Origin of the sequence: Rahnella rivi, from assembly GCF_019049655.1 — a bacterium.
Classification (GTDB): Bacteria; Pseudomonadota; Gammaproteobacteria; order Enterobacterales; family Enterobacteriaceae; genus Rahnella; species Rahnella rivi.
In genome coordinates this window covers 115,343-166,269 of record NZ_JAFMOX010000055.1, presented here as the reverse complement: position 1 = coordinate 166,269, position 50,927 = coordinate 115,343, and the positions used below count along the sequence as shown (strand labels likewise).

Below are 50,927 nucleotides of genomic sequence, written 5' to 3'. Positions count from 1 at the left end.
GTTCAGGGGCGGCGGGGGGGTTAACTGCGGATAAACGCCAGCAGATCCTGATTGATTTCCTCTTTGTGCGTGCTGCACAGGCCATGCGATGCGCCCGCATAGACTTTACTTTTGCCGTCCGGCAGAAGTTTCAGCGCGGCTTCGCTGGAGGACACCGGCGGCACGATTTGATCGTCGTCGCCGTAAATGACCAGCGTCGGGATGGTCATCTTTTTCAGATCTTCGCGCTGGTCGGTTTCCGAAAACGCTTTCACACAGTCATACAGGGATTTGATTGACCCCTGCATTCCCTGAAGCCAGAAACTTTCGCGCAGCCCTTCGGACACCTCGGCACCAGGACGGTTGAAACCATAAAATGCGTCGGGCAGATCGCGGAAGAACTGTGAGCGGTCTTTCTGCACACCGTCGCGAATGCCGTCAAAAACGGAAAGGGGTAAACCGTCAGGGTTAAAATCCGTTTTGATCATGATCGGCGGCACCGCTGCAATCAGCACCGCTTTTGCCACGCGCGAGGTGCCGTGACGGCCAATGTAGCGGGCGACTTCACCGCCGCCGGTAGAGTGCCCGACGTGCACCGCGTCTTTCAGATCCAGGTGCGCGGTTAACTCGGCCATATCATCGCCGTATTGATCCATGGTGTTGCCGTCCCACGACTGCGAGGAACGGCCATGCCCGCGGCGGTCGGCGGCAATCACGCGATATCCGTTGTTAGCCAGAAACAGCATCTGATCTTCGAAGGCGTCTGAGGTCAGTGGCCACCCGTGGCTGAACACCACCGGCTGCCCGCTTCCCCAGTCTTTGTAAAACAACTGCGTACCATCTTTAAGTGTCAGAAAGTTTGAATTATTCACACATCGTCCCCTCAGGCTGGATGAAAAGTTGCTCAACATGAACCGATCGAAGTGTAGGAGATTTTTTCGCCCGTGGCCGGAAAAGTGATCTGCAGCAAATTTTAGCGGGGTGATAAACGCCACAGGCGTCTGCCCCGCGATCTGCGCAATAAATGAGGGAATATCACTGCGCGACTTCTTTGCAGTGGTTTATTCTGATAAATGGCTTGTATACAAGAATAAATGCCCGTTATGAAAGCCGGGCTGATGGCCTTAAAACTCAGTGACAGCAATGCTGTCATTGCTTTCATAAAACCATAAGTTTCTCTCTGCGCAGCATAAATGTTGCGTGATATCGTTATTTATTTCCGCCTATTGATAAATTTGCTGGTATGAACGATAAATAATTGTGAAACAACTCACGGTTATGAACGCCTGTGTTGGCGATTTTTAACAGTCAGGTTAATTTCCTGTCATCAGAATATTATGCTTTGTTTGGGCGTTGAGTGGAGTCGATATGCGTGTAGTGATTTTAGGCAGTGGTGTGGTCGGTGTCGCCAGTGCATGGTATCTGGCAAAAGCGGGTCATCAGGTGACGGTTATCGATCGTCAGTCCGGCCCGGCAGAAGAAACCAGCGCGGGCAATGCGGGGCAGATCTCACCGGGCTACGCGGCACCCTGGGCGGCTCCCGGCGTTCCGGTTAAGGCGGTGAAATGGATGTTTCAGAAACACGCGCCGCTGGCGATCCGCCTCGACGGCACGCAGTTCCAGCTCAAATGGATGTGGCAGATGCTGCGCAACTGCGACATGAACCATTATCAGACCAATAAAGGCCGCATGGTCCGGCTGGCAGAGTACAGCCGCGATTGCATGAAAGCGCTGCGTGAAGATACCGGCATTCAGTATGAAGGGCGTCAGGGCGGCACATTACAACTGTTTCGTACCGCGCAGCAGTTTGAAAGCGCCGCGAAAGATATCGCCGTGCTGGAAGACGCGGGCGTGCCGTATCAGTTGCTGGAGTCCGCGCAGCTGGCGAGCGCTGAACCCGCGCTGGCACAGGTAGCGCACAAGCTGACCGGCGGGTTACGTTTGCCAAACGATGAAACCGGCGACTGCCAGATGTTTACCCGCAGGCTGGCAGAGATGGCGCGTCAGGCCGGCGTGGTGTTTGAATTTAACCGCACGGTGGATAAGCTGCATGTGGAAAACGGCGAAATTACCGGCGTGCAATGCGGCAATGACATTGTTAAAGCAGATGCTTATGTTGTGGCGTTCGGTTCCTATTCCACCGCGCTGCTGGCCGATCTGGTGTCGATTCCGGTGTATCCGCTGAAAGGCTATTCGCTGACGATCCCGATTACCGATCCCGCTTCTGCGCCAGTTTCCACCGTGCTGGATGAAACCTACAAAATTGCTATCACCCGTTTTGACGACCGTATCCGCGTGGGCGGCATGGCGGAGATCGTCGGCTTCAACCTGAAGCTGGCGCAGGCGCGCCGCGAAACACTGGAAATGGTGGTGAAAGATTTATACCCGAACGGGGGCAATGTCGAACAGGCCACTTTCTGGACCGGTCTGAGGCCGATGACGCCGGACGGCACGCCGATTGTCGGACGCACCCGCATCAAAAATCTGTTCCTCAATACCGGTCACGGTACGCTGGGCTGGACCATGGCCTGCGGCTCCGGCCAGTTGCTGTCAGACATTATGTCCGGCGTGACGCCGGCTATCCCCTCTGATGATTTGTCCGTTGAGCGTTACAGCCCGGACTTCATTGCCCGCCCGGCGGGACCGCATAAAATGCATCCGGTGGGCTGATCCCGCTGCGCATTTCCGCCGGTGCAGCCGCTGTGCTGCACCGGCGTTACTTTGATCACTACCGGAGCTGGTATGCCTCGCCCGATTTCTGCCACTATCTCTCTCTCTGCGCTCACACATAACGTCAATGTCATCCGGGGTTTCGCGCCGGACAGTAAAATCTGGGCCGTGGTGAAAGCCAACGGCTACGGTCACGGCATCGAACGTATCTGGAAAAGTTTATCCGGCGCGGACGGCTTCGCCTTACTCGATTTTAAAGAAGCGATTTTACTGCGTGAATCAGGCTGGGAAGGCCCGATCCTGTTGCTCGAAGGGTTTTTCAGCGCGACAGATATCGCCACCCTCGACCAGTATCGCCTGACCACGTCGGTTCACAGTGAATGGCAGATTGCCGCGCTGGCGCAGGCGCAAGTCAGTCATCCGGTGAACGTCTATCTGAAAGTGAACAGCGGCATGAACCGGCTGGGTTTTGCCCCTGAGCGTATTCCTGCGATGTGGAAAAAACTGCGGGAACTCGGCCAGGTGGGGGACATCACGCTGATGAGCCACTTCGCCACCGCCGACAGCGCCGAAGGCGTGGACGCGCAAATGCAGGTCATCGCCCGGGCTGGCGCAGGGATCGGCGGGCCGCGTTGTCTGGCGAACTCTGCCGCGACGCTGTGGCATCCGCATACCCATTACGACTGGGTGAGACCGGGCATTGTGCTGTATGGCGCATCGCCGAGCGGGCAGTGGCAGGACATCGCCGGTACCGGTCTGCGCCCTGTGATGACGCTGCGCAGCGAGCTTATCGGCATTCAGACGCTGAACAGTGGCGACCGCGTGGGCTATGGCGCACGGTATACGGCGGCGCAGGCTCAGCGTATCGGCGTGGTCGCCTGCGGTTATGCCGACGGCTACCCGCGCCATGCGCCTTCCGGTACGCCGGTCTGGGTGGACGGCGTGCGCACGAGCACGGTCGGGACGGTCTCAATGGATATGCTGGCGGTGGATTTAACGCCATGCCCGCAGGCGCAGATTGGCGCACCGGTCGAGCTGTGGGGGAATCATCTTCCTGTGGATGAGGTGGCAACGGCGGCCGGTACGCTGGGTTATGAGCTGCTGACCGCGCTGGCTCCCCGCGTACCGGTGACGACTGTCGAATAAACAGCCGTATTAACGTTCCAGACGGGTCAGATTGCCCGTTGATTTTTTGCTGGCGCGACGCGCCAGCATCGCCAGACATCCTCCCGCCAGCATGACCAGCGCCACGCTCAGCTTCGGCTGCAACGGCAGTGCCATCGCAATAAACCCAAGTATCGCGCCACCGGCCATCTGTACCGAACCTACCAGCGCTGAAGCGACACCCGCCTCGCTGGAGTAAGGTTCGAGCGCGTAGCTGGTCGCCGGGCCCATCAGGAATGCCAGTCCGGCACAGGCGCTGGCAACCGGCAACATGTATAACCAGGTGGCAGTTTGCTCTGCCGGCGGAACCAGCGTGATCCCCGCAATCAGCCCTAAACAACCGGCGAACATCAGTATGCCCCCCGTTTTCAGACACACCGGACGTCCCACCTTGCGGATTATGCGGTTAGCCACAAAGCTCACCGCCATAATCCAGAAGCCGTTTGCGCCAAAGACGATGGAGAACTCCAGCGGAGACAGCCCGGCAACGTTCATCAGTACCGTCGGTGCCAGCGAAACGTAGGTCAGTGCCATGCCCATGGCTCCGGCATTGACCAGCGCAAAAGTGATGAAACGCGGATCCGATAAAATGCGTGCGTACTGGCGGAACGGCAGACCGCGGTTGGTGAGCGTATCCGCAGGGCGGGTTTCCGGCAGTTTGAAAATGACCAGCAGCAGGATGGCGATCGTATAGCCACTGAGCGCCCAGAAGGGCGCACGCCAGCCGTAAAACTGGGCGATCAGGCCACCTATCAGCGGGGCGAGTGCCGGGATAATATTCAGCGTGCCGTTGAGAAAACCGTAAGCGCGGGCGGCATCGTTGCCGCTCATGCGGTCACGCACGCCGCTGAAAATCACCACCGAGGTGCAGCAGACCGCCAGCCCCTGAACCACACGTGAGAGCAGGAACATCCACGGCGCCACGGACGTGGCGGCGATAATTGCCCCTGCCAGATACACCAGCACGCCGATAATCGCGATCGGGCGACGACCGAATTTATCCACCAGCGGCCCGGCCACCAGTTGCCCCAGCCCCATGACCAGAATGAATAAGGAAATGGAGGACTGAATCACTGCCTCTGAGCTGTCTAAACCCACGGCAATTGCCGGGATGGCGGGCAGGTATAAATCAATACCGAGCGGGCCAAGCAATACCATGCTCAGCAACAGGAAAAGGAATTTTTGCATTGAAAACATCACTGTCAGTCATCCGAAAGGACGATAAGGGTAATGATTTAGTTAATGAATGAAAAGCAACTTGTGACAATCAGGGCGGTGCGGGAGAAGAGCGGGGCGGGAAAAAGCACGGACACGCAGAGCCTGTCCGTGCTGACGCGAGATTTGCCGCGTGATTATTTCTTCCAGAAATCGTCGAACACGGTGACCGGCGGCTGGCGTTTGTGCTCAGTGCGCAGATACCAGCCTTCGATGATTTTCGCCGAAGAGTCGTCGATCTTTTTCCCTTCCAGATAATCGTCGATCAGTTCGTAAGTCACGCCGAGCGCCACTTCATCCGGCAAGGCAGGGCGGTCTTCTTCTAAATCCGCCGTTGGTGCTTTGGTATAAAGGTGCGCCGGGCAGCCCATTTCCCGAAGCAACGCTTTCCCCTGACGCTTGTTCAGACGGAAAATCGGGTTGATGTCGGTGCCGCCATCGCCGTATTTGGTGAAGAAACCGGTCACGGCTTCTGCCGCGTGATCGGTGCCGACCACCACGCCTTTCTTCATGCCCGCAATGCTGTACTGCGCTTTCATGCGTTCGCGGGCTTTTTCGTTACCCTTGATGAAATCGCTGAGTTCGATACCGATTTCGCGCAACGTCGCTTCACTGGCTAACACGGCGTTCTTGATATTGACGGTCAGGACCTGATCCGGCTGGATAAAGGTGATGGCATCCTGACAGTCGGATTCATCGGCCTGCACGCCATAAGGCAAGCGCACGGCAATGAACTGAAAACTGTCATCGGCAGTTTCCGCACGTAATTCGCTAATTGCCGTTTGGCAAAGTTTGCCGGTGAGAGTAGAATCCTGCCCGCCGCTGATGCCCAGTACCAGTGATTTAATAAACGGATGGGCCAGCAGATAATTTTTGAGAAAATCGACGCTGACACGCACTTCCTGCGCGGCATCGATTTGCGGTTTAACGTGCAGAGCCTGAATAATCTCTTGTTGTAAAGCCATTGACCACTCCTCCTGAAGGCTGCCTTCGAGGAACCCGAGGCAAAAAATAAGACGTTATCAGGATAAACCTACCCCGCATCGCTCAAAAGGACAAGATTCAGCAGATCGTTCGGCGCAAATCTGTACGCTGCCGGACGCCGCTTCTGCGCATCAGGATGCAGTCATGACGTTCACGCCCTGAAACGAAAAATCAAGGCGGGAAAGTGTAATGATTGCGTTTTTTTATGGCAGGAAGTTATGCAAAAAATATAAGTGGTTAGGAACTGTCTAAAAAGGTCGCTTTATTAAGATCTCGCGGGCTGAGTACGTTATATTTGTTGCGGTAAAAATAGTTGTATGTATGTGCCATCGAAACGGAGTTGCCAGGCTTGATTAACGGATCCTAATTAATGGCATAAATCGTGTAGTTCAATATCGTTATTTGCCTTAAGTCTTATTGGGGAAGCAAAATGTTTTTTCGGGTTGTACGTCGTTTACCAGCGTGTGCCGTAGTCTGCGGTGCAGCGCTGTTCAGTATCTCAAGCCTTGCAGACACTACTATTTTCACTGCGTTAGATGATCCCGCTCAGGCGAAGAAGCCGTTCGTAGGGAATGTTCAGGCGGGTTACAGTGCACAAACCGGTAACACCAGCAACTCCACGCTGAATGCCGATACCACCATGACCTGGTTTGATACCAACACCGCTTACAGCTTGTGGGGTTCTGCACGTAACACCTCCTCTTCCGGTGTCCGTTCATCCGAGAAATATCAGGCCGGTGCGCGTACCCGTTACAATATGGACAACGCTAACTACCTGTTTGGTCAGGCAAGCTGGCTGAGTGACCGCTACAACGGTTATCGCGCGCGCGATGTAGCCACCGTCGGTTACGGTCGTCAGATCTGGAGCGGTCCGGTCCACACGCTGAATCTGGAAGCAGGTCCGGGTGTGCGTCATGATGAATTCCAGGCAGGCGGCAATTCCACCCGTGCGCTGGCTTACGGCTCAGGCACTTACGGTTATCAGATCAGCGATACCGCGAAGTTCACTCAGGGCGTTTCAGTATTAGCGAACGATGAAACCACGCTGAACTCCGAAACCGCGCTGACCGTTGCCATCAACAGCCACTTCTCTTTGAAAGTGGCTTACGACGTGACGTACAACACCAAACCACCTGCCAGTGCGCCGGATAAAACCGACACCGTCACTTCTGTGAACCTGGTGTACGGCATGTAATTTTCCCGCCGGGAAGAAGAATTTAAAAAGCCAGAGGAGCAATCTTCTGGTTTTTTTTTGCTTGTGACGGGCGATAAACCTCTGTTCATTCCTTTCTACACTGCTCGACGTTTTCCGCCTTTAATAATAAATTACGTAAAAGTTCGGTAAAAAAACAAACTCTCCTCAAAATCTGCCGATAACTACCTCATCATATTGTCTTGCAGATTAACGGGAGCACAGCCTGAAAAATTCAAATTTGGCATTTGAGGAAGCATGCAGAATGGTAGGCGAGTGCTGCCTGATGTTTGCATCGAATGGGGAGGAAATCAGCCGGGCACGGGTGGCGTTATGGCTTGCCCGCGCCAGAGAAGAAGCCCCGCAGATGAACGGTGAGCAGGAGGATCCGCTGCTACTGGCGATTAACTTCCTGAAAGGGGGATGAGCGAAATGACACTGTCATGAACAACAAAAAAGCCGGCATCTGTGCCGGCTTTTGACATTTCTGGGTTCGGTTATCCGTTTTCAGTTTGTTTATGGAAAAGCTCCCTGAAGACCGGATAAATATCTTCCTGTTCACGGATATGCTGCATCGCGAAATTACCGAATTTCTGCTGCAACACTTCGTATTCACGCCACAGCGTCTGATGGGCGCGGCGGGTGATTTCGATATAACTGTAATAACGCACCATGGGCAGGATCTTCTGCGCCAGAAGCTGGTGGCACAGAGGGGAGTCGTCAGCCCAGTTGTCGCCATCGGAGGCCTGCGCGGCGTAAATGTTCCACTGCGCCGGATCGTAACGTTCCTGAATGACTTCATCCATCAGTTTCAGTGCGCTCGACACGATGGTGCCGCCGGTTTCCTGCGAGTAGAAGAACTCCTGTTCATCCACTTCTTTTGCCTGTGTATGGTGACGGATATAGACCACATCGACGTTTTTATACGTCCGGCTCAGGAACAGATAGAGCAGAATGTAAAAACGTTTGGCCATGTCTTTGGTCGCCTGATCCATAGAACCCGAGACATCCATCAGACAGAACATCACCGCCTGGCTTGAAGGTTCGGCGCGACGCTCATAGTTGCGATAACGTAAATCAAAGGTATCGATAAACGGCGTTTTAGCGATTTTCGCCCGCAGCTCAGCAATCTCTTTGCGCAGCCGTTCCTCTTCCAGTAACTGTGCTGGTTCGCTGATTTCCACCTCAGAAAGCGTCGATTCCAGTTCACGCAGCTCCCGTTTTTTACCGGCCGTCATCGCCGTTCGGCGTGCCAGTGAATTTTGCAAAGAACGCACCACGCTGATGTTGGCCGGCACACCGTTAGAGGTATAACCGGAGCGATGGGTTTTATATTCATTCAGCTGTTTATGCTGATTTTTTTTCAAATTAGGCAGCGCCAGATCTTCAAATAACAGATCGAGATATTCGTCTTTGGAAATCTGGAAGGAGAATTCATCTTCGCCTTCACCGTCCTGGCTGGCATCGCCCTGACCACTGCCGCCGCCACCGCCCCCTTGCGGTCGCTCGATGCGGTCATTCTGCACAAAGTGGTCATTGCCGGGGTGAACACGGTGGCGTAAGCCACCGCGGCCCTGATGGAACATGGGTTCATTGATATCCGCATTGGGGATCGACACTGACTCCCCGCTGTCGACGTCGGTAACCGAACGCTTGTTAATGGCCTCGGCAATCGACTGTTTGATTTGCGACTTATAGCGGCGCAAAAAGCGCTGGCGGTTAACCGCGCTTTTATTTTTGCCATTAAGCCGACGGTCAATAAAATACGTCATATTTCCCCCAAACGGCGTTGCCAACGATCCCCTGTTACGAGGATTTTCTCACGCGCAGATACCATTCACACAGCAGGCGAACCTGTTTGCGTGTATATCCTTTCTCCATCATTCTGTCGACAAAATCATCATGTTTCTTCTGTTCATCGGTCGACGTTTTGGCATTGAACGAAATAACCGGCAGTAACTCCTCGGTATTGGAGAACATTTTTTTCTCGATGACCGTGCGCAGTTTTTCGTAACTGGTCCAGTTCGGGTTACGGCCGCTGTTATTGGCACGGGCACGCAGCACGAAGTTGACAATCTCATTACGGAAATCTTTTGGATTGCTGATCCCGGCGGGTTTTTCGATTTTTTCCAGCTCGGCATTCAGCGATTCACGGTCAAACAGTTGTCCGGTATCCGGGTCGCGATACTCCTGATCCTGGATCCAGAAGTCAGCGTAAGTGACATAACGGTCGAAAATGTTTTGTCCATATTCGGAGTAGGATTCCAGATAAGCGGTCTGGATCTCTTTGCCGATAAACTCAGCGTATTTCGGGATCAGATAGCCTTTCAGGTGCTCCAGATATTTTTCAGCAACGTCCTGCGGGAACTGTTCGCGCTCGATTTGCTGTTCCAGCACGTAGAACAGATGCACCGGGTTGGCCGCCACTTCCACATGGTCAAAGTTGAACACGCGGGAGAGGATTTTAAACGCGAAACGCGTGGACAGCCCGTTCATGCCTTCGTCCACGCCCGCATAATCGCGGTATTCCTGATAAGACTTGGCTTTCGGGTCGGTATCTTTCAGGCTTTCACCGTCGTATACCCGCATTTTGGAATAGCTGCTGGAGTTTTCCGGCGTTTTCAGGCGGGAAAGAATCGAGAAGCGGGCCAGTGTTTCCAGGGTTCCCGGCGCGCACGGTGCATGAGAAAGCTCACTGTTGCTGAGCAGTTTGTCGTAGATTTTCATCTCTTCGGACACGCGCAGGCAGTAAGGGACTTTCACGATGTAGACACGGTCAAGGAAGGCTTCATTATTCTTGTTGTTACGGAACGTCACCCATTCAGATTCGTTGGAGTGCGCCAGAATAATGCCGTTGAACGGCAGGGCGGAAATGCCTTCAGTACCGTTATAGTTACCTTCCTGCGTCGCCGTCAGTAACGGGTGCAGCACTTTAATCGGTGCCTTGAACATCTCGACGAATTCCATCACACCCTGGTTAGCACGGCACAGCGCGCCGGAATAACCGTAGGCATCAGGATCGTTTTGCGCGTGGTTTTCCAGTTTACGGATATCCACTTTCCCGACCAGCGCGGAGATGTCCTGGTTGTTTTCATCGCCGGGCTCGGTTTTCGCGATAGCGATTTGTTCGAGGATCGACGGCCAGACTTTCACGACTTTGAATTTGGTGATGTCGCCGCCAAATTCGTGTAAACGTTTCGCGGCCCACGGCGACATGATAGTGCCGAGGTAGCGCGGAGGGATGTTGTATTCTTTTTCAAGAATGTGCGCATCTTCCTGCGGATTAAACAGACACAGCGGATGATCGTTTACCGGGCTGCGGTCGCCGTTGGCGCTCAGCACATAAATCGGTACGCGTTGCATCAGAGATTTCAGCCGTTCGGCCAGTGAGGATTTACCGCCACCCACCGGGCCCAGTAAATAGAGGATTTGTTTCTTTTCTTCCAGGCCCTGCGCGGCATGTTTCAGGTAGGAGACGATCTGTTCGATGGCCTCTTCCATACCGTAAAACTCTTCAAATGCAGGGTAACGTGCAACAACACGGTTCGAGAATAAACGCGACAGGCGAGGTTCAAGCGCGGTATCTACCATCACTGGTTCACCGATTGCCATCAACAGACGTTCCGCCGCATTGACATAAGCACTGCGATCTTGCCGAGCAATGGTAAGAAATTCCTGCAGTGTGAACTCTTCGTCCTTGGCAGCCTCATAGCGCTGGCGATAATGGTCAAATATGTTCATACGATGCCCGTCCTTCGTTATTTTACCTTTCGTTCCTGGGATCGCGTCTGCCATTCCAGTGACTGGGGTAAAGCACAGGTTAATGAGAGCGTAAATCTGGATCTACACAATCGCTCCCGGAAGAAAGATCCCACCTGAATACAGCAACCCTTATGCCAACTTGCAGAACCCCTTGGATGCAGACAGTTGCGAATGACTAAAAACTGTCTTAAATCGGTGGAGCGGGCAACCGGTTCAGGCTAAGTCTTTCATCTATTTATAAGCGTAGTTTGGCATTAGAAAAATTTCCTCTCTGCTTCTGGCGTTTTTTAAGTCATATCAATGACTCAGTTCCTGCAAATCGTCTGAAAAGCCTTACAGGACGTGCCTTCAGGGCCGAAAGTGTTTTCTTTAGTCATTTTTATTTCATATTTTGCAGATAAATTATGCGATCGCCTCTGTTTTACTGAGTAAAGCTGTCTCAGCACAATCTGAAAAACTGTAAATGCTAAGCGCAATGTTTAACGTTCATTTACACTAGCCACGATTTTTTACTTAATGGAATTAAGACAATGAAAATTTCAAACCTTAAAACACTGTCCATCGTGGGCGCGGCAGTGCTTTGCAGCCATGCAGCCGTGGCTGGCACCTGGTCACTCGGCGCATCCGCGCTGGGCGACGTCAACCCGTATCGCGGTTATGACAATAAAGTCTTGCCAGTGCCAATTGTCTCTTACGAGGGGGATGATTTTTATTTCAAATCACTGACTGCGGGTTACTACCTGTGGAAAGACGATAAGAACAAGTTCAGCGCGACCACCACATACGTACCTTTCGGGTTTGACCCGGATGACAGCGATGACAATCAGATGAAACATCTGAACAAACGTCGCGGCACCTTATACGCGGGTCTGGCGTATTCACATATCGAAGACTGGGGTACGCTGCGTGCTACCTTCAATGGCGATGTATTGAATAACAGTAACGGTTTGCTGGCTGATGCGGCGTACCTGTACCCGATCCGCCAGGATAACTGGGCGCTGATCCCGGGCTTTGGTGTGATGTACAACAGCAGCAATCAGAATGACTATTACTATGGCGTTACCAAGGGTGAATCACGTCGCAGCGGCCTGAGCAGCTATTCCGCCGATGACAGCTTCAGCCCGTACGCTGAGCTTTCTGCACGTTATAACTTCACCCGCGAGTGGCAGGCATTCTTCACCGGCCGCTATATTCGTCTGGCGGATGAAGTGAAAGACAGCCCGATGGTCGATAAGTCATATTCTGCGATTATCTGGACAGGTGTTACTTACACCTTCTGATGCAATGCACCGCGACGGTGAACATATTGCACATTAATGGGGCGTTTCGCCCCATTTGCACATTTAGAGTTCAGTGAGCTTAAAAACCATCGAATAAACTTTTCACCCACGACCCAACCGGAGGAAACAGATGAAAGCGAAAACCGTGCAATTCCCAGATGGCACGACAGTTCCCGCAATCGGACAAGGTACCTGGTATATGGGGGAGCGAAACAGCGATCTCCGCGCCGAAGTAATGGCTTTACAGCAGGGGCTGGACGCCGGTATGACCTTGATTGATACCGCAGAAATGTACGCAGACGGCGGTGCGGAAAGAGTGGTCGGTGAAGCCATTGCCGGGCGTCGTGATGCGGCGTTTCTGGTATCAAAAGTGTACCCGCACCATGCCGGTGGCGCGAAAGCTATCGCCGCCTGTGAACAGAGCCTGAAGCGGTTAAAAACGGAGTGTATAGACCTGTACCTGTTGCACTGGCGTGGTTCGATTCCGTTACATGACACGGTGGCGGCGATGGAGACATTGCAGGCATCCGGCAAAATCCGCCGCTGGGGCGTCTCGAATCTCGACACTGACGATATGCAGAAACTGTGGAAAATCCCCGGCGGTCAGGCGTGCATGACCAATCAGGTGCTGTATCACGCCGCCGCCCGAGGCATTGAATTTGATCTGCTGCCGTGGTGTGAAGAACACGGCGTACCGGTGATGGCCTACTGCCCGCTGGCGCAGGCGGGTAAATTGCGTCACGACGTGCTGACATCAGCGGTGATGCAGGATATCGCCAGTGCGCGGGGCGTCAGCAGTTCGCAGGTTGCGCTGGCGTGGGTGATCCGTTCGGGCAACGTGATCGCGATTCCGAAGGCGGTTCAGCCTCAGCATGTTAAAGATAATGCGGCGGCGCTGACGCTCAGCCTGACGGAAGATGAAATAGCGCGAATCGACGCAGCATTCCCGGCACCGAACCATAAAACGCCGCTGGATATGGTCTGACGCCAGCTCATCACTTCAACCTTAAGACGACAAAAAGGGGCCAGATGGCCCCTTTGTCATGTTTGTGCAAACGCCAGCCGTTTATTTGCGCAGGGAGAACGTTACCGCCAGACGCGCCGGAGCGGCATGGGTAGAAACGTGCGGATGGGAAACTTGCGCAGTTTCCACGCAGACCATGGTTTTATAACCGTCATCGGGCATGTCTGCCATGCTGACAGACAGCGCCGAGCCTGGATTCCATGCCACCACGTCGCTGTTGTTCTCATGTGCGATAACCAGCGTGCGTTTTAGCACAGGATCGACGATTTCGCTGCTCGCCTGCGGCTGGGTGTAAATGCGGTCAGTCTGGCCGGTAAAGGTCAAATCACCTTCTTCCTGCTTGGCTTTTGCGCCGTCAACTTTATCGATAAAGCTGTTGCCCAGACCTTTAATGCTGACACCGGCGATATCGCCAATGTTGAAATAGGTGTGCAGGGCACTGTTGGCCTCGAAATCACCGGTAGATTCAAGCTCAATGTGGCAGGTTTCGCCCAGCGTGAAGCGGGCTGTCAGCGTGAAATCATGTGGCCAAAGTTCGCGCGTTTTTTCACAGCTTTTCAGCGTCAGCGTCAGCACCACGCCCTGTTGGGTTTCCTGGTGTTCGGTCAGTGTCCACGGCATGTTACGTGCGAAACCATGGGAAGGTTTACCGGCAGGGCCGAACCACGGCCAGCAGATTGGAATGCCGCCACGTATTGCCACGCCTTCTTTGAATGCGCTGGCGCTGCTCATCCACAGCACCGGTTCTTCGCCTTCCGGTTGCCATGCCAGCAGATGCGCGCCCTGAAGGGCCACGGCTGCATGAACTTTCGGATGGGCAACCACGATAACCGGCAGTTCATCGATCTGACGCTGGCTGATGGTGGTGGAGATTTGGTTTACAACGGGTAGGGAGAGGAGTTGCTCGATCATTATCTGGTGTCCTGTTGATTTTATATCGGGTAGATAAATAATTACGATGATAAGAACCAAGACTACAGATGAACGGAAGCTTTGTGATTGATCGCACTCATGTGCCTGATAAAAAGTGCATCTGACAGAAAGCAAAAGGGCGACTTGCGTCGCCCTTCAATCAGTTCATCAACATTGCCAATTATTTGGAAACGTGAGAAATCAGATCCAGAACTTTATTTGAGTAGCCAGTTTCGTTGTCGTACCAGGAAACCAGTTTCACAAAGTTGTCGTTCAGAGCGATACCTGCTTTCGCATCAAATACGGAAGTCAGTTTTTCGCCGTTGAAGTCGGTAGAAACAACGTCGTCTTCGGTGTAACCCAGAACGCCTTTCAGATCGCCTGCTTCAGAAGCTGCTTTGATCACTGCGCAGATTTCTTTGTAGGTCGCTGGTTTTTCCAGACGTGCAGTCAGGTCAACCACGGAAACGTTAGGGGTAGGAACGCGGAACGCCATACCAGTCAGTTTGCCGTTCAGAGCTGGGATAACTTTACCTACTGCTTTAGCAGCACCGGTAGAAGAAGGGATGATGTTCTGGGATGCGCCGCGGCCGCCGCGCCAGTCTTTGTGAGACGGGCCATCGACAGTTTTCTGAGTTGCGGTAGTTGCATGAACAGTGGTCATCAGCGCTTCAACGATACCGAAGTTGTCGTTGATCACTTTAGCCAGTGGTGCCAGGCAGTTAGTGGTGCAAGATGCGTTAGAAACGATTTCCTGACCTGCGTATTCTTTATGGTTAACGCCCATAACGAACATAGGGGTGTCATCTTTAGATGGACCAGTCAGAACCACTTTCTTAGCGCCAGCAGTGATGTGCTTACGTGCAGTCGCGTCGTCCAGGAACAGGCCAGTTGCTTCAGCAACAACATCAACGTTCACTTCATTCCATTTCAGGTTAGCTGGGTCACGCTCAGCGGTAACACGGATGGTTTTGCCGTTAACAACCAGGTGACCGTCTTTCACTTCTACGGTACCGTTGAAACGACCATGAGTTGAGTCGTACTTCAGCATGTATGCCATGTATTCTGCGTCTAACAGATCGTTGATTGCTACGATCTCGATGTCAGAACGTTCCTGAGCAGCACGGAAAACAATGCGACCGATACGGCCAAAACCGTTGATACCTACTTTGATAGTCATATATTCCACCAGCTATTTTTTTAGTGAATAAAAGGTTGGTTGTAAAATTACAAAAACCTTGCTGAGCGTCAAGCGGAATCGTGTCAATTATTGCTGTAAGTCAAAGCGACGACCTACTGTTGTTCGCTTATTGCACGTTCCGTTTTTTTAATCGGCTCACAACCACATGGGGGCGAAAAACTGAATATAAAGGGTCACAAGAGCAGGATTGTGATCGCCATCACAAGTTGGAGCTGGCTAACGCTGATGCCCTACAGTTTAGGACAAAACAGGCAGATCTGTTGTTAATTTTTTGTTATTATAAACTGTTATTTTAGTTGATTTTTCTATTCGTCAGAGAACGATTATTATGAGCAATGAATCCAAATCATCTTCTTCACTCGAACAACTTACTGAAATTCAACGTTATGTGACGCAGGAGCACGGTACGGAGCGTCCGTATACGGGTAAACTGCTGCACAATAAACGCGACGGCATCTACCATTGCCTGGTCTGCAACGCGCCTCTGTTCTACTCCGACACCAAATATGACTCCGGATGCGGCTGGCCAAGTTTTTATCAGCCGGTTGAGCACGACGCCATTACTTACCTGACCGACAATACCCACGGTATGGAGCGGGTGGAAATCCGCTGTTCGAATTGCGAAGCGCATTTAGGGCACGTTTTCCCTGACGGCCCGGAGCCGACCGGTGAGCGTTATTGCGTCAATTCCGCGTCGATGAGTTTTATCGACGGTGAAAACGGCGATAAAACCGCAGGCTGAGCGATAAAGACAACCTGACGTAATTTTACCGACAAAATCGATTCAGCAATTATTCAAATTCCCGTGAATAATGGTGGCGAGCAGGGGGTAGCAGATGGAAATAAATCAACTCATTGATGTGATGACGCCGGAAATTTACGCGCGTCTGGCACAGGCCGTCGAACTGGGCAAATGGCCCGACGGCGTGGCGCTGACCCCGGAACAAAAAGATCACAGTTTGCAGGCAGTGATGCTGTATCAGTCGCGTCACAACGTGGATGCGCAACACATGAGCATCGGCACCGACGGCCAGATTGTCACGAAAAGCAAACAGGAACTGAAACAGCAGTTCGCGGAAGAGACGTTGATTCGGCTCAGACCGGAGTAACAGAAAATCTTTCGGATAAATACCTTCTGTTTTACCTGGGTTGGGGGGAAATTTCCTTTTAACCCGCCGTCGTCAACAGAAGGTAACAAGCCCCGATCTGCGGGGCTTGGGTTTTCTGATTTCCCCGGCATTCATTATCTTTCAGAGCTGGCGCCGTTATAACGCACTTTTCATCAGAATATAGGTGGCGTCTTTGCGTTTGTGTTGGTCAATCAGCGGGACAAGCCGTTTGAAGTGCTCACTGGCACAATGTGCCTCGAGCGCTGCATGGTCTGGCCACTCTTCAATAAAAATGAAATGACCCGGATCCTTTTCATCAATGAACAGATGATAAGCAAGGCATAAAGGTTCCCGCTGAGTGGCTTCAACCAACTCGGAATACAATGGCATGACTGTGCCGATCGACTCCGGTTTAATAAAATCTTCTGCAATCACTTTTAACATGTTTTTCTCCTGAGATGTTCTCCCTCCAGAGTTTCCAACATCGCGTCAAGTACATCGCCCGGCCTTTCCAGCACGGCCAGATGCGTGATGGCATTCTCCAGCCGTTTCACCGCAAAGAAATCATGATCCGCCGCGAAACGCTGTTGTAAAAGCAGGTACTCGTCATTTCTGTCGAGGGAATAAATGTGGGTAGCCTTTGGCGGATGACGGAGTTTTTCGAGGCGACGCAGAGGCGAACCGTGCTGATGATAAGCATCGGCGATGACCTGTCCTGCAAGTCGCCACAGCTGGAAACTGGATCCGGACATTTCGGTTTTAAGATGGTGGATGATGTCGGGTGATTCGCTTCCTGCCAGCCAAAATTCGTACAGCTCATTTCGGGCGTTTTTCCAGCTATTTTCATCCTGCATCTCTTCGATTGAACTGAAGAATTCCGGCACGGGTTGATTCATTATCCAGTCAAGGAAGACCACTGCAGGCACGCGTTCTGGTAAACGTTCCGCCAGATCAACGGCTATCCAGCTGGCATGCGCAACTGAAACAGGGATTACCCGCAGAAGGTTGAGGTGTCCGATGAGTACCAGAGCGTCGTTTAATAACGCCGCGCCGTCAAAATCCCGGCCATCGGTTGATGATTTTCCATGACCTCGCCAGTCGATAATCACCACGCGAAAGCTGCTGGCCGCCAGCGCAGCGAACTCATGGAAAACCGTTTTCGGCTGACACCAACCCGGCATGAGAAAAAGCGTCGTGTCACCCGCACCCATATCCTGATAATCGATATCGCCATGTGCTGTGTGCAAAACAGGCATGTAAACGTCCCTCGTGAAATGAATGAAGGACTACCCTAACCGATCCCGCTAATTAAACAAGTTTTAACTTGGTAAATTAACGTCAAGGTTATCGCACATTCAGTGTCACGCCTGAGTCTTCAGGAGATTTTCTTTAATTTCAGGGAATTGCAGGGCATCGGGGCGCCCAACAAAGACGCCCCATAACGAAATTACGCCAGAACTTCAGCCGAGGTGCTCACTTTCGCGCCCGCCTGTTGCATGGCGTCAATGGCGTCGCTGCTGTCCTGCGGTTGAAGATTTACACCACGGCAGCCGTCGGTGATCAGTGTGACCTCGTAACCCTGCGTCAGCGCATCCAGCACGGTAAATTTCACACAGTAATCCGTGGCGAGGCCCATGACGTACAGATGGGTGATTTTGGCCGCTTTCAGCCAGTCGTTCAGCATGGTTGCCGAAAGATGTCCGTTATCGTAAAACGCGCTGTAACTGTCGATATCCAGATTCGTGCCTTTCTGTACCACGAAATCCAGACGTTGTGTCTCCAGCGCCGGGTGAAACTCTGCGCCAGGTTCGTTTTGCACACAATGCACTGGCCACCAGACCTGCGGCAGGCCGTCCAGTTCACCCATCGTCCAGGCTTCTGCATGTGAGTTCACCGCAAAACTGCGATGCTTTGCGGGGTGCCAGTCCTGAGACGCCACGACGGCGACATTGCGCTTTTTACACCACGCCATCATCTGATTGGCGACCGCAATCGTGGCATCACCTTCAGCGACGGCTAATGCGCCGCCCTGACAAAAATCATTTTGCAGATCAACCAGCAACAATGCAGATTTCATATCGCCTCTTATTCAGTGAGTTCGCCGCGCAGGTTTTGCTGCATCAGTTCCCGGATTGCTTCGGGGGTGTGCGACTGGCTGAGCAGATAATGCAGTTTGGTCAGCGCCGCCTCAACGGTCATATCAAATCCGCTGATCACACCCGAATGCGCCAGCGCGTTGCCGGTGGCATAGCCGCCCATGTTCACGCGACCGGAAATACATTGCGTCAGGTTAACCACCACAATGCCACGCTCCGACGCGTCTTTCAGAACTTTCAGCAAATCGCCTTTCTGCGGCGCATTTCCCACGCCGTAGGAGCGCAGTATTAAGGCTTTGACCGGCTGCATCAGGAAGTTTTGCACCACTTCTGCGGAAATCCCCGGATAAATCGTCACCACGCCAATAGGCTGCGGAGTAATGTTGTGGACTTTCAGGCTGGCGGCCGGCACCTGCGGCAGGGACGGCGTGGAAAGGCGGCGGATGTGGATCCCGGCTTCCAGAAGCGGCGTCAGATTCGGTGATGCGAAGGCATCAAAACCATCCGCGTGCGCTTTGGTGCTGCGGTTGCCGCGATACAGACGATTGTTGAAGAACAGCGTCACTTCGTTGACCGGATGATTTGCGGCAATGTACAGGGAATTGAGCAGGTTGATTTGCCCGTCAGAACGCAGCGCTTCGAGCGGAATTTGTGACCCTGTCACAATAACCGGCTTGCTCAGGTTTTCCAGCATGAACGACAGCGCCGAGGCGGTGAACGCCATCGTGTCCGTGCCGTGCAAGATAACGAAACCGTCGTAATCTTCGTAATGTGCCTGAATATCATCAGCGATGTGTTGCCAGTCTTCCGGCGTCATGTCGGAGGAATCCATCAGCGGGGCGTATTCCTGAATGGTGAACTCAGGCATTTCAGGGCGATGGAATTCCGGCATCAGCGCCAGTTGTCGCTGCAGGTGGCCGGAAACCGGAATGTAACCCTGTTCTGAACGCTGCATACCGATGGTGCCGCCGGTGTAGGCAACATAAATAGATTTTTTAGTCATCGAAGGTGTTCTTTTATAGAAAGGTGAAAGCAACTGCGGTGAGTATAAAGACTTCGCTGCCGGTGTCCCACCCAAAAAAAGCCCGGAGTCTCGGGAAGAGGCTCCGGGCTGACTGTTTGCGGTATAAATGAACGTTACTTCACGTCACCGCAGGTCAGGCACAGGGCATAACGGTTTTGCGGATCGTTCATGTTATTGAACAGATCGGCCTGTGATTTCAGCTCCATCGCCATTTTGCTCACCGGTGCAGGCAGGTAAGCCTGAACCACCGCAGGCAGCATGGCGTGAACGGACGCGCTCACTTGTGAAAACACCATATCACTCAGGCTTGGCTGGCTGACATACCAGTTCAGCTGCCATTTCGGCAGTTTCGCAAGCTCTGCGGCTTTCTTCACGGCATCGTCGAAATCACCCAGTTCATCCACCAGGCCGTTGGCTTTGGCATCAGAACCGATCCACACATGCCCCTGGGCGATCTGGTCGATCTGCTCAGGCGTTTTGTGGCGCGCATCAGCCACCAGGCCGAGGAAGGTTTTGTAACCGTTCTCGATATTCAGCTGCATCATCTGCGAGAACTCCGGCGGCAATGCTTTGGTGGACGCGATGTCTGCCAGCGGGGAGGTGGCCACGCCGTCAGTATGCACACCGGCGTAATCGAGCGTGTTCTGGTACGTGTTGATCACGCCAAAGATACCGATAGAACCGGTGAGGGTGCTCGGGCTGGCAATGATGTAGTTCGCCGGCGTGGAGATCCAGTAACCGCCTGACGCCGCCATGCCGCCCATTGACACCACTACTGGCTTACCGGCAGCTTTCGCGGCGGCAAGTTCAGAGCGGATCACTTCGGAGGCGCTGACGCTGCCGCCAGGGCTGTTCACGCGAAATACAATCGCTTTCACTTTCGGATCCAGACGGGCATCGCGAATTTGTTGTGCGGTGGTATCCCCGCCGACAGCACCCGGCTGTTCTTCACCGTCGTTGATCGCACCGGTCGCAAAGATCACGGCAATTTGCGAATCGTTGTTGTCAGCTTTTGGTTTTGGCGAGTAATCGTAAATGCTGGTGTAGTTAAAGTCTTTGGTGGTTTTATTCCAGCCAAACGCTTTGACCATGTCATTTTCTGTTTCACTGCGCGATGCCAGAGCATCCACCAGTTTGGCTTTCAGCGCGTACTGCGCCATGTCGCCGCCGGTGGCCTGCATCCCGGCCAGAACGCCTGCCGCACCCGGGAACAGTTGCTCAGGGGTAATCTGACGATTAGCGGAGACGGTATTCAGATAATTTGTCCACAATCCGCCTACCCAGCGGCTGTCTGCTTCACGGGCAGCAGGGGACATGTCATCACGGATCAACGGTTCGACAGCGGATTTGTATGTCCCGACGCGGAAGATATTGGTGGTGACTTTCAGCTTATCCAGCAACGATTTGTAATACAGATTGTTGGTGGCAAAACCGTGTAAATCGACCGCGCCCTGTGGCGAGAGGTAAATTTTGTTGGCGTAGCTGGCCAGATAATATTGCGACTGGTCGTAGCTGTCATCGATGGCATAAATCGGTTTGCCCGCGTCGCGGAATTCACGCAGCGCCTTGCCGATATATTGCATAGAGGCCTGATCGGTGCCGGTGAAGTCAGTCAGCTGCAACACCATACCGGTGATGTTTTTGTCATCTTTCGCCGAACGGATGGTATCTACCAGGTCAAACAGGGCATTTTCCTGCAGGCGGCTGCTGGAAGTGCCCAGCAGTTCGCGGCCCCACTGGCGCACTTTATTATTGACCGAAGGCTTATCCACCACGGATCCGCTGAGGTCGACCAGCAGCGCGCCTTTGGTGGTGTCAGCGGGTTTATCCTGCACGGCATACCAGATGCCGACCCCGGCCAGAATGATCACAATAAGAAATACGTTGAGAATAAATTCTCGGACGAAATTAAGAAGACGCCAGGTCCACTTAAAAAAACCGGCGATAATTCGCCACAATGTGCGCATGGTCTCTCCAACAAGACGGGAAAAGTATCGCTATCCTAATGACCCGCCGGAGAAAAGTCAGCTTTAAATCATTTCAGAATTTACCGGTGACAGATTATCTGAAAGCCATCAGCCGGTTGGAAAAAGGCCTCGTGCCTATGTTAACGTACGGTTAATAGCAATTATTCTCAGTTCTGCTCAGGAGTTTTCAATGGATGCTTTAGATTTATTACTCAACCGCCGTTCTGCTTCCCGTCTGGCCGCGCCAGCCCCGTCCGGTGAGGCGCTGCAAAACATCATTAATGCCGGTCTGCGCGCACCGGATCATGGTGCCTTACAGCCGTGGCGCTTTGTCATTGCGGAAAACGACGGGCTGGTGCGTTTTAGCGAACTGCTGCGTGCGGCAGCAATTAAAGACGGCGCTGATGAAAAGGCCATTGAAAAAGCCACTCAGGCACCGCTTCGTGCGCCGCAAATCATCACCGTGATCGCCGCCTGCAAAGAAAGCGCAAAAGTGCCACAGTGGGAGCAGTTACTCTCTGCCGGTTGCGCGGTTCAGGCCATGCAGATGGCGGCGCTGGCGCAGGGCTTCAACGGTATCTGGCGCAGCGGGGCTTGGACCGATCATCCTGACGTGCGCAAAGCATTTAAATGCGGTGAAAATGATAAAATTGTCGGGTTCCTGTATCTCGGTACGCCGCAGTTAAAAGCCAGTCTTCAAATCATTCCGGTCGACAGCACGCCATTCGTCAGCCACTTTTAAGCAGGGCGCACAACGTCATCACTCGCCGGTTTTTCTCAGTGCTTTCTGATTAAACCGGTTTTTTGCTGCCTTAATGAGCGACCGTCATCTCAGATACCTTTAACCGTCTTACTAAATGTGCCGCCAGCGGCTAACATAGCCCCCTCTGGATGATGAGGACGTTGTGAATGAAGGATGGGACAATGAAAATGTTAGCCGTTAACACTCTGACGGGCGCTGTCTGATGCGTCTGTTCATTGCGGAAAAACCCAGCCTTGCCCGCGCCATTGCGGATGTTCTGCCGAAACCTCATCGTCGCGGTGACGGTTATATTGCCTGTGGTAACGATCAGGTGGTCACCTGGTGCGTAGGTCACTTGCTGGAGCAGGCTCAGCCGGACGCCTACGACAGCCGCTTTGCGCGCTGGTCGCTGGCCGATCTGCCGATCATCCCCGAAAAATGGCAACTCCAGCCGCGTTCCTCCGTGGCTAAACAACTCAACGTCATTAAGCGCTTATTGCTCGAGGCCTCTCAGGTCGTCCATGCCGGTGACCCGGATCGCGAAGGGCAATTGCTGGTGGATGAAGTGCTGGATTACCTTGAGCTGACGCCGGAAAAACGTCACGCCACCCAGCGCTGCCTGATTAACGATCTCAACCCGCAGGCCGTCGAACGTGCCATTGAACGGCTGCGGGATAACCGCGATTTCATCCCGCTGTGCGTTTCCGCGCTGGCCCGCGCCCGCGCAGACTGGCTGTACGGCATCAACATGACCCGCGCTTACACTATTCTGGGTCGCAACGCCGGGTACAACGGCGTGCTCTCCGTGGGACGTGTACAGACGCCTGTCCTCGGGCTGGTGGTGCGTCGCGACGAAGACATTGAAAACTTCGTGCCGAAAGATTTCTTTGAAGTGAAAGCGCATATCGTGACGCCCGCCGACGAGCGTTTTGTCGCCCTGTGGCAGCCGAGCGAATCCTGTGAACCTTACCAGGATGAAGAGGGGCGTCTGTTGCACCGGCCGCTGGCCGATCACGTGGTGGCGCGCATCGGCGGCCAGCCTGCCATCGTCACCGGCTATAATGACAAACGTGAGAATGACATTGCGCCGCTGCCGTTTTCGCTTTCCACCTTGCAGATTGAAGGCTCCAAAGCCTTCGGGCTGAGTGCGCAGCAGATCCTAGATATCTGTCAGAAATTATACGAAACGCACAAATTGATTACGTATCCGCGTTCAGACAGCCGATATCTCCCTGAGGAGCATTTTGCCGGACGTCATGCGGTGCTTAACGCCATCGGCGTGCATCAGCCGGACCTGATGCCGCAACCGGTCATGGACACGGATATTCGTAACCGCTGCTGGGATGACAAAAAAGTCGATGCCCACCACGCGATCATCCCGACCGCCCGCAGCAGCAAAGTGCACCTGACAGACAACGAACAAAAGATTTACGGCCTGGTGGCGCGTCAGTATCTGATGCAGTTCTGCCCGGATGCGGTCTACCGCAAATGCGTGATTGATCTGGATATCGCCGGTGGCAAGTTTATCGCCAAGGCGCGTTTTCTGGCCGAGGCGGGCTGGCGCACGTTGCTGGGCAGTAAAGAGCGTGACGAAGAGAATGAGGGCACACCGCTGCCGGTGGTGGCGAAAGGCGACGAATTACTCTGTGAACGGGGTGAAGTGGTGGAGCGTCAGACCCAGCCGCCACGGCCTTTCACCGATGCCACGCTGCTTTCCGCCATGACCGGTATTGCGCGATTTGTGCAGGACAAAGCGCTGAAGAAAATTTTGCGTGCGACCGACGGGCTGGGAACGGAAGCCACGCGCGCCGGGATCATCGAACTGCTGTTCCGCCGTGAATTTTTGTACAAGAAAGGGCGCTACATTCATTCCAGTGATACGGGCCGCGCGTTAATCCACTCGCTGCCGGATATCGCCGGAAGGCCGGACATGACCGCCGACTGGGAATCGACCCTGACGCGCATCAGTGAAAAGAACTGCCGTTATCAGGATTTCATGCAGCCGCTGGTCGCGACGTTGCAGGATCTCATCATGCAGGCGAAAACGAACCGGGTATCTTCGGCATTCCGCAGTCTGCCTTCCAAACCAGCGGGCGCAGCGGCGAAAGGCAAAAGCGCCCCTAAACGACGTAAAGCGAGCACCAAAGGTAAGGAAGCAAGCAGTGATGAATAATATGAAAAACGTGCTGATGATTTTACTGGCGGGTTCGGCGTGGCTGTCTGCCCACGCGCTGGCGAACCGCACCGGTTATAACAATGGTGCTGACGTCGTGGTGCCGCTGCCGCCGCAAATCTGGGAGAACAGCGGCAACAGTAATAACAACAGCGCACCGACCTGTCACAACTGCTGTATTTACAATAATCAGAGCTACAGCGAGGGCGCGGTGGTGACCGCCGACAGCGTGGTATTGCAATGCGTGCGCGATCCGCTGGTGGTGGGCACCAATGAGCTGAAGTGGCAGGTGCTGAAGAAGTAGTGTTCAGCCTGACGTGAATGTACAGACACTCATTTTCAGACAGTAAAAAGGCGCGGAACTGTATTCAGTCCGCGCCTTTTTTAATGCGTGACAGTCAGCCGCAATATGCGCGCTGATAAGCGTCGATCAGCGGAACGTCTGCCGGTGCCAGCTCAAAAGAGTGCACGTCGGCAGGCTCTACCCAGCGGATTTCGGAGTGACACTGTAACGTTATCACTCCCGTGAAATCACTGACCCGCCAGCCGTGCAGGCGAATCAGCCGCGCGGGCTGTTGCAGTTCGCTGGTCGCGACAAATTCTGCAACCGTCGCGTCGATCCCCAGCTCCTCCTGCAATTCGCGGATCAGCGCGGCCTGCTGGCTCTCACCGGCTTCGACTTTCCCGCCAGGAAACTCCCACAAACCGGCCTGATCGCCGGTGGCATCACGACGGGCAAGCAGCAATTTCCCCTCGCGCTCAATCAGTGCGGCCACCACATCGACAATCTTCATTATTTCAGGTCGAACGTCGCCCAGATTGGCGCGTGATCTGAAGGTTTTTCCATTCCACGGATATCGTAATCGATACCGGTTTCGATGCAGCGTGAGGCAAGCGGCGTACTGGCCATGATCAGATCGATACGCAGGCCACGGTTTTCATCGAAGCCGCGTGAACGGTAGTCAAACCATGAATATCTGTCAGCGGTTTCCGGGTTGGCGGCGCGGAAGGTGTCAATCAGCCCCCAGCCTTTCAGGCGTTCCATCCACTCACGCTCTTCCGGCAGGAAAGAGCATTTACCGGTGCGCAGCCAGCGTTTACGGCTGTCTTCACCGATACCAATGTCGAGATCGGTCGGGCTGATATTCACGTCACCCATCACCACCACCGGATTATTCACCGACAGACTGGTGTTCAGGTAATCCTGCAAATCGCGGTAAAACTTCTCTTTTGCCGGGAATTTGGTCGGGTGGTCACGGCTTTCGCCCTGCGGGAAGTACCCGTTGATGACCGTCAGCACGCCCTGCGGCGTTTCGATGTCGGCCATGATAATGCGGCGCTGAGACTCTTCGTCATCACCAGGGAAACCACGGCGTACAGCCAGCGGTGCCTGTTTGGTCAGCATGGCAACACCGTAATGGCCTTTTTGCCCGTGATAGAAAACGTGATAGCCATACTGGCTGACATCTTCGAGCGGAAACATATCGTCATGGACCTTGGTTTCCTGCAAACCAATGACGTCAGGCTGATGCTGTTCGATAATTGCCGCAAGCTGATGCGGGCGGGCGCGCAATCCGTTGATATTAAAGGAGACAAACTTCATAGTCGGGAACCATTTGGCGATGAAATCAGAAGGGCGATAGTAGCAGATAAAGGGGCAGATGGCGAAACCGCTGCGCTGATGAAAAAGCCAGCAAAGGTGCATTGCGGGGCAAACAGTCTGTCCAAACTTTGTGACAATCCGGATTGAGTTGTACAATTAATTTGTCAACTTTTCGTGACAGTCTCTTCTGCCACTGTACATGAAAGAGTATTATGCCACTCAGCGATTTCCGCACCGGCAGAAAAAGGTCAACACTGATGCGTCTGGAAGTTTTTTGCGAAGACCGCCTGGGTCTTACCCGTGAACTCCTTGATTTACTGGTTTTACGCAGTATTGATTTGCGCGGTATCGAGATTGCCTCGATTGGCCGCATTTACCTGAATTTTTCCCAACTGGATTTTGATACTTTTCGCGCCCTGATGGCTGAAATCCGTCGTATTGATGGCGTGACCGACGTCCGCACCGTGCCGTTCATGCCTTCCGAGCGTGAGCACCGCGCACTGCGTGCTTTACTGGTGTCCATGCCGGAACCGGTATTTTCCATTGATATGAAAGGCAAAATTGAGCAGGCCAACCCCGCTGCAATCGCGCTGTTCGAACTTGATGAAGAGAAAATCCGCACTTACAACGCCGTGAATTTGATTACCGGTTACAACGTCACGCGCTGGCTGGAAAGCGAAAGCACCCAGCCTCACAGCGAGCGTGTGGTGATCCGCAGTCAGGATTTCCTGATGGATCTCACCCCTATTCATATGGATGACGAAGAGCAGACCGGCGTGATGGCGGGCGCTGTGATCATGCTGAAATCCGCCGCGCGCATGGGCCGGCAGTTGCAGGATCTCACCGTCAATGACGACAGTGAATTCGACCATATTGTCGCGGTAAGCGGCAAAATGCGTCAGGTGCTGGATCAGGCACGCAAACTGGCGATGCTCGATGCGCCGCTGCTGATTGTTGGCGATACCGGCACGGGTAAAGATTTGCTGGCACACGCCTGCCATCTGCGCAGCGCCCGCGGCAAAAAACCGTTCCTTGGCCTCAATTGTGCCTCGCTGCCGGATGACGTGGTGGAAAGTGAACTGTTCGGCTATGCCGCCGGTGCCTACCCGAATGCGCTGGAAGGCAAAAAAGGCTTCTTCGAGCAGGCTAACGGCGGTTCCGTGCTGCTTGATGAGATCGGTGAAATGTCGCCGAGAATGCAGATCAAACTGCTGCGTTTCCTCAACGACGGGACTTTCCGCCGCGTGGGTGAAGAGCATGAAGTGAAGGTGGATGTGCGCGTGATGTGCGCCACGCAGAAGAATCTGGTGGAACTGGTGCAGCGCGGAGAATTCCGTGAAGATCTGTATTACCGCCTGAATGTGCTGAGCCTGACGCTACCGCCGCTGCGCGATCGTCCGGCAGACGTGATGCCGCTCACCGAACTGTTTGTCGCGCGTTTCTCAGATGAACAGGGTATGCCGCGCCCTAAACTCTCTTCACAGCTGGCGAATTATCTGACGTACTACGGCTGGCCGGGCAACGTCCGTCAGCTGAAAAACGCCATTTACCGCGCGCTGACGCAGCTGGAAGGCGGAGAACTTCGCCCGCAGGATATCGTCCTGCCGGACTTCGATGCCGAGGTGACCATCGGCGAGGAAGCGCTGAACGGTTCACTTGACGACATCAGCAAGCGTTTCGAGCGTTCGGTGCTGACCCGTCTTTATCGTACTTATCCAAGTACGCGAAAACTGGCGAAACGTCTGGGCGTCTCGCACACGGCGATTGCTAATAAGCTGCGCGAGTACGGTTTAAGCAGCAAAAGGTCTGACAGCAGCGAGGAGTGACCCGGTTGTCTCTTTATCGCTAATAAGATCACATTCTTATTCACCGCAAATTAAACCTAAGTAAGCTTCTTACTTAGGTTTTTTTATTCATTAACCTGCGGAATCTCCGGCGTTCTTCATCAGAATATTCACAGTATGTTGTGTGGTTGACAGGCGATATAAAAAATATCGTGATCATGACATTTCTCCTTAAAGTAATAAATGACAGTTCATTGCCTCAATCATTTATTAAATAAAAGGAATTTATAATGGATACCTTATCAGCATCAGTGATATCGGCAGAAAAAGAAAACAGTCATGTTCCTGCATCAGATAAACGCGTATTACAGGGCACAAACGACGGACAGGAATTTAGTCAGTCGGATGCTTTGTCATTTGCCAGCTTCCGCCGGGGGAGCGTTGACCCGCGCACCGGAAGTTTTAATTATACAATTCCTATCGCCAGGATCACCGGAAATAGCCGGAGAGGGCCGTCGCTGCAACTTTCATTGAAACATAATCATTTCTCCAGCAGAAATGAAGGTTTTGGTGCCGGCTGGTCGCTGGGGTTGAGTAAGTTTTTCAAAGATAATGACCGGATGAAACTGCTGTTAAAAGACGGAAGAATTATCGATCTTAAAGAAAAGAATGGGACTTACCTTGTCGAAACGGTTGATCTGAAGAATTTCATATTGACTAAACTCACCGGTTCAGACAATGGTTACAAAATAGCGTATAAAGACGGCTCAACGGAGATATTAAAACCCGTCACATCAGATAATAAATTTGTTTATGTGACGGAAATAATACAGGAGGATGGGTATAAATTAACTATTGACTATGATTTCAAAGAATCTGTTTCTCTGGAGCCCTTTGTCAGACGAATTTATGATGAGTCAGGAGAAGAGTTAATCTCTGTCTCCCGTAACGGCACCAACATAAGATATAACGTTATCATTGAAATTTTCAAAAGCATCAGTAATCTGGCCAGTAAACTTAACCTGACAATAAAAGAGGCGACCAGTAATTCGATTGAGTCCTGTCTCGCCATATCTGATAAAACCACCAATATATTAACATTTACTTATCTGCAGGGGGAGTATTTCAGGCTGATAAAAAAGGTTGAGAGTAATTTCTTTGGGCCCGCGACAGAAATCATCAGTTATGATATTCAGCTTGCTGCGCCGAAAGGCTCAACGTTCGCGACATTACCCGCGGTGAGTGCCTACCAGTTCACTATGGTTTCCCCGGCAACAGGAAAAACCAGTACAGAGGAGTATAAATACAGTTATGGTGAAAATATTTGGTCTAATAATTTTTTAGGCAATAATGGTGTGGCGGCATGGGATAAGAATGCTATCGATAATATTTATTCCTGCCGGGCAGATTATACATATTTTACGCAGCAAACATTATTTCTCGATAATGTAGAAGAGTGTAAAAGCAAATTTACCTATGATAAATTCCACCGCGTTATCAGAGAGGAGATTACCGTTTCACGTGTTGTCGCCCCTGTCGTGGCGCAAACTATTACCACTCAATACATTTACTCAGGTAACGTTTCAGAAACCTATTCTTCACTGCCCGCCACCTATAAACTTCCTGTTTCGATCAGAAAAGACTATGTCGAGAAAGATGACCAGGACAGCCATATGAGATCGGAAACCTCTTCGTTCACCTATGACCAATACGGTAATATAGAAACCCATAGCGACAGTGGCGGGGTGTCAATAGATTACATCTATTATCCTGCCGCAGGTATGACAGGTAAATGCCCAAAGGATAAGAATGGGTTTGTCCGCCATCTGTATTACAGTAATAAATACCAGAATGATTTGTCAGTGGATTCGGTGGAAAACACCTACACCTATCTCTCTTTGCAGGTAAAAGAGGGGTATGACTATGTAGTGGAGAACAGTGAAACGGAAAGAAAAATAATTTCGATGCACTGGAGCGATAACTTTAAAAAAGTGGTTAAAACTTACTATGGCATGGATGAAAAGAATGTGTTCAACCGGGGTAAGTTAAAAAATACAACGTTAATTATAAATGGTCAGGAATGCATGACCATAAGTCATGATTATTCGCTGAGTAAGACTGGGAATGAATTCATTATAAGTACGACGCAAAAAGGGGCTGACGGTAAACAGTTTGTGTATTCAGAGACGGCGATGACCCGGACCGGGTGGCCGGTTTGCATGACTGATGCATTGGGAGTGAAGACGACCCTGACTTACGATAATGTCGGGCGCATCGTATCTGCGACCAGAGCCGAAGGAACCCCTTATGAAAGCACAACGAATTACAATTATGCTTATGATCCCATAAAAAACTTTTTCTCGAAGACCACGCAGGCCCCTATGTCGGGCAGGGTGACTGAAACCTATGACGCGCTCGGTAATGTGGTTAAACAGGTCATAGACAATAACGTCATCTATATTGCTGATTTTAATACCCGGTCACAGTTATTATCAGAAGTTAATTATGACTATGATGTCCCCCTGTTAAATAATAAATACGATGAACTGAGGATGACTGAAAATTATCTCTATGATGCATTGGGTAATGTGCGTGAAGTGAGAAAAAATGACGCCACCGTTCACTTTAGTCGATTTAACATCGGAGATGCAGTACTGACGGAATACGTAAAAGCGCCTGACAGGAATGGTTATTACTGTTATGAAGAAAATGAATATGATCGCAGATGCGGGCTCCCTCTCAGTTCTACAGATTACAATAAAGATGGAAAAACCAGAGCATTGCAGAAGAACTATTATTATGATGCTTTCCATCGGGTAAACAAAATCTCCTCCAAAGATGCCGTCAACGGCTCCACGTTCGTCGAAAATTATGAGTATGATTTTTTCGACCGGCCAATAACACGAATAGAAAGCGGGGAAGAGGGCACTTGCCGGACAACGGCAATGCAGTATTGGAATTATGGTCAGGAAAGTAAGCTGACGCAAATTTCTGTCGATAATGTCCCTGTTGGTTATCAGACCTTTGATATATTAGGTCGCCTGATAGAGCAGGATCGTAACCCGGCGAAGAAAAACGCATTCACCACTCGCTACAAATATAAGGACAACTGCACGTCAGCTTATGAAAAAATCACCCCTGACGGCAACGTGATTAACTATGTTTACATCCCTGAACTGGATCTTCTTCCTGCTGAAATAACCATGCCGGGAAATAAAGAAAGTTTTAGTTATGTCTATGACAAAGACACGGTCAAACTGGTGGAGGAAATGCATAAGACAGCCTCTGGTGAATCCATTCGCACGCTTGAGTATGACAACCAGCAAAGACTTATTAGCGAAGTGTTTTCATATAATCCAGGGAAGATCAGTGGTCAGAATGTTTTCACGTATACCTGTGGTGGCCGCTTAACTTCTGTCACTAAATTATTAACGGGGCAGCCGACCCAGACAACCCACTACCGGTATGATGATAATGGACGTCTGGCCGCGCTTTCAGCAGGGCATGACAATGAAGCCGATCTTGAAATAGAGGTGTTATACCTTGCAGGCAATTATCCGTCACTCATCAGGTATCAGTTGATTCAGTCTGACAGAAAAATTGTAAAATACAGTATGCAATTGAATTATGACCATAAGTTTAGAATAAGTGAAAAACGTTACTATGACAGTGCCGGAAATCTTATCTCTAAAAACGCTGAAAAATTCAATGGTGCAGGGAAAGTCACAAGCAAAGAGGTTTTTGTTAAGCCTGATAAAAAAAGCATGACGAACTTTAAGTTTGATTACCTTGGGCGTTTAATCCATGCGGCAATAGAAGATTCATCCACTCAATATCCTCTGGATCTGAATGCGGAAGAGGTCAGTCAGTTCGATTATCAGTACGATAACTTTGACAATATGACATCCAGCAAAGCCACCGAAAGATACTCGGGATACGTCAATGAAACCCGCTATTCCTACGCAGGGAAAAATCCCTTTGAGCTGACTTCTGCGTTACTGAACGGAAAGAGTCCCCGTAGCCCTTTGCTACTTACCTATGATGCTGCCGGAAATGTGATTAAGAAAAAAGCCGGTAATATGGAGGCAGTGGAATACCAATACGATGCGTTTAATAAATTAATGAAATCCACCGCCGCCAGTAATACCACGTCTTTACGTTATGATGGCAGCGGTAATATGCAAAGCCTGGGGCTGAGCATAGGCAGCAGCGAGGCCCAGTCCCGCAAAAGTCACTATCATTACAGTAATGGCGTTTTTGATGTGTCAGAAAGAAAACAATCACCTGATGCACGTAGTCAGGATATTGCGACCTATATTAAAAGTCCTGTGGGTACTGAGGCCATCAATATTCTCAGTGGCAGTTCAGGCGCCTATAAAAAAGAACAAAATTTATTGTTAAGCGATCGTCTTGGCTCTGTCTATGCTGAACTGAAGGATTCCGGTACGGACAATATTACGCCTTTAACTTATACGCCTTACGGCCATTTGTTAAACGGTGCAGCAATACCTGCTTATGATCCCGTACGTTTTGCCGGAGAAAAATATGATGATCTTACCGAGTTATATCATTTAGGAAACGGAACCCGTTCTTATGATCCTCTCCTCATGCGTTTCATGCAGTACGATTCGATGAGTCCCTTTGGCGAGGGGGGCATAAACCCTTACAGCTATTGTGGCGGTGACCCTGTTACGTTCTCTGACCCTTCCGGGCATGGTCGTGATGTGGCGATTATGTTCGCCGCAATGGGATTGGTATTTTCGTTGCTGTTTCTGGGGCTGGGCGTGTTGGCACTACTGGGTGGGGCGGCACTCTTGCTGGGGGGAATTGCGGTGGCTGCCGGAGTTTTGGGCACAACAGGCAGTGCGCTGGGCGTGGCTGCTGCCGCGGTCGAAGATGAGGAACTCTCGCAAAAATTATCCATCGCCAGCGGGGTCTTCACAGGGGCATCTTTGGCATTAGGTTTATTCCCGGCATTATTATTTGGCGGTCATAAATTATCGTGGAAATTAATCCAAGCCTTCTCAAAGGGCCGGGTCTTTCAGGCAAGGTTGCAGAATGTCAGATTTTATCCTGGTGCCAGTTATCGTGTATCTATGCCGTTTAAATATAACAATCAGTCAGTCAGGCTCGTGAATGCCCATGGGAATGGGGATAGAGGGTTGTTATCTCATGCCGTCGAAAATACGTCTCATCCGGGTCAATGGGTCGACAAACCGGTTTCTGTCGATGAGTTTGCACAATTCACCAAAAATATTTTGGTCAATGAACTGAGGGACAACGATAGCGCACTCTTTATAACCGCCTGTGGTGGCTCACAAGCCGGTGCGAACAGTAACGCCCAAAGTTTGGCTAATTGTATGAACCGACGTGTTTATGCATTTCCGTCAGGCGTAGTTTCCTCCCATATTCAGGGATCTATGGCTGACGCGAATGTGACCTATTATGGCGTACCGTGGTTTGCAAAACCTAAATTGTTCAGCCCGGTCACTGCGGGGGGGAATGCAATACCTATGTTACCGCTGGCGTGAATATCTAAAAAAACCAGCCCGCTATTTCCCGATATTAAGATGAGGTAACGGCAGGGAGTCTGAATAAAAACGCACCGTACAATATAATGTCGGTGCGTTTTTTTTAAATCAGGCTTATTACTTTAATACTGCCAGCGCAGACTCATAGTCTGGCTCGGTGGTGATTTCGTTAACCAGTTCGCTGTACAGCACGTTGTCCTGACCATCCAGAACCACAACCGCACGGGCAGTCAGGCCAGACAGCGGGCCTTCAGCGATAGCCACGCCGTATTCAGATTTGAAGTCGCCGCCGCGCAGAGTGGAAAGTGTGACCACGTGGGTCAGGCCTTCCGCACCGCAGAAGCGGGATTGTGCAAACGGCAGATCGGCAGAAATGCACAGCACAACGGTGTTGTCGATTTCGCCTGCCAGTTGATTGAATTTACGCACGGACGCGGCGCATACGCCGGTATCAATGCTCGGGAAAATGTTCAGGACTTTACGCTTGCCCACGAAGCTGCTCAGGCTGACATCAGAAAGGTCTTTAGCGACCAGAGTGAAAGGCTTGGCGACGTCGCCTTTTTGCGGGATTTTACCTGCTACGGTAACCGGGTTGCTCTGAAAGTGTACTGTCTGGGTCATGATGTATTCCTATGTCCATTGGAGTCAAACGGCTTTCAGTTTAGGGTAACAATTGTAGGTTGGATATAGATTATTTGCTAAATAGTTGTATACATTGAATGTATGCCGTCGGGCATTGATCCATTTAGGGAGCCTCTATGAGAAGTGTTCGCTTTTATCCGGAAGCCTGGCCGTTACATACCGCCTTTGTTATCTCTCGTGGCAGCCGCACCGAAGCGCGGGTGGTGGCGGTTGAAATTGAAGAAAACGGCATTCGCGGCGTGGGTGAATGCACGCCGTATGCGCGTTATGACGAAAGTGAGGCGTCGGTGATGGCGCAAATCGCCAGCGTCGTGACCGCCATCGAACAGGGTGCGCATCGCGAAGAGTTGCAACATTTACTGCCCGCCGGTGCCGCGCGAAATGCGCTCGATTCGGCGTTATGGAATCTGGAAACACAAACCAGCGGCCTGAATTTGTGGCAGCTCACCGGTACGGAGCCTCTCGCCTCGTTGAGTATGGCGCAAACCGTCAGCATCGGTACGCCGGAAGAGATGGCCGAAGCCGCGCTGGCATTGCAGAAAAAGGGCGCGACGCTGCTGAAAATCAAACTCGATGACCGGCTGATTGCCGAGCGTCTTGTGGCTATCCGTACCGCCGTGCCCAATGCGTCGCTGATTGTTGATGCCAACGAAGCCTGGCAAAGTGACGGGCTGGCCGAGCGCTGCCAGCTGCTGGCCGATCTCGATATTCTGATGCTCGAACAGCCGCTGCCTGCGGGGGAAGATTCGGCGCTGGAAAACTTCATCCATCCGCTGCCGATTTGCGCCGATGAAAGCTGCCATACCGTCGAAGGGTTACCGGCGCTAAAAGGGCGCTACGAAATGGTCAACATCAAGCTGGATAAAACCGGCGGGCTGACCGGCGCACTGCGTCTGGCGCAGGAGGCACGCGCGCTGGGCTTTGAGATCATGCTTGGCTGCATGTTGTGCACGTCCCGCGCGGTTCGCGCCGCTTTACCGCTGACGGCTGGCGCGAAGTTTATCGACCTCGACGGTCCGACCTGGCTGGCGCAGGACGTTGAGCCGCCCATGAAGTTCCATTGTGGCGGGATCGACGTCGCGGGATCTGCCTGATTTTACGGCGGATGTCGCACTTTTGTGCGCGGGGGCAAAACTGGAGCGAATTCTTATAGGGGATGAATTGAAGAAATGATACAACTCCTTCATTGCTCATAGTTTTTATGAATGTCAGGAGAAATTCATGCCGCAGGGAAAATCGCTTCCGCGTCTCTCATATTCCGTCTGTGCAGCGTTAGTCGCACTGAGCTTCGGCCCGGCTAACGCCGCAGACGTTCCCGCCGGAACACAACTGGCCGCCAGACAAGAAATCGTCCGGCATATCAAAGACGAGCCAGCCTCACTGGATCCGACCAAAGTGATCGGCCTGCCGGAAGCGCAGGTGGTGCGTGATCTTTTCGAAGGGCTGGTCAGCCAGGACGCTCACGGAAAAAACATTCCGGGCGTCGCTGAAAGCTGGCAGAACCAAAATAATCAGGTGTTTATCTTCAACCTGCGCAAAGACGCTAAATGGTCCAATGGCGATCCGGTGACCGCACAGGATTTCGTTTACAGCTGGCAGCGTCTGGTGGATCCCAAAGGCCTCTCGAGCGGCGCGTGGTTCGCCGGGCTTGCCGGAATCCAGAATGCGGATGCGATCATCGCCGGTAAAATGCCGACGGATAAGCTCGGGGTGACCGCCATCAGCCCGACGCAGCTGCGCGTCACGCTGGATAAACCGGTGCCTTATTTTGTCAGCCTGCTGGCAAACTTCAGCCTGTTCCCGGTGCATAAAGCCACGGTGGAGAAATATGGCGAAGACTGGACCAAGCCCGGCAATCTGGTGGGGAACGGTGCTTACGTGCTGAAAGCGCGCGTGGTGAATGAAAAGCTGGAACTGGAACCCAATCCGCATTACTGGGATCACGCCCGCACCGTGCTGACCAAAGTGACCTTTGTTCCCATCAACAAAGAGTCCAACGCCACCAAACGTTATCTGGCCAATGATATCGACATCACCGAGTCCTTCCCGAAAGATCAGTATAAAAAACTGATGCATGATATTCCGGGGCAGGTGTACACGCCGTATCAGCTCGGCACGTACTACTACGCATTTAATACCCGCCGCGCACCGACCGATGACGCCCGCGTGCGCCTGGCGCTGTCGATGAGCATTGATCGCAGCGTGATTGCCGATAAGGTGCTGGGCACCGGTGAAAAACCGGCGTGGCATTTTACGCCTGATGTGACGAACGGGTTTACGCCGGTGAAAAGCGAAATGCAGCAATATTCGCAGGAAGAACTGAATGCGCAGGCCAAAGCGCTGCTGGCGGCGGCGGGTTACGGCCCGGCCAAACCGTTGCATCTGACGCTGCTGTACAACACCTCAGAAAGTCATCAGAAGATTGCGATTGCCGTCGCCTCAATGTGGAAAAAGACGCTGGGTGTGGATGTTAAACTGGTGAATCAGGAATGGAAAACCTACATCGACAGCCGTAACACCGGCAATTTCGACGTGATCCGCGCCTCGTGGGTGGGAGATTACAATGAAGCCTCGACGTTCCTGTCGCTGCTAACCTCAACGCACAACAGCAACATCAGCAAATTCAGCAACGCCGACTACGACAAAGCCATCGCCGACGCCAGCCGTGAAACTAACGACGCGCGCCGTAATGACGATTACAACAAAGCCGAACAAATCATCGCCGAACAGGCACCGATCGCGCCGATTTATCAGTACACCAACGGCCGCCTGATCAAACCCTGGGTGAAGGGTTATCCGATTGAAAACCCTGAAGACGTGGCTTACAGCCAGGAAATGTACATCATCAAGCATTGATGACTGAGCCTTCAGAAATGCCAAAAGCGCCCCGACATCAGGGCGCTTTTTTTATGTGTCAGCGATCGCTTTACCCGTTGCGGCTGATCAAACGCACGATAAGCGCCGCGGCGGCGGCCACCGTTGCCAGCAGCACGACGCCCGCCCAGCCGCCCGCCTCGAGGGCTTTACTGCCGAGCGCCGCACCCGCCGACATGCCGATAAACACCACGGTGAACAGCAGCGCATTAAGACGGCCACGCGCGGCAGGTTCAAGGCCGTAAACCAGGGTCTGATGGGCCACCAGAGTGGCCTGGATCCCTAAATCAAAGCCGACCGCGCTGAGCACAATTAACGCCAGTTGCGCATGGGGCGACAACAAGGGCAGCAGAAACATCGCGGCAAAGGAAACCATCACCAGTGCCGCGCCGATTTGCGTCACCCTGGCCGGGCCTTTTTTGTCCGCTAATGCCCCGGCCAGCGGCGCTGCCAGCGCACCGGCGGCACCTGCAAGACCAAAAGCTCCGGCAACGGCGCTGCCCAGGTGATACGTGTCATTAAGCATGATGGCGAGTGTGGACCAGAACGCACTGAACGCCACGGAGAGCAAACCCTGAGCCAGCGCGGCACGGCGCAGCGTTTTATAGTGTTTCCACAGACCAAACATCGAGTGCATCAGCGCGGCATAGCTGATGCGCGTCGCAGGGGTAAAGCGGGGCAGCACGCGCCACAGCGCAAAACCTATCAGCGCCACGCTGATTGCCGCGAGCTGATACATCACCCGCCAGCCAAAATATTCAGCCACAAACCCGCTTACCACGCGGGAGAGCAGGATCCCGACCAGCAATCCGGTCATCACCGTGCCCACCGTTTTACCCCGCTGTGCCGCCGGCGCGAGGTGCGCTGAGGCGGGCACAATATCCTGTGCCATGGTCGCGCCAATGCCGGTGATGAGGCTCGCCGCCAGCAGCCCGTGAATACCGGGCACAAACCCGCACAGCAGCAGCGCGGCGGCCAGCAAAATGCTTTTCAGCAAAATGATCGTGCGGCGATCATGACGGTCACCCAGCGGGATCAGAAACAAAATGCCCAGTGCGTACCCTGCCTGCGTCAGCGTGGGTATCAGGCCCACTGACGTTGTGCTGGCATGCAGATGGCTGCCCATAATCCCCAGCATCGGCTGGCTGTAATAAATCGAGGCCACACTCAGACCGGCTCCCGCCGCCAGAGTAAAAATGATTTTGCCTGACAGGGCAGATTCGGGTTCTGCCGGTTTTGCAGCAATAATATCGGACATTATGTATTCCTGAGTGAATGAGGTAACCAGGAATGCATTCTTCACCTGAATGGTTATGAGTGGTAGGCTGCAGTAAGGTAAAACTGTTATACGCGGGACGTATGAATACACCTCTCACCAGCGGCATTGACCGCATCGATCTGATGCAAACATTTATCCGGATTGTCGAAAGCGGCAGCCTTTCGGCGGCGGCCATTCAACTGAGCACCAGCCAGCCGACCGTCAGCCGCAGGTTGCAGTCGCTGGAACGCCTGCTGGGCGCAAAACTCATCCTGCGTACCACCCATGCGATGAAACTCACCGACGACGGCGAACGCTGTTATCAGCAGGCAAAATTATTACTCGAACACTGGGCGGCGCTGGAAGATCAGCTGAGCGGCGCGGGTGATGAACCGGTGGGCACGCTGCGCGTCCGTGCGCCCCATGCCTTTGGTCAGGATCAGATGATTGAACCGCTGACGCGCTATTTACAGCGCTATCCCAACGTGACGATTGACTGGATGCTCAATGACCGCACGCCGGATTTCCTGTCAGAAGATATCGACTGCGCGATCCAGGTGGGTAACGTAGCGGATCCGTCGATGGTGGCGATCCTGCTGGCAGAGGTCCCGCGGATTGTGGTGGCCACGCCGGAATTATTGCAGCAGCATCCGGTGACGCAGGTGAGCGAGCTGGGGCGGCTGCCGTGGATCGCGTTCAGCACTTTTTACCGCAATGAGGTGACGCTGCGTCACGACAGCGATGACATCACCGAAAGTTGTGTCATTTCGCCGCGAATGGCGACAGACAGCCTTTATGCCGTTCGCAAAGCCGCGCTCACCGGGCTTGGGGCGGCAATCGTCTCCGCGTGGGTGGTGAATGACGACATTGCCGAAGGGCGGTTGCAGCGGGTTCTGCCGGGCTGGAATGCCTTGCCGCTGCCGGTCTATCTGGTTTACCCCTACGCCACGTATTATCCGGCGCGGTTGCGCAAGTTCTTCGACGTCATGCGCAGTGTGATGCCCGAACTGGCAGAAATGCGGGTGGCCCTGTAACGTAACGTGGATAAATCACCACAGGGTTGAGTTTTTGAACTTCAGGCACTTAACGTTACACTGAACAGAATTTGAGAATGAAGGCGAGGAACATCGTGGAAGTCATCAAGGGAAAAGAACTACAGGTACCCGATGCTGTGTATTCCTTCCAGCTCGACGGTCAGGGCGGTGTGAATGATATCAGCGCGCAGTGCGTTGCCACGGAGGAAAAACCGTGCTGGCTGCATCTTGATTATACCCGCCCGCAGAGTGAAAACTGGATCAACACCACGCCTGTCTTGCCGGACGCCGTTCGCGAGGCACTGGCCGGTGACAGCGTGCGTCCGAAAGTCATCCGTATGGGCGAGGGGACGCTTATCACCTTGCGCAGTATCAATCTCAACGCGGATTCGCGGCCTGATCAGCTGGTCACCATTCGCGTGTATCTCACCGATAAAATGATCGTCTCCACGCGTCACCGCAAAGTGTTCTCCATGGAAGAGATGATCAATGACATGCAGCAGGGCAGCGGGCCGAAGAATACCGGCAGCTGGCTGGTGGAAATGTGTGATGCGCTGACCGATCACACCAGCGATTTTATCGAAGATTTGCACGACAAAATCATTGATATCGAAGATGACCTGATGGAACAACAGGTGCCGGAGCGCGGCCAGATGGCGTTGTTGCGTAAACAACTGATTGTTCTGCGCCGGTACATGGCTCCTCAGCGCGATGTGTTTTCCCGTCTTTCCAGCGAGCGTTTGCCCTGGATGAATGACGATGAACGCCGTCTGATGCAGGAAATCTCTGATCGTTTAGGGCGCGGGCTTGACGATCTCGACGGCAGCATCGCCCGCACGGCCGTGCTTTCTGACGAAATCAGTTCCCTGATGGCCGATTCCCTTAACCGCCGCACTTACACGATGTCGATGTTGGCGATGGTTTTCCTGCCGACCACCTTCCTGACCGGGCTGTTTGGCGTCAACCTTGGCGGGATCCCCGGCAATGAATCCCATTTAGGCTTTACGATTTTCTGTGTGTCGCTGGTCGTGCTGGTGGGCGGTGTGGCCTGGTGGCTGAAGAAAAGCCGCTGGCTGTAGTGCGTGTTTTGCTGAAAAAAAACCAAAAAAAAGCCGGTCATAAGACCGGCGTCGTTCGAATCAAAAAGTGCTATGCATTAATTCTAAAAATTTGGAAATAAGACAATATGGAGCACAACGCCCATCGCTTGACGTTGCATTCACCTGCGGAATGGATAGTGCACCGATTCAGCAGTTCCAATGTTGATTTGGCTCAATCTTTTTGAGGTTTATGTGCGGTTAGCTTTTTCAGAGGGCATTTTTGCCACAGGGCTCTCAACACTTGCGGTCAGGAGTTTGTCTTGCATACCGGAAAAATGATCCATCAGGCATACGAAGAGACGACCCGGCGGACGCTGAGTTTATGGCAGGCACATCCGCAGACGGGGGAGGTCAGATCCGCGCCTTTCTATCATCCCACCCGGCTGGCGATTACCAGCGGCAACCGGGCTGGCGCACCGATGGCGGGGTTATTAGCCCGCGCAGAACGCGCAGCGCAAGGCGATCCGCTGGCCGATATCGCGCCGCCCGAGGGTATGCACTTTACCTTTTTCGCCATCACACAGGCGTTGTATGAGCGGCCGGAAGAGGCAGAAGGTCTGGCGGAACTGACTGACATCTTCAGGCAGCATTGTGCGGGGCATGTGATGCGCATAAGCGATCTGCGGCTGGTGGCGCTGGCGGATCAACTTTTGCTGGCGGGCATTCCCGATGAGGAAAGTTTGCGGGTCAGGCAGTCGCTGGTGGAACATTTACTGGGGACGTCGTGGGCGGGAAAGATTAAAGATCGCTATCCGGGCGCGGCCATCCCGCAAATATTCTGGCACAGCACTTTGCTGCGCTACAGCGCTCAATATTTACCTTCCACCCTGCGGGATTTTTTCCACGAAAATCAGCATCAGCGGTTCGGCGAAATCAGCCTGCCGGTGAAACTGGTGATGACCAATTACAACTGGACCGACACCGTCGATTTGTGCTGAAAATGCAAAAGCCCGCACAGGCGGCGGGCTTTCAACTCTAAACGGTTAACGCCTGAAGATTATTTAATTTCCAACACGTTCAGACGCTCAACCACCGCGACGGTTTCATCGTCTTCCGGCTGCCAGCCGACCGGCTGCATCGGGATCTCTTCCCGGTCGAACGCCAGATCCCCGCCGTCTACCACGTCACTGCCGTGCTGAATCCCTTTAAAATCAAAAAGATTCATATCATTAAGATGTGAAGGCACCACATTTTGCATCGCGCTGAACATGGTTTCGATGCGACCCGGATACTTTTTATCCCAGTCTTTCAGCATGTCGCCGATCACCTGGCGTTGCAGGTTTGGCTGCGAACCGCACAGATTACAAGGAATGATCGGGTATTCACGGGCAATCGCGAAACGTTCGATGTCTTTCTCGCGGCAGTACGCCAGCGGGCGGATCACGATATGTTTACCGTCATCGCTCATCAGTTTCGGTGGCATACCTTTCAGCTTGCCGCCGTAGAACATGTTGAGGAATAACGTTTGCAGAATATCGTCGCGGTGATGGCCGAGCGCGATTTTGGTACACCCCAGCTCAGTGGCAGTGCGGTACAAAATGCCGCGGCGCAGACGTGAGCAGAGGGAACAGGTGGTTTTGCCTTCCGGAATCTTATCTTTGACGATCGCATACGTGTCTTCGGTGACAATCTGATACTCCACGCCCAGTTCCTGCAAATATTCCGGGAGAATATGCGCCGGGAAACCCGGTTGTTTCTGGTCAAGATTGACGGCAATCAGGGAGAAATTCACCGGGGCGCTTTTTTGCAGATTGCGCAAAATTTCCAGCATGGTGTAACTGTCTTTACCGCCTGACAGGCAGACCATAATGCGGTCGCCTTCTTCGATCATTCCGAAATCCGCAATCGCTTTACCCACGTCACGACGCAGGCGCTTTTGCAGTTTATCTATGTTGTATTTTTCTTTCTGAATTGGACTTGTCACAAATTTCTCTTTCGCAAAATCGCGGCGCACAGGCCGCCAGTGTCTATGCGCAGTAGGGTACGGATTTTGGTGCCTGCTGTCAGGTGGATTTTTGTGAAAACCCGCTTTTTTTGCGTCCAAAAAACAGCCAAAAAACTTCCGTTTGTCTGATTTTGGCCTGAATGTGAAATTCGTGACTATAGTTAATAGACTAATTGTTAAGTCAAAACCCCAATTCAGGAGGGAAGATATGAAAAGGAAAAACCTTATTGCCGCATCGCTGGCCGCCGTCTCAATACTGTTTGTTGCAGGCTGCGCCTCGAATCAGGCAATAAAAACGACGGACGGAAAAACCATCGTAACGGACGGAAAACCACAGGTCGATGACGATACCGGTCTGGTGTCGTACAAAAATGCAGAGACAGGTAAGACAGAGCAGATTAACCGTGATCAGGTTAAAAACATGAGCGAACTGGATAACTAATTTTTCAGGTCAACAATGACAAAGGAGAGAACGATGAACAGGAAATTGATTTTGCCACTTGCCGCATTAATCAGTGTCGCAGCGTTGTCAGGCTGCACCCGCACGAGTTATGCCATTCAGACGAATGATGCCCGTACCATCATCAGCGACGGAAAACCAAAAGAAGCTGAAACTGGCTTACTGGAATATACCGATGCAAATGGTGTGAAACAGCAAATCAGCAAAACTGAAGTCAAACAAGTGACGGAACTGCCAAAGTAATATCGCTTTATGTCTGTTTTTTCCGAAATCTCAACCCGCCTCACCAGGCGGGTTTTTTTATGGGTTAAACACGCCACGCCTTAGCGTTGCGACGCCACGATTTTGACCTTGTCTGCCGCCGCCGCTTTTTCTGCTTTAGCGGCATTCATGCCTTTTTCTGCGCTGCGGTGCAAAATCCAGCCGAAAACAAGAATCGACAGGGCGCAGAGCAGGAACAGAATCCGTCCCCACAGCGGGTTGGGCACCAGGACCATCAGCAGTAATCCGGCACCCATGTACATGGAGATCCGCCCTATTTTATCCCGTTGCAGGCGGTCGAATTCATCCTGTTCGTTGTCGGCATACACCGGGGTTTCCATGTCGATGAAGAACTGTTTGCGCTGGGTTTCGCGCGCCGTGTTGGCTTCGCGATAGAACAGGGTGGTCAGGCAGAAGAAGCCGCCGGTAAACACCAAATGCGAGAAGATGTTCCACATGATCGCCACATCCAGCAGCTCACGTGCGGTCAGCGTAATGCCGGCGAGCCGTGCGACGTCCGGCGCGGTAAACACATTGGCGACGATGTAAGACACGCACAGCCCGAACAATACGGTGACCCAACCCGCCCAGTCCGGCGTTTTACGGATAAACACCCCGAGGAACAGCGGCACCACGATCGGCGCCTGCATCAGCGTACCGACTTTCATCATCAGGTCGAACAGGCTGACGGTCTGCATCGTGTGCATATATTGCGCCACCAGAATCACCAGCACGCCGTTGACCACGCAGGCGATCTGGCCGACGCGCAGCTGATATTTGTCGCTGCGCTCGCCGTTGCGGTTGACGATCGGCGTCCAGAAGCTGCGCACAAAGATCCCCGAGTTACGGTTCAGCGCACAGTCCATCGACGACATGGTGGCGGCAAACAGCCCGGCCATCAGCAGGCCGACGGTGCCGAGCGGCATCGCGCGTTCGGCGAAAATCAGATACACCGCATCCGTGGCGTTTTTCCCCAGTTCAGGGTGTGCGGTGGCGGCGTCTGGATAAAGGATGGCCACCGCCCACGGCGGGATAAACCAGATAATCGTGCCGACCAGCATCAGCAACAGCGCAAACAGCGCGGCCTTTTTGGCATTGAAACTGTCTTTGGCATTCAGAAAACGATAGGAATCCTGGAGGTTATTGATGCTCTGCACATTTTTGATGAAAAAGAACAGGAAGCAGGCCACCAGAATCGAGATGTAATGCGGCCCGACGTCCGGCCCGGTGAAAAAGCCGGAAGGGAATTCAGTCACCAGTTTGACCGGTCCGCCGACTTTAAACAGCGCCACCACCGCGCAGGCGATGGAAATGATCGCCACCACCAGCGTCTGCACAAAATCGCTCGCCACCACGCCCCATGCGCCGCTCAGCAATGAAATCACCAGCACCACCACGCCGGTCACCCACAGCGTCAGCGTAATATCGTGCTTGAACACTGCGCTGGCAAACACCGCCAGACTGTTCAGCCACACACCGGCACTCAGAATGCTCAGCGGAATGATCATCCAGGTGAAAAACTGTTCGTTACCTTTGCCGAAGCGATGGTTGATCGCCTCTGTGGCAGTATCGACCCGTAACTGACGAAAGCGGGTGGCGAACCACCACCAGGCGATCAGGTAACCGAACACGTTACCGGCGAACACGCTGACCACGTTGAAGCCGTAACGGTAAGCCTGTCCGGCGGCACCGGTAAAAGTCCAGGCGCTGAACTGGATCATGAACGCGGTGGCGCCGACCATCCACCAGAGCATGCGTCCGCCGCCGCGAAAGTAATGGCTCGAGGAGCCGGATGCCATTTTCTTGAAGGCATAACTGATGGCGATCATTAAGACGAAGTAACCGATCATGACCAGAACATTGATATCCATTGTCGTTACTCTCTCGTTTGCAGGTGAGGTGTTTTTGGTTATGTATTGAGCAAGCGTAGAAGAGGGTGATGAAATTAAAAGTCCGACAAATAAGAAATGCTTAGTTTGTTATCGATTTGTGAAGCGGGTCACTTGTTGGGCGTATTGTGGCTTTTTAAGCCAATTCTGACTGGCGCTTCTCAGCATTCATTGCTTTATTTGTAGTACTAAAGCGAACATTCATTGTAATCCGGAGAACGCATGATGTTATTTCAGTGCCGTACCCTTGGGGTAAAAAAGCTCGCCGCCGCGATGGCGATGACATTTTGCTGCGCAGGCGCACTGGCGGCAGAACCGGCCTTTCTGAATACCGCACAGATGGACGTTGTGCGTCAGCAACTGCATGACAACACCGCCGCCCCGCAGACCTCAGACGCCTATCGGCAGTTGCTGGCGGCAGCGGATTCGGCGCTGAAAAAACCCAACCTCAGCGTGACCGATAAAGGTATGACGCCGCCCGGCGGCTCGAAACATGACTATCTCAGCCTGAGCGCCTACTGGTGGCCCGACGAGAGTAAATCCGACGGATTGCCGTGGATCCGCAAAGACGGTCACGTCAATCCGGCCAGCAAAAATGATCAGAGCGACGGTGTGCGGCTGGCGGATTTTACCGCACGGGTGCAGAACCTGACGCTGGCCTGGTATTTCTCTGGCGAACAAAAATACGCTGACAAAGCCGCCAGCCTGCTGCGCACCTGGTTTATCACCCCGCAAACCCGCATGAACCCGAACCTGAATTTCGCGCAGGGCGTGCCGGGGATCTCGCCGGGCCGCAACGCGGGTGTGCTGGACGGGCGTTATTTCTCCACCCGCATCGTCGATTCGCTGGTGCTGCTGCGCGGTAATCCGGCGTGGAGCGACAACGATGATCAGCAGCTACGCGCGTGGATGACGGAGTATCTGCACTGGCTTCAGGGCAGCAAAATCGCCAAAAAAGAGGGGCGGACTGAGAACAATCACGGCAACTGGTACGTTACGCAGGTTTCCGGCATCGCCTGGTATCTCGGCGATAAAGCGGTGATTGGCGAGATGGCGACGCTGATGAAAAGCAAACTCGACGTACAATTGCGCCCCGACGGCACGCAGCCCGCCGAACTGGCGCGTACCCGCTCCTTCCATTACAGCTATTTCAACCTGCAGGCGATCAGCATGATGGCGGTGCTGGCGCAGAAAAACGGTATCGATCTCTGGCATTACAAAACCCCGCAGGGCGGCAGCGTGCTCACCTCGCTGGATTTCATGGCGCGCTTTAGCGATCCCGCTGTGCCCTGGCCGTACAAATCCATCGATCAGATCCGGGTGCGCCCGCTGCCGTTACTTTCCTGGGCGGATAACGCCACCGGCCAGCAGCGTTATCAGCAAAAAATCCGCAGCGCGACCTTCACTTTACCGCCAGCGGATAACACTAAAAAAATGGCGGGCGGATATCACGAAGACGTCACCCGCGGTGCGGTGCGGGAGGCTGAACGCGAAACCTGGCTGCTTTCGCTGCCGTCGTTTGCCACCGGGTATGTCGCGCCTCAGCCACAGGAGAGCGGAAAATGAAACCCTGGCAGCCTTTGCTGATCTCCGCTGATGAAGCGGAAAAATTGCGTGCGGAAATTAACGCGGATTCTCTGGCGGGCGAGGCACTGCGCGGGCAGATTTCCGCGCTGGAGCATTACATGCTGAACGCACCGCAGATCCCCGGCCAGGGCGAGGCGGGCGGCCCGGAGCACGCGCAGCACAAACAAAATTATCTCTATATCCATCTCGCCGGTCGCCTGTTTCTGATCACCGGCGAGCCGCGTTACCGTGATTTCGCGCTGGCGCTGCTGACCGGCTATGCCGATATCTACCCCTCGCTTGGCAGCGCCACCAGCAAAGACAGCAATGCGCCGGGGCGGTTGTTCCACCAGACGCTGAACGAAAACATGTTCTGGTTGTATACCGTCGAAGGCTACCACTGCCTGATCCCCACGCTTGACGCCGGTCAGCGTGAACACATCGAAGTGGGCCTGTTCCGCGTGATGGCCGACGATGCGCTCAACCGGCACAGCAAAGATTTCGATATCGTGCACAACCACGGCATCTGGTCGGTGGCCGCTGCCGCTTTCAGCGGCTATGCCCTTGACTCTCCGTCACTGGTCGAAAAAGCCCTTTACGGGCTGAAAGGCGACAGCGACAGCGGCGGATTTTTCGCCCAGCTCGGCCAGTTGTTTTCACCGGACGGCTATTACATCGAAGGGCCGTATTATCACCGCTTTGCGCTGCGCCCGTTGCTGATGCTGGCGGAAATGATCGAACGCCGTCAGCCGGAATTACAGATTTACGCCTTCCGCGATCAGATCATCCGTAAAACCTGCGAAGCGCTGATGCAGACCGCGTTTCCCGACGGCATCTGGCCTGCGCTCAATGATGCTTCCAAAACCATGGGTATTGGCGACGAGGGCGCGGTGATCGCTGCCAGCGTCTGTTATCACCGTTATGCGCACAACCCGCAGTGGCTGGCCGTCGCCCGGCAGCAAAACACCGTCTGGGTCAGCCCGGCGGCGCTCGATTTATCGGCGGCGTTAAAAAATACGCCAGCCGTACCGGTGAGCTGGGGAAGTGTTGCCCTGCGCGACGGGCCGCAAGGTACGCAGGGCGGCCTAGGGATTTTGCGCACTCCCGGTCAGGAGATGGCGCTGATGTGGTACGGCCAGCATGGCAGCATTCCGCGTCTGCATTCGGCGCTCAACCACGGCCATTTCGACGGCCTGCATCTCAGCCTGTTCAGCCGCGGGCGCGAATATTTACGTGATTACGGCTTTGGCCGCTGGGTCAACGTCGAGCCGAAATTCGGCGGTCGCTATATTCCCGAGAACAACAGCTACTGCAAACAAACCGTCGCGCACAACACCGTAGTGGTGGATGAGCAGAGCCAGAACGGCGGGCACAGCCTGGAGGCCGAAACCCGCTGGGGCGAACAGCATTTCTTCGTGACCGATAACCCGGCAGGACAGGGCATGAGTGCGCGGCTGCATGACTATTACCCCGGCGTGGATCAGCAGCGCACCGTGCTGTTGCTGCAACTGCCGGAGTGCAGTGCGCCGCTTATCGTCGATGTTTTCCGTCTGATCAGTGCGCAGGCGCATCGCTATGATTACTGCCTGCATCACCTCGGCCAGTTTGTGCGCAGCGACGTGACGCTGGCGGTGGCAGAGCACCTGAAACCACTGGGTGAAAACCACGGTTATCAGCATCTGTGGGATTGCGCCCGCGGCCAGGTAGCAGCGGGAGAGTCGGCTTTATTCAGCTGGCTCGACGGCGATGCCTACCGCACGATGATCAGCGCCTTCCCGGACGGTGGCGAGCTGATTGTCGCCCGCACGGGAGCGCACGATCCTCATTTTAACCTGCGTAATGAACCGGCACTGTTGTTGCGAACCCACGGCAGCAGGGCGATTTTCGCCAGCGTATTTGAAACGCACGGCTATTTCGACGAGGCCAGCGAAACTTCGGTGGACGCGCGCGGAAAGGTTGAACGCGTCAGCGTGGTCAGCCATGACGATGAGCACACGGCACTGACTATCGGCTTTGCCTCACAGCGGACGCTGAGCGTTCGCATCAACAACCGCGCCGCGCCGACGTCTGCCAACGCGTTCAGCGTGGCGTGGCAACCCGACACACCTCTGAACATCCCTGAATAATGAAGGAGTCATCATGTTTAACGATTTAAAAGGTCAGCGAGTTTTGATTACCGGTTCAACCAAAGGTATCGGTCTGGCGGCGGCCAAAGCTTTTGCGGCGGCGGGGGCTAAGGTCGGTATTAACGGCCATCGCCACGATGCCAGCCTCAACCAGCTGGCGTCGGAAATTGAAAGTCACGGCGGCGAAGTGGTCTATTTTGGCGCAGACGTCACCCGGTCCGCCGAGTGCGAGGCGCTGGTGTCGCGCTTCGTCGAACATTTTGGTGGCCTTGACGTGCTTATCAATAACGCGGGCGGTCTGGGCGGACGTCAGGGGCTGGAAAGCATTGACGACGATTTTTACGACCATGTCATGGATCTCAATGCCCGCTCGGCGCTGATGGTCACGAAATACGCCATTCCGCATCTGCGTCGTTCGGCGAAAGAAAGCGGTAAAACCACCTCGGTGATCAGCACCGGTTCCATCGCCGGACGCGAAGGCGGCGGCCCCGGTGCCAGTTTGTACGCGGCGTCCAAAGCCTGGCTGCACAACGTTCACCGTAACTGGGTGAAAGAGTTCACCAAAGATAACATCCGTTTCAACGTGATTTCGCCGGGCACCATCGACACCGTTTTCCACGCAGATAAAAGCGCTGAAGTGCGGGAGAAAATCGCCGGTTCGATCGCGATGGGGCGCTTTGGCACCAGCGAGGAGCTGGCACCCAGCTTCCTGTTTTTCGCTTCGCACGCGTGCAGCGGCTACATCACCGGCCAGATCTTAGACATTAACGGCGGGCAGATGGCGCCGTAGCGCACAGTTCTTCAGTTTCAGAGCGGAGGGCGCATGCAGCGTGCCTCCGCCTGAACTATGCTGTCGGCAATCTGCACTGAAAAAGGGAAGAGTATGACGATGCAGTTTGAAACCGCCGCAGGCATGACGCGTGGGCTGAACACCCACATTGCCCGCGATATCGCCCGTAAAATTCTCTCCGGTGAACTGGCTTCCGGTGCCATTTTGCCGAGTGAAATCGAGCTCGGCGAACAGTTCGGTGTCAGCCGCACGGCCCTGCGTGAAGCGCTGAAATTGCTCACGTCTAAAGGGCTGCTGGAATCACGTCCAAAAATCGGCACCAGGGTAAAAGAGCGTCCGCAATGGAACATGCTCGACCCGCAACTGCTGGAATGGATGCAGGGCATGGAAGCGACGGAAGAGATTTATCACCAGTTTCTGGAGTTTCGCAAAGCCATCGAACCGCACGCCACCGCGCTGGCGGCCGTGAATGCCAGCAAAGAGCAGCGCATTGAACTGTCGCGCATTTATCGCCAGATGTGCCACGTCTCGGAGAACTTCGACGCGCAGGCCTGGGTGGAGATCGACACCCAGTTCCACCGGATGATTTTCATCTCCTCCGGCAACTGTTTTTATGTCCCGTTCGGCAATGTGCTGACCACCATTTTCAAATGGTTCTTTGAATACTCCTCCAAAGAAGGCGGCATGTGCCTCAACGAGCATAAAAGAATTTATGAAGCGATCATGGCAGGAGACGAAGGCGCGGCGTATTCAGCTTCGCTGGGGCTGATGAAAGGGCATAAACATAGGTTGAATCGCGGGGATAAAGGGGTTTAAAGCTAACTTCAAGGTCAACACCGTGGGTTGCCACCCACACCGGCCTTAAGGGGGGCTTATCGCCGCCCCCCTTAAGAATCCCAGGCTCTTTCACTGCGCGCTGCCGCTCGCGGGCTATATTCCAGCGGCTACCGCTATTGCCGCAAACGCCGCCGCTACGCGGTCCTCTCATTTCAGGTTCGGACCCGCTCGGAAAAATACCCTCGCGGTTTCTCACCGTTCATTCGACGTCGTTTTGAGCGCGGCCAGAGGCTTCTTAAAGCACAACCTCACCGTTTTCGACTTTATAACTCAGAAATAAATCAGAAAATTAAGTCTCAATAATCATTTGAATTACATAGCCATTGGCCGCGCTCAAAAATCACGCCGGAGGGAGTGGTGGAAAACCGCGCATGTTTTTGCGCGGGTTGTAACCCGAGCGGAGGGCACCGCGCAGCGGCGGGATTTTGCGGCAATAGGAGGAGTTTCTGAAACATAGCCCGCGAGCGGTAGCGCGCAGTTAAAAAAACGCAGGATTCCAAAGGGTTTCGTTTAAAACCCTTTGGGCCCGTTTGGGCGGCGAGCCCAAGGTCTTGACGTTAAAACGCATTCGCAGCCGCTAAGGCCGGTGTGGGTGGCAACCCACGGTCTTGCCCTTGACCTGAAGCCAGATATGAAATATCCCCATTCCCCCTCTATTGTCATTTATGACACAAATATCACTATTACTTACGCCCCAGTGCCAACCCGCCTTATAGACTTGTCATCACTATTA

General features: G+C 53.3%; 42 protein-coding genes. 24 read left to right on the top strand and 18 right to left on the bottom strand.

What is annotated here, in order from left to right; translation table 11 throughout:
• Nucleotides 1-20 precede the first annotated feature (20 nt).
• Nucleotides 21-890 carry an alpha/beta fold hydrolase gene (locus J1779_RS09645; protein WP_238485118.1) on the bottom strand — a complete coding sequence of 290 codons (870 nt, stop codon included), beginning with the start codon at nucleotides 888-890 and terminating at the stop codon, nucleotides 21-23.
• Nucleotides 891-1,347: 457 nt separating this feature from the next.
• On the opposite strand from J1779_RS09645, the gene J1779_RS09640 reads away from it, so the two are divergent.
• Both J1779_RS09640 and dadX read left to right on the top strand, forming a co-directional pair.
• Entirely contained in the window at nucleotides 1,348-2,649 is a 1,302-nt protein-coding gene (locus J1779_RS09640) for a D-amino acid dehydrogenase (protein WP_122095203.1), read from the top strand.
• Between the two features lie 72 nt (nucleotides 2,650-2,721).
• Complete coding sequence (dadX, locus tag J1779_RS09635; RefSeq protein WP_217203649.1) at nucleotides 2,722-3,795, top strand: catabolic alanine racemase DadX; 1,074 nt, start codon at nucleotides 2,722-2,724, stop codon at nucleotides 3,793-3,795.
• 9 nt (nucleotides 3,796-3,804) lie between these two features.
• Here the strand turns inward: dadX and J1779_RS09630 are convergent, their stop codons facing one another.
• Nucleotides 3,805-5,001 carry a multidrug effflux MFS transporter gene (locus J1779_RS09630; RefSeq protein ID WP_122095622.1) on the bottom strand — a complete coding sequence of 399 codons (1,197 nt, stop codon included), beginning with the start codon at nucleotides 4,999-5,001 and terminating at the stop codon, nucleotides 3,805-3,807.
• Nucleotides 5,002-5,165: 164 nt separating this feature from the next.
• Nucleotides 5,166-5,993 carry an ammonia-dependent NAD(+) synthetase gene (nadE, locus tag J1779_RS09625; RefSeq protein WP_217203648.1) on the bottom strand — a complete coding sequence of 276 codons (828 nt, stop codon included), beginning with the start codon at nucleotides 5,991-5,993 and terminating at the stop codon, nucleotides 5,166-5,168.
• Nucleotides 5,994-6,442: 449 nt separating this feature from the next.
• Between nadE and J1779_RS09620 the strand changes: the two genes are divergently transcribed.
• Nucleotides 6,443-7,207 (top strand): DUF481 domain-containing protein, encoded by a 765-nt coding sequence (locus tag J1779_RS09620; RefSeq protein ID WP_056770295.1) that lies wholly within the window; start codon nucleotides 6,443-6,445, stop codon nucleotides 7,205-7,207.
• 262 nt (nucleotides 7,208-7,469) lie between these two features.
• Entirely contained in the window at nucleotides 7,470-7,631 is a 162-nt protein-coding gene (locus tag J1779_RS09615) for a hypothetical protein (protein ID WP_122095209.1), read from the top strand.
• Nucleotides 7,632-7,701: 70 nt separating this feature from the next.
• Here the strand turns inward: J1779_RS09615 and J1779_RS09610 are convergent, their stop codons facing one another.
• The gene (locus tag J1779_RS09610; RefSeq protein ID WP_056770300.1) at nucleotides 7,702-8,976 is read right to left on the bottom strand and encodes a YeaH/YhbH family protein; all 1,275 of its coding nucleotides are present in this window, start codon (nucleotides 8,974-8,976) and stop codon (nucleotides 7,702-7,704) included.
• A gap of 34 nt (nucleotides 8,977-9,010) precedes the next feature.
• Nucleotides 9,011-10,945, bottom strand: coding sequence for a protein kinase YeaG (yeaG, locus tag J1779_RS09605; protein WP_056770303.1), 1,935 nt, complete (start codon nucleotides 10,943-10,945; stop codon nucleotides 9,011-9,013).
• 551 nt (nucleotides 10,946-11,496) lie between these two features.
• On the opposite strand from yeaG, the gene J1779_RS09600 reads away from it, so the two are divergent.
• Nucleotides 11,497-12,246: a MipA/OmpV family protein gene (locus J1779_RS09600; protein WP_056770306.1), complete on the top strand. Its 750-nt coding sequence runs from the start codon at nucleotides 11,497-11,499 to the stop codon at nucleotides 12,244-12,246.
• 130 nt (nucleotides 12,247-12,376) lie between these two features.
• A complete protein-coding gene (locus J1779_RS09595) occupies nucleotides 12,377-13,231 on the top strand; it encodes an aldo/keto reductase (protein WP_217203647.1) in 855 nt (284 codons plus the stop codon).
• A gap of 81 nt (nucleotides 13,232-13,312) precedes the next feature.
• Here the strand turns inward: J1779_RS09595 and J1779_RS09590 are convergent, their stop codons facing one another.
• Both J1779_RS09590 and gapA read right to left on the bottom strand, forming a co-directional pair.
• Entirely contained in the window at nucleotides 13,313-14,182 is an 870-nt protein-coding gene (locus J1779_RS09590; protein WP_217203646.1) for a D-hexose-6-phosphate mutarotase, read from the bottom strand.
• A gap of 181 nt (nucleotides 14,183-14,363) precedes the next feature.
• Nucleotides 14,364-15,362 (bottom strand): glyceraldehyde-3-phosphate dehydrogenase, encoded by a 999-nt coding sequence (gene gapA, locus J1779_RS09585; protein WP_056770313.1) that lies wholly within the window; start codon nucleotides 15,360-15,362, stop codon nucleotides 14,364-14,366.
• 349 nt (nucleotides 15,363-15,711) lie between these two features.
• Between gapA and msrB the strand changes: the two genes are divergently transcribed.
• A complete protein-coding gene (gene msrB / locus J1779_RS09580) occupies nucleotides 15,712-16,125 on the top strand; it encodes a peptide-methionine (R)-S-oxide reductase MsrB (protein WP_056770316.1) in 414 nt (137 codons plus the stop codon).
• A 94-nt stretch (nucleotides 16,126-16,219) separates the two neighbouring features.
• Nucleotides 16,220-16,492, top strand: a complete 273-nt coding sequence (locus J1779_RS09575) for a YeaC family protein (RefSeq protein WP_056770320.1) — start codon at nucleotides 16,220-16,222, stop codon at nucleotides 16,490-16,492.
• A gap of 156 nt (nucleotides 16,493-16,648) precedes the next feature.
• On the opposite strand, the gene J1779_RS09570 is transcribed toward J1779_RS09575, so the two are convergent.
• From J1779_RS09570 to sppA, 5 genes are all read right to left on the bottom strand, one after another.
• Nucleotides 16,649-16,936 carry a putative quinol monooxygenase gene (locus J1779_RS09570; RefSeq protein WP_217203645.1) on the bottom strand — a complete coding sequence of 96 codons (288 nt, stop codon included), beginning with the start codon at nucleotides 16,934-16,936 and terminating at the stop codon, nucleotides 16,649-16,651.
• Complete coding sequence (locus tag J1779_RS09565) at nucleotides 16,930-17,748, bottom strand: alpha/beta fold hydrolase (RefSeq protein WP_217203644.1); 819 nt, start codon at nucleotides 17,746-17,748, stop codon at nucleotides 16,930-16,932. The genes J1779_RS09570 and J1779_RS09565 overlap by 7 nt, the downstream gene beginning before the upstream one ends.
• Before the next feature lie 191 nt (nucleotides 17,749-17,939).
• A complete protein-coding gene (gene pncA, locus J1779_RS09560; protein WP_122095219.1) occupies nucleotides 17,940-18,569 on the bottom strand; it encodes a bifunctional nicotinamidase/pyrazinamidase in 630 nt (209 codons plus the stop codon).
• An 8-nt stretch (nucleotides 18,570-18,577) separates the two neighbouring features.
• Nucleotides 18,578-19,591 carry an asparaginase gene (gene ansA, locus J1779_RS09555; RefSeq protein ID WP_056770331.1) on the bottom strand — a complete coding sequence of 338 codons (1,014 nt, stop codon included), beginning with the start codon at nucleotides 19,589-19,591 and terminating at the stop codon, nucleotides 18,578-18,580.
• A gap of 134 nt (nucleotides 19,592-19,725) precedes the next feature.
• Nucleotides 19,726-21,579, bottom strand: a complete 1,854-nt coding sequence (gene sppA / locus J1779_RS09550; RefSeq protein ID WP_217203643.1) for a signal peptide peptidase SppA — start codon at nucleotides 21,577-21,579, stop codon at nucleotides 19,726-19,728.
• A 190-nt stretch (nucleotides 21,580-21,769) separates the two neighbouring features.
• Between sppA and J1779_RS09545 the strand changes: the two genes are divergently transcribed.
• The 3 genes from J1779_RS09545 (at nucleotide 21,770) to J1779_RS09535 (ending at nucleotide 24,798) form a co-directional block, all read left to right on the top strand.
• Nucleotides 21,770-22,321, top strand: coding sequence for an NAD(P)H nitroreductase (locus J1779_RS09545; RefSeq protein ID WP_056770338.1), 552 nt, complete (start codon nucleotides 21,770-21,772; stop codon nucleotides 22,319-22,321).
• 223 nt (nucleotides 22,322-22,544) lie between these two features.
• On the top strand, nucleotides 22,545-24,494 hold the full coding sequence (locus tag J1779_RS09540; RefSeq protein WP_162997815.1) for a DNA topoisomerase III: 1,950 nt from the start codon (nucleotides 22,545-22,547) through the stop codon (nucleotides 24,492-24,494).
• A 1-nt stretch (nucleotide 24,495) separates the two neighbouring features.
• Nucleotides 24,496-24,798, top strand: coding sequence for a DUF1496 domain-containing protein (locus J1779_RS09535; RefSeq protein WP_217203655.1), 303 nt, complete (start codon nucleotides 24,496-24,498; stop codon nucleotides 24,796-24,798).
• A gap of 94 nt (nucleotides 24,799-24,892) precedes the next feature.
• Here the strand turns inward: J1779_RS09535 and J1779_RS09530 are convergent, their stop codons facing one another.
• Together J1779_RS09530 and xthA are read right to left on the bottom strand one after the other, a co-directional pair.
• Entirely contained in the window at nucleotides 24,893-25,288 is a 396-nt protein-coding gene (locus J1779_RS09530; protein WP_217203642.1) for a pyrimidine (deoxy)nucleoside triphosphate diphosphatase, read from the bottom strand.
• A complete protein-coding gene (xthA, locus tag J1779_RS09525) occupies nucleotides 25,288-26,097 on the bottom strand; it encodes an exodeoxyribonuclease III (RefSeq protein ID WP_056771915.1) in 810 nt (269 codons plus the stop codon). Before xthA ends, J1779_RS09530 begins: the two co-directional genes overlap by 1 nt.
• Before the next feature lie 257 nt (nucleotides 26,098-26,354).
• Between xthA and tyrR the strand changes: the two genes are divergently transcribed.
• Entirely contained in the window at nucleotides 26,355-27,923 is a 1,569-nt protein-coding gene (gene tyrR, locus J1779_RS09520; RefSeq protein ID WP_217203654.1) for a transcriptional regulator TyrR, read from the top strand.
• Nucleotides 27,924-28,171: 248 nt separating this feature from the next.
• Nucleotides 28,172-33,412 (top strand): RHS repeat domain-containing protein, encoded by a 5,241-nt coding sequence (locus J1779_RS09515; protein WP_217203641.1) that lies wholly within the window; start codon nucleotides 28,172-28,174, stop codon nucleotides 33,410-33,412.
• 117 nt (nucleotides 33,413-33,529) lie between these two features.
• Here J1779_RS09515 and tpx read toward each other — a convergent pair whose 3' ends face one another.
• On the bottom strand, nucleotides 33,530-34,033 hold the full coding sequence (gene tpx, locus J1779_RS09510; RefSeq protein ID WP_122095227.1) for a thiol peroxidase: 504 nt from the start codon (nucleotides 34,031-34,033) through the stop codon (nucleotides 33,530-33,532).
• Between the two features lie 137 nt (nucleotides 34,034-34,170).
• Here tpx and ycjG point away from each other — a divergent pair, with 137 nt between their 5' ends.
• Nucleotides 34,171-35,148, top strand: coding sequence for an L-Ala-D/L-Glu epimerase (gene ycjG / locus J1779_RS09505; protein WP_217203640.1), 978 nt, complete (start codon nucleotides 34,171-34,173; stop codon nucleotides 35,146-35,148).
• A gap of 127 nt (nucleotides 35,149-35,275) precedes the next feature.
• The gene (locus J1779_RS09500) at nucleotides 35,276-36,910 is read left to right on the top strand and encodes an ABC transporter substrate-binding protein (protein ID WP_122095231.1); all 1,635 of its coding nucleotides are present in this window, start codon (nucleotides 35,276-35,278) and stop codon (nucleotides 36,908-36,910) included.
• A gap of 70 nt (nucleotides 36,911-36,980) precedes the next feature.
• On the opposite strand, the gene J1779_RS09495 is transcribed toward J1779_RS09500, so the two are convergent.
• Nucleotides 36,981-38,186, bottom strand: a complete 1,206-nt coding sequence (locus tag J1779_RS09495) for an MFS transporter (RefSeq protein WP_056770360.1) — start codon at nucleotides 38,184-38,186, stop codon at nucleotides 36,981-36,983.
• Nucleotides 38,187-38,287: 101 nt separating this feature from the next.
• Between J1779_RS09495 and J1779_RS09490 the strand changes: the two genes are divergently transcribed.
• The 3 genes from J1779_RS09490 to J1779_RS09480 all read left to right on the top strand — a co-directional run bounded on the left by J1779_RS09490 (nucleotide 38,288) and on the right by J1779_RS09480 (nucleotide 41,258).
• Complete coding sequence (locus J1779_RS09490) at nucleotides 38,288-39,220, top strand: LysR family transcriptional regulator (RefSeq protein WP_056770362.1); 933 nt, start codon at nucleotides 38,288-38,290, stop codon at nucleotides 39,218-39,220.
• A 95-nt stretch (nucleotides 39,221-39,315) separates the two neighbouring features.
• Nucleotides 39,316-40,299 (top strand): zinc transporter ZntB, encoded by a 984-nt coding sequence (gene zntB / locus J1779_RS09485; RefSeq protein WP_056771922.1) that lies wholly within the window; start codon nucleotides 39,316-39,318, stop codon nucleotides 40,297-40,299.
• 281 nt (nucleotides 40,300-40,580) lie between these two features.
• Complete coding sequence (locus J1779_RS09480) at nucleotides 40,581-41,258, top strand: hypothetical protein (RefSeq protein WP_217203639.1); 678 nt, start codon at nucleotides 40,581-40,583, stop codon at nucleotides 41,256-41,258.
• 59 nt (nucleotides 41,259-41,317) lie between these two features.
• Here J1779_RS09480 and ttcA read toward each other — a convergent pair whose 3' ends face one another.
• On the bottom strand, nucleotides 41,318-42,244 hold the full coding sequence (gene ttcA / locus J1779_RS09475) for a tRNA 2-thiocytidine(32) synthetase TtcA (RefSeq protein ID WP_122095625.1): 927 nt from the start codon (nucleotides 42,242-42,244) through the stop codon (nucleotides 41,318-41,320).
• Nucleotides 42,245-42,473: 229 nt separating this feature from the next.
• On the opposite strand from ttcA, the gene J1779_RS09470 reads away from it, so the two are divergent.
• Nucleotides 42,474-42,707 carry a YgdI/YgdR family lipoprotein gene (locus tag J1779_RS09470; RefSeq protein WP_056770372.1) on the top strand — a complete coding sequence of 78 codons (234 nt, stop codon included), beginning with the start codon at nucleotides 42,474-42,476 and terminating at the stop codon, nucleotides 42,705-42,707.
• Nucleotides 42,708-42,740: 33 nt separating this feature from the next.
• Nucleotides 42,741-42,968, top strand: a complete 228-nt coding sequence (locus tag J1779_RS09465; RefSeq protein WP_056770375.1) for a YgdI/YgdR family lipoprotein — start codon at nucleotides 42,741-42,743, stop codon at nucleotides 42,966-42,968.
• A gap of 80 nt (nucleotides 42,969-43,048) precedes the next feature.
• Here J1779_RS09465 and J1779_RS09460 read toward each other — a convergent pair whose 3' ends face one another.
• Entirely contained in the window at nucleotides 43,049-44,857 is a 1,809-nt protein-coding gene (locus J1779_RS09460; RefSeq protein WP_056770378.1) for a sodium:solute symporter family transporter, read from the bottom strand.
• A 291-nt stretch (nucleotides 44,858-45,148) separates the two neighbouring features.
• On the opposite strand from J1779_RS09460, the gene J1779_RS09455 reads away from it, so the two are divergent.
• From J1779_RS09455 to J1779_RS09440, 4 genes are all read left to right on the top strand, one after another.
• Entirely contained in the window at nucleotides 45,149-46,441 is a 1,293-nt protein-coding gene (locus J1779_RS09455; RefSeq protein ID WP_238485122.1) for an alginate lyase family protein, read from the top strand.
• Nucleotides 46,438-48,567, top strand: a complete 2,130-nt coding sequence (locus tag J1779_RS09450; RefSeq protein ID WP_217203638.1) for a heparinase II/III domain-containing protein — start codon at nucleotides 46,438-46,440, stop codon at nucleotides 48,565-48,567. Before J1779_RS09455 ends, J1779_RS09450 begins: the two co-directional genes overlap by 4 nt.
• A gap of 13 nt (nucleotides 48,568-48,580) precedes the next feature.
• Entirely contained in the window at nucleotides 48,581-49,357 is a 777-nt protein-coding gene (locus tag J1779_RS09445) for an SDR family NAD(P)-dependent oxidoreductase (protein ID WP_217203637.1), read from the top strand.
• Nucleotides 49,358-49,450: 93 nt separating this feature from the next.
• Entirely contained in the window at nucleotides 49,451-50,173 is a 723-nt protein-coding gene (locus J1779_RS09440; RefSeq protein ID WP_217203636.1) for a FadR/GntR family transcriptional regulator, read from the top strand.
• Nucleotides 50,174-50,927: the final 754 nt, after the last annotated feature.

Excerpts from the sequence above, each read along its gene's own strand:
- J1779_RS09645 (WP_238485118.1), bottom strand. The coding sequence starts at position 890 with ATGTTGAGCAACTTTTCATCCAGCCTGAGGGGACGATGTGTGAATAAT.
- J1779_RS09640 (WP_122095203.1), top strand. The coding sequence starts at position 1,348 with ATGCGTGTAGTGATTTTAGGCAGTGGTGTGGTCGGTGTCGCCAGTGCA.
- dadX (WP_217203649.1), top strand. The coding sequence starts at position 2,722 with ATGCCTCGCCCGATTTCTGCCACTATCTCTCTCTCTGCGCTCACACAT.
- J1779_RS09630 (WP_122095622.1), bottom strand. The coding sequence starts at position 5,001 with ATGCAAAAATTCCTTTTCCTGTTGCTGAGCATGGTATTGCTTGGCCCG.
- nadE (WP_217203648.1), bottom strand. The coding sequence starts at position 5,993 with ATGGCTTTACAACAAGAGATTATTCAGGCTCTGCACGTTAAACCGCAA.
- J1779_RS09620 (WP_056770295.1), top strand. The coding sequence starts at position 6,443 with ATGTTTTTTCGGGTTGTACGTCGTTTACCAGCGTGTGCCGTAGTCTGC.
- J1779_RS09615 (WP_122095209.1), top strand. The coding sequence starts at position 7,470 with ATGGTAGGCGAGTGCTGCCTGATGTTTGCATCGAATGGGGAGGAAATC.
- J1779_RS09610 (WP_056770300.1), bottom strand. The coding sequence starts at position 8,976 with ATGACGTATTTTATTGACCGTCGGCTTAATGGCAAAAATAAAAGCGCG.
- yeaG (WP_056770303.1), bottom strand. The coding sequence starts at position 10,945 with ATGAACATATTTGACCATTATCGCCAGCGCTATGAGGCTGCCAAGGAC.
- J1779_RS09600 (WP_056770306.1), top strand. The coding sequence starts at position 11,497 with ATGAAAATTTCAAACCTTAAAACACTGTCCATCGTGGGCGCGGCAGTG.
- J1779_RS09595 (WP_217203647.1), top strand. The coding sequence starts at position 12,377 with ATGAAAGCGAAAACCGTGCAATTCCCAGATGGCACGACAGTTCCCGCA.
- J1779_RS09590 (WP_217203646.1), bottom strand. The coding sequence starts at position 14,182 with ATGATCGAGCAACTCCTCTCCCTACCCGTTGTAAACCAAATCTCCACC.
- gapA (WP_056770313.1), bottom strand. The coding sequence starts at position 15,362 with ATGACTATCAAAGTAGGTATCAACGGTTTTGGCCGTATCGGTCGCATT.
- msrB (WP_056770316.1), top strand. The coding sequence starts at position 15,712 with ATGAGCAATGAATCCAAATCATCTTCTTCACTCGAACAACTTACTGAA.
- J1779_RS09575 (WP_056770320.1), top strand. The coding sequence starts at position 16,220 with ATGGAAATAAATCAACTCATTGATGTGATGACGCCGGAAATTTACGCG.
- J1779_RS09570 (WP_217203645.1), bottom strand. The coding sequence starts at position 16,936 with ATGTTAAAAGTGATTGCAGAAGATTTTATTAAACCGGAGTCGATCGGC.
- J1779_RS09565 (WP_217203644.1), bottom strand. The coding sequence starts at position 17,748 with ATGCCTGTTTTGCACACAGCACATGGCGATATCGATTATCAGGATATG.
- pncA (WP_122095219.1), bottom strand. The coding sequence starts at position 18,569 with ATGAAATCTGCATTGTTGCTGGTTGATCTGCAAAATGATTTTTGTCAG.
- ansA (WP_056770331.1), bottom strand. The coding sequence starts at position 19,591 with ATGACTAAAAAATCTATTTATGTTGCCTACACCGGCGGCACCATCGGT.
- sppA (WP_217203643.1), bottom strand. The coding sequence starts at position 21,579 with ATGCGCACATTGTGGCGAATTATCGCCGGTTTTTTTAAGTGGACCTGG.
- J1779_RS09545 (WP_056770338.1), top strand. The coding sequence starts at position 21,770 with ATGGATGCTTTAGATTTATTACTCAACCGCCGTTCTGCTTCCCGTCTG.
- J1779_RS09540 (WP_162997815.1), top strand. The coding sequence starts at position 22,545 with ATGCGTCTGTTCATTGCGGAAAAACCCAGCCTTGCCCGCGCCATTGCG.
- J1779_RS09535 (WP_217203655.1), top strand. The coding sequence starts at position 24,496 with ATGAAAAACGTGCTGATGATTTTACTGGCGGGTTCGGCGTGGCTGTCT.
- J1779_RS09530 (WP_217203642.1), bottom strand. The coding sequence starts at position 25,288 with ATGAAGATTGTCGATGTGGTGGCCGCACTGATTGAGCGCGAGGGGAAA.
- xthA (WP_056771915.1), bottom strand. The coding sequence starts at position 26,097 with ATGAAGTTTGTCTCCTTTAATATCAACGGATTGCGCGCCCGCCCGCAT.
- tyrR (WP_217203654.1), top strand. The coding sequence starts at position 26,355 with ATGCGTCTGGAAGTTTTTTGCGAAGACCGCCTGGGTCTTACCCGTGAA.
- J1779_RS09515 (WP_217203641.1), top strand. The coding sequence starts at position 28,172 with ATGGATACCTTATCAGCATCAGTGATATCGGCAGAAAAAGAAAACAGT.
- tpx (WP_122095227.1), bottom strand. The coding sequence starts at position 34,033 with ATGACCCAGACAGTACACTTTCAGAGCAACCCGGTTACCGTAGCAGGT.
- ycjG (WP_217203640.1), top strand. The coding sequence starts at position 34,171 with ATGAGAAGTGTTCGCTTTTATCCGGAAGCCTGGCCGTTACATACCGCC.
- J1779_RS09500 (WP_122095231.1), top strand. The coding sequence starts at position 35,276 with ATGCCGCAGGGAAAATCGCTTCCGCGTCTCTCATATTCCGTCTGTGCA.
- J1779_RS09495 (WP_056770360.1), bottom strand. The coding sequence starts at position 38,186 with ATGTCCGATATTATTGCTGCAAAACCGGCAGAACCCGAATCTGCCCTG.
- J1779_RS09490 (WP_056770362.1), top strand. The coding sequence starts at position 38,288 with ATGAATACACCTCTCACCAGCGGCATTGACCGCATCGATCTGATGCAA.
- J1779_RS09470 (WP_056770372.1), top strand. The coding sequence starts at position 42,474 with ATGAAAAGGAAAAACCTTATTGCCGCATCGCTGGCCGCCGTCTCAATA.
- J1779_RS09465 (WP_056770375.1), top strand. The coding sequence starts at position 42,741 with ATGAACAGGAAATTGATTTTGCCACTTGCCGCATTAATCAGTGTCGCA.
- J1779_RS09460 (WP_056770378.1), bottom strand. The coding sequence starts at position 44,857 with ATGGATATCAATGTTCTGGTCATGATCGGTTACTTCGTCTTAATGATC.
- J1779_RS09455 (WP_238485122.1), top strand. The coding sequence starts at position 45,149 with ATGGCGATGACATTTTGCTGCGCAGGCGCACTGGCGGCAGAACCGGCC.
- J1779_RS09450 (WP_217203638.1), top strand. The coding sequence starts at position 46,438 with ATGAAACCCTGGCAGCCTTTGCTGATCTCCGCTGATGAAGCGGAAAAA.
- J1779_RS09445 (WP_217203637.1), top strand. The coding sequence starts at position 48,581 with ATGTTTAACGATTTAAAAGGTCAGCGAGTTTTGATTACCGGTTCAACC.
- J1779_RS09440 (WP_217203636.1), top strand. The coding sequence starts at position 49,451 with ATGACGATGCAGTTTGAAACCGCCGCAGGCATGACGCGTGGGCTGAAC.